Origin of the sequence: Citrobacter sp. TBCP-5362, assembly GCF_005406305.1 — a bacterium.
Classification (GTDB): Bacteria; Pseudomonadota; Gammaproteobacteria; order Enterobacterales; family Enterobacteriaceae; genus Citrobacter_B; species Citrobacter_B koseri.
The window spans coordinates 4207756-4265426 of the sequence record NZ_CP040234.1 but is presented as its reverse complement, the minus strand read 5'-3'; the positions used below and the strand labels follow the sequence as shown (position 1 = coordinate 4265426).

General features: G+C 54.3%; 42 protein-coding genes, 1 tRNA gene, 3 rRNA genes and 1 pseudogene (2 of these 47 only partly in view). 33 read left to right on the top strand and 14 right to left on the bottom strand.

From position 1 onward, the window contains the following. Positions 1–1474 carry the 5' portion of a bifunctional phosphoribosylaminoimidazolecarboxamide formyltransferase/IMP cyclohydrolase gene (purH, locus tag FD428_RS20240; protein ID WP_114848811.1) on the bottom strand. Its footprint begins 116 nt before the window's first position, so only the first 1474 of its 1590 coding nucleotides appear in the window; the start codon lies at positions 1472–1474; its stop codon lies beyond the left edge, outside the window. Positions 1475–2096: 622 nt separating this feature from the next. Between purH and FD428_RS20235 the strand changes: the two genes are divergently transcribed. The 4 genes from FD428_RS20235 (at position 2097) to rrf (ending at position 7141) form a co-directional block, all read left to right on the top strand. Then, positions 2097–3638 (top strand): 16S ribosomal RNA (locus FD428_RS20235). An 85-nt stretch (positions 3639–3723) separates the two neighbouring features. Further along, positions 3724–3799: transfer RNA gene (locus tag FD428_RS20230), tRNA-Glu, on the top strand. Between the two features lie 226 nt (positions 3800–4025). Further along, positions 4026–6930, top strand: a 23S ribosomal RNA gene (locus tag FD428_RS20225). A gap of 95 nt (positions 6931–7025) precedes the next feature. After that, positions 7026–7141: ribosomal RNA gene (rrf, locus tag FD428_RS20220) — 5S ribosomal RNA — on the top strand. Together the 16S, 23S and 5S rRNA genes with 1 tRNA gene alongside form the textbook arrangement of a ribosomal RNA operon. A 202-nt stretch (positions 7142–7343) precedes the next feature. Here the strand turns inward: rrf and FD428_RS20215 are convergent. Beyond that, a complete protein-coding gene (locus FD428_RS20215) occupies positions 7344–7781 on the bottom strand; it encodes an acetyltransferase (protein WP_058668401.1) in 438 nt (145 codons plus the stop codon). Positions 7782–7937: 156 nt separating this feature from the next. On the opposite strand from FD428_RS20215, the gene metA reads away from it, so the two are divergent. The 4 genes from metA (at position 7938) to aceK (ending at position 13898) form a co-directional block, all read left to right on the top strand. Next, positions 7938–8867 (top strand): homoserine O-succinyltransferase, encoded by a 930-nt coding sequence (gene metA / locus FD428_RS20210; RefSeq protein WP_012134677.1) that lies wholly within the window; start codon positions 7938–7940, stop codon positions 8865–8867. A gap of 268 nt (positions 8868–9135) precedes the next feature. After that, positions 9136–10737: a malate synthase A gene (aceB, locus tag FD428_RS20205; protein WP_104867915.1), complete on the top strand. Its 1602-nt coding sequence runs from the start codon at positions 9136–9138 to the stop codon at positions 10735–10737. A 31-nt stretch (positions 10738–10768) separates the two neighbouring features. Then, the gene (aceA, locus tag FD428_RS20200) at positions 10769–12073 is read left to right on the top strand and encodes an isocitrate lyase (RefSeq protein WP_024130843.1); all 1305 of its coding nucleotides are present in this window, start codon (positions 10769–10771) and stop codon (positions 12071–12073) included. Positions 12074–12170: 97 nt separating this feature from the next. Then, positions 12171–13898 carry a bifunctional isocitrate dehydrogenase kinase/phosphatase gene (gene aceK / locus FD428_RS20195; RefSeq protein WP_114848718.1) on the top strand — a complete coding sequence of 576 codons (1728 nt, stop codon included), beginning with the start codon at positions 12171–12173 and terminating at the stop codon, positions 13896–13898. Positions 13899–13981: 83 nt separating this feature from the next. Here aceK and iclR read toward each other — a convergent pair whose 3' ends face one another. Continuing rightward, positions 13982–14806, bottom strand: a complete 825-nt coding sequence (gene iclR, locus FD428_RS20190) for a glyoxylate bypass operon transcriptional repressor IclR (RefSeq protein WP_047459716.1) — start codon at positions 14804–14806, stop codon at positions 13982–13984. Positions 14807–15003: 197 nt separating this feature from the next. On the opposite strand from iclR, the gene metH reads away from it, so the two are divergent. Then, positions 15004–18687: a methionine synthase gene (gene metH, locus FD428_RS20185; RefSeq protein WP_114848717.1), complete on the top strand. Its 3684-nt coding sequence runs from the start codon at positions 15004–15006 to the stop codon at positions 18685–18687. Positions 18688–18913: 226 nt separating this feature from the next. Continuing rightward, complete coding sequence (locus tag FD428_RS20180) at positions 18914–20545, top strand: Na/Pi cotransporter family protein (RefSeq protein WP_024130841.1); 1632 nt, start codon at positions 18914–18916, stop codon at positions 20543–20545. 130 nt (positions 20546–20675) lie between these two features. On the opposite strand, the gene pepE is transcribed toward FD428_RS20180, so the two are convergent. Beyond that, positions 20676–21365 carry a dipeptidase PepE gene (gene pepE / locus FD428_RS20175; RefSeq protein WP_110494811.1) on the bottom strand — a complete coding sequence of 230 codons (690 nt, stop codon included), beginning with the start codon at positions 21363–21365 and terminating at the stop codon, positions 20676–20678. Between the two features lie 227 nt (positions 21366–21592). On the opposite strand from pepE, the gene rluF reads away from it, so the two are divergent. Continuing rightward, positions 21593–22468: a 23S rRNA pseudouridine(2604) synthase RluF gene (gene rluF, locus FD428_RS20170; RefSeq protein WP_012134668.1), complete on the top strand. Its 876-nt coding sequence runs from the start codon at positions 21593–21595 to the stop codon at positions 22466–22468. Here rluF and FD428_RS20165 read toward each other — a convergent pair. From FD428_RS20165 to lysC, 3 genes are all read right to left on the bottom strand, one after another. Continuing rightward, a complete protein-coding gene (locus tag FD428_RS20165) occupies positions 22465–22737 on the bottom strand; it encodes a DUF3811 domain-containing protein (protein WP_114848716.1) in 273 nt (90 codons plus the stop codon). The two genes, rluF and FD428_RS20165, sit on opposite strands and share 4 nt — an antisense overlap. Positions 22738–22867: 130 nt before the next feature. Continuing rightward, entirely contained in the window at positions 22868–23806 is a 939-nt protein-coding gene (gene panS / locus FD428_RS20160) for a ketopantoate/pantoate/pantothenate transporter PanS (protein ID WP_114848715.1), read from the bottom strand. Between the two features lie 92 nt (positions 23807–23898). Further along, positions 23899–25260 carry a lysine-sensitive aspartokinase 3 gene (gene lysC / locus FD428_RS20155; RefSeq protein ID WP_012134664.1) on the bottom strand — a complete coding sequence of 454 codons (1362 nt, stop codon included), beginning with the start codon at positions 25258–25260 and terminating at the stop codon, positions 23899–23901. Positions 25261–25690: 430 nt separating this feature from the next. On the opposite strand from lysC, the gene pgi reads away from it, so the two are divergent. From pgi to FD428_RS20130, 5 genes are all read left to right on the top strand, one after another. Continuing rightward, a complete protein-coding gene (gene pgi, locus FD428_RS20150; RefSeq protein WP_114848714.1) occupies positions 25691–27340 on the top strand; it encodes a glucose-6-phosphate isomerase in 1650 nt (549 codons plus the stop codon). 459 nt (positions 27341–27799) lie between these two features. Further along, positions 27800–28042, top strand: a complete 243-nt coding sequence (yjbE, locus tag FD428_RS20145; protein ID WP_012134661.1) for an exopolysaccharide production protein YjbE — start codon at positions 27800–27802, stop codon at positions 28040–28042. A gap of 107 nt (positions 28043–28149) precedes the next feature. Beyond that, the gene (locus FD428_RS20140) at positions 28150–28788 is read left to right on the top strand and encodes a YjbF family lipoprotein (protein WP_114848713.1); all 639 of its coding nucleotides are present in this window, start codon (positions 28150–28152) and stop codon (positions 28786–28788) included. After that, positions 28785–29522, top strand: coding sequence for a capsule biosynthesis GfcC family protein (locus tag FD428_RS20135; protein WP_071257659.1), 738 nt, complete (start codon positions 28785–28787; stop codon positions 29520–29522). Before FD428_RS20140 ends, FD428_RS20135 begins: the two co-directional genes overlap by 4 nt. Then, positions 29522–31618, top strand: a complete 2097-nt coding sequence (locus tag FD428_RS20130) for a YjbH domain-containing protein (protein WP_114848712.1) — start codon at positions 29522–29524, stop codon at positions 31616–31618. Before FD428_RS20135 ends, FD428_RS20130 begins: the two co-directional genes overlap by 1 nt. Before the next feature lie 44 nt (positions 31619–31662). Here the strand turns inward: FD428_RS20130 and FD428_RS20125 are convergent, their stop codons facing one another. Continuing rightward, entirely contained in the window at positions 31663–32115 is a 453-nt protein-coding gene (locus FD428_RS20125; RefSeq protein WP_024130839.1) for an acyltransferase, read from the bottom strand. 141 nt (positions 32116–32256) lie between these two features. Between FD428_RS20125 and psiE the strand changes: the two genes are divergently transcribed. Continuing rightward, positions 32257–32667, top strand: coding sequence for a phosphate-starvation-inducible protein PsiE (psiE, locus tag FD428_RS20120; protein WP_012907714.1), 411 nt, complete (start codon positions 32257–32259; stop codon positions 32665–32667). Between the two features lie 105 nt (positions 32668–32772). Here psiE and malG read toward each other — a convergent pair whose 3' ends face one another. The 3 genes from malG to malE form a co-directional block, all read right to left on the bottom strand. After that, positions 32773–33663, bottom strand: a complete 891-nt coding sequence (gene malG / locus FD428_RS20115) for a maltose ABC transporter permease MalG (protein WP_012134654.1) — start codon at positions 33661–33663, stop codon at positions 32773–32775. 14 nt (positions 33664–33677) lie between these two features. Then, positions 33678–35222: a maltose ABC transporter permease MalF gene (gene malF, locus FD428_RS20110; protein ID WP_114848711.1), complete on the bottom strand. Its 1545-nt coding sequence runs from the start codon at positions 35220–35222 to the stop codon at positions 33678–33680. Between the two features lie 128 nt (positions 35223–35350). Then, complete coding sequence (malE, locus tag FD428_RS20105; protein ID WP_049012001.1) at positions 35351–36541, bottom strand: maltose/maltodextrin ABC transporter substrate-binding protein MalE; 1191 nt, start codon at positions 36539–36541, stop codon at positions 35351–35353. Positions 36542–36912: 371 nt separating this feature from the next. Here malE and malK point away from each other — a divergent pair, with 371 nt between their 5' ends. From malK to ubiA, 5 genes are all read left to right on the top strand, one after another. After that, complete coding sequence (gene malK / locus FD428_RS20100) at positions 36913–38022, top strand: maltose/maltodextrin ABC transporter ATP-binding protein MalK (RefSeq protein WP_012134650.1); 1110 nt, start codon at positions 36913–36915, stop codon at positions 38020–38022. 133 nt (positions 38023–38155) lie between these two features. After that, on the top strand, positions 38156–39508 hold the full coding sequence (locus FD428_RS20095; RefSeq protein ID WP_024130837.1) for a maltoporin: 1353 nt from the start codon (positions 38156–38158) through the stop codon (positions 39506–39508). A gap of 154 nt (positions 39509–39662) precedes the next feature. Beyond that, positions 39663–40604 (top strand): maltose operon protein MalM, encoded by a 942-nt coding sequence (gene malM, locus FD428_RS20090; protein WP_114848710.1) that lies wholly within the window; start codon positions 39663–39665, stop codon positions 40602–40604. Positions 40605–40785: 181 nt separating this feature from the next. After that, entirely contained in the window at positions 40786–41283 is a 498-nt protein-coding gene (gene ubiC / locus FD428_RS20085; protein WP_114848709.1) for a chorismate lyase, read from the top strand. Positions 41284–41295: 12 nt separating this feature from the next. Continuing rightward, complete coding sequence (gene ubiA, locus FD428_RS20080; protein WP_049011994.1) at positions 41296–42165, top strand: 4-hydroxybenzoate octaprenyltransferase; 870 nt, start codon at positions 41296–41298, stop codon at positions 42163–42165. Positions 42166–42256: 91 nt separating this feature from the next. On the opposite strand, the gene plsB is transcribed toward ubiA, so the two are convergent. Then, positions 42257–44677, bottom strand: a complete 2421-nt coding sequence (plsB, locus tag FD428_RS20075) for a glycerol-3-phosphate 1-O-acyltransferase PlsB (protein WP_049011993.1) — start codon at positions 44675–44677, stop codon at positions 42257–42259. 170 nt (positions 44678–44847) lie between these two features. On the opposite strand from plsB, the gene FD428_RS20070 reads away from it, so the two are divergent. The 4 genes from FD428_RS20070 to FD428_RS20055 all read left to right on the top strand — a co-directional run bounded on the left by FD428_RS20070 (position 44848) and on the right by FD428_RS20055 (position 47804). Continuing rightward, positions 44848–45216, top strand: coding sequence for a diacylglycerol kinase (locus FD428_RS20070; protein WP_012134643.1), 369 nt, complete (start codon positions 44848–44850; stop codon positions 45214–45216). 123 nt (positions 45217–45339) lie between these two features. After that, the gene (lexA, locus tag FD428_RS20065) at positions 45340–45948 is read left to right on the top strand and encodes a transcriptional repressor LexA (RefSeq protein WP_012134642.1); all 609 of its coding nucleotides are present in this window, start codon (positions 45340–45342) and stop codon (positions 45946–45948) included. Between the two features lie 189 nt (positions 45949–46137). Next, positions 46138–47457 (top strand): MATE family efflux transporter DinF, encoded by a 1320-nt coding sequence (dinF, locus tag FD428_RS20060; RefSeq protein WP_071257668.1) that lies wholly within the window; start codon positions 46138–46140, stop codon positions 47455–47457. Positions 47458–47594: 137 nt separating this feature from the next. Next, positions 47595–47804, top strand: coding sequence for a CsbD family protein (locus FD428_RS20055; protein ID WP_024130835.1), 210 nt, complete (start codon positions 47595–47597; stop codon positions 47802–47804). A 93-nt stretch (positions 47805–47897) separates the two neighbouring features. Here the strand turns inward: FD428_RS20055 and zur are convergent, their stop codons facing one another. Next, on the bottom strand, positions 47898–48413 hold the full coding sequence (gene zur, locus FD428_RS20050) for a zinc uptake transcriptional repressor Zur (protein ID WP_012134638.1): 516 nt from the start codon (positions 48411–48413) through the stop codon (positions 47898–47900). 510 nt (positions 48414–48923) lie between these two features. On the opposite strand from zur, the gene tssD reads away from it, so the two are divergent. From tssD to pspG, 5 genes and pseudogenes are all read left to right on the top strand, one after another. Then, positions 48924–50906 carry a type VI secretion system tube protein TssD gene (gene tssD, locus FD428_RS20045; protein WP_114848708.1) on the top strand — a complete coding sequence of 661 codons (1983 nt, stop codon included), beginning with the start codon at positions 48924–48926 and terminating at the stop codon, positions 50904–50906. Further along, a pseudogene (locus tag FD428_RS20040) lies at positions 50867–51589 on the top strand (DUF2931 family protein). Before tssD ends, FD428_RS20040 begins: the two are co-directional and overlap by 40 nt. 21 nt (positions 51590–51610) lie before the next feature. Then, positions 51611–52297: a DUF2931 family protein gene (locus FD428_RS20035; RefSeq protein WP_114848707.1), complete on the top strand. Its 687-nt coding sequence runs from the start codon at positions 51611–51613 to the stop codon at positions 52295–52297. Between the two features lie 215 nt (positions 52298–52512). Continuing rightward, positions 52513–53550: a tRNA dihydrouridine(20/20a) synthase DusA gene (dusA, locus tag FD428_RS20030; protein ID WP_012134633.1), complete on the top strand. Its 1038-nt coding sequence runs from the start codon at positions 52513–52515 to the stop codon at positions 53548–53550. 162 nt (positions 53551–53712) lie between these two features. Further along, a complete protein-coding gene (gene pspG / locus FD428_RS20025) occupies positions 53713–53955 on the top strand; it encodes an envelope stress response protein PspG (RefSeq protein ID WP_012134631.1) in 243 nt (80 codons plus the stop codon). Between the two features lie 176 nt (positions 53956–54131). Here the strand turns inward: pspG and FD428_RS20020 are convergent, their stop codons facing one another. Next, positions 54132–55115, bottom strand: coding sequence for a quinone oxidoreductase (locus tag FD428_RS20020; RefSeq protein ID WP_114848705.1), 984 nt, complete (start codon positions 55113–55115; stop codon positions 54132–54134). A gap of 81 nt (positions 55116–55196) precedes the next feature. Here FD428_RS20020 and dnaB point away from each other — a divergent pair, with 81 nt between their 5' ends. Together dnaB and alr are read left to right on the top strand one after the other, a co-directional pair. Further along, positions 55197–56612, top strand: a complete 1416-nt coding sequence (dnaB, locus tag FD428_RS20015) for a replicative DNA helicase (protein ID WP_012134629.1) — start codon at positions 55197–55199, stop codon at positions 56610–56612. Between the two features lie 118 nt (positions 56613–56730). Further along, positions 56731–57671: the 5' portion of an alanine racemase gene (gene alr, locus FD428_RS20010; RefSeq protein ID WP_114848704.1), read on the top strand. The gene runs 139 nt beyond the window's last position; the window shows 941 of its 1080 coding nt (coding positions 1–941); it begins with the start codon at positions 56731–56733; its stop codon lies beyond the right edge, outside the window.

Genomic DNA, 57671 nt, shown 5'->3' with positions numbered 1-57671 from the left:
CAACGGCGGCCGCAGCATCAATACCGTCGCGGAACGGGAAGAACGCGTCAGAGGCCATTGCGGAACCTTTTACTTCCAGGCCTTCATCGCCCGCTTTAATACCGGCGATCTTCGCGGAATAAACGCGGCTCATCTGGCCCGCGCCAATACCGATAGTCATATTCTCTTTCGCGTACACAATCGCGTTGGATTTCACAAATTTTGCTACTTTCCAGCAGAACAGCGCGTCACGCAGTTCCTGCTCGCTCGGCTGACGTTTGGTTACCACGCGCAGTTCGCCTTCGGTCACCATACCCAGGTCACGATCCTGAACCAGCAGGCCGCCGTTAACGCGTTTGAAGTCCAGGCCCGGCACACGCTGTGCCCACTGGCCGCAGGTCAGGACGCGCACGTTCTGTTTGGCGGCGGTAATCTTCAGGGCGTCTTCAGATGCGGAAGGCGCAATGATCACTTCAACAAACTGACGGGAGATGATGGCCTGTGCCGTTTCGGCATCCAGTTCGCGGTTAAACGCGATGATGCCGCCGAATGCGGAGGTCGGGTCAGTCTTGTATGCTCGATCGTAAGCGTCGAGAATAGAAGTGCTTACCGCCACGCCACACGGGTTAGCGTGCTTCACGATGACGCAGGCGGGCTCGCTGAACTCTTTCACACACTCCAGCGCCGCATCGGTATCGGCGATATTGTTGTAGGAGAGCGCTTTGCCCTGTACCTGCTGCGCGGTCGCAACAGATGCTTCTTGCACATTCTCTTCTATATAGAAGGCTGCCTGCTGGTGGCTGTTTTCGCCGTAGCGCATATCCTGCTTCTTAATGAAGTTCAGATTCAGGGTACGCGGGAAGCGGCCAGCGGCCTCTTTGCTTTCACTGTGATATGCCGGAACCATGCTGCCGAAGTAGTTGGCAATCATGCTGTCGTAGGCAGCGGTGTGTTCGAAGGCTTTAATGGCGAGATCGAAACGGGTATCAAGGGTCAGAGAACCGTCGTTGCTATCCATCTCTTTAATAATGGCGTCGTAGTCGCTGCTCTTTACAACGATAGCGACATCTTTATGGTTCTTGGCAGCGGAGCGCACCATGGTCGGGCCGCCGATATCAATGTTCTCTACGGCATCTTCCAGCGAGCAACCTTCACGAGCGACAGTCTGGGCGAACGGGTACAAGTTAACAACAACCATATCGATTGGCGCGATACCGTGTTGTCCCATAATTCCGTCATCCTGACCACGGCGACCGAGAATACCGCCGTGTACTTTCGGATGCAGGGTCTTCACGCGTCCATCCATCATTTCCGGGAAACCGGTGTAATCGGAAACTTCGGTCACCGGCAGACCTTTATCTGCTAACAGACGGGCAGTGCCCCCTGTAGACAGCAGCTCCACACCGCGTGCGGAAAGTGCCTGGGCGAATTCGACGATACCGGCTTTGTCAGAAACACTGAGCAGAGCGCGGCGGACTGGACGACGTTGTTGCATGGTAAATCCCCTGGATTTGACTATTACAGAGAGCGTTAGCTGAATTTTTCGTGAAAAACTCAGCTAACGCCCCTTACGGGGCATCCTTGTTTTGCGGTGGCATTGTAACGAAAACGTTTGCGCAACGCTCGCGAATTTTTCTTTTTCCATTCGATACCCTTTTATTCCTGTATTGAGCGCGTCTTTATTAAGGAGAGATTCAGGAAATGATCGCCAGGATTGTGGATAACTCTGTGTGTAAAAGGGTATAAGGCGGGGTTTTGCTGGGGAATGCAGCAGTCAGTCATTTTTCTGTCATTTTTCTATTGCGGCCTGCGGAGAACTCCCTATAATGCGCCTCCATCGACACGGCGGATGTGAATCACTTCACACAAACAGCCGGTTGATTAAAGAGAAAAATCCTGAAATTCAGGGTTGACTCTGAAAGAGGAAAGCGTAATATACGCCACCTCGCGACAGAGCGCTAAAGCGCGTCGCAACTGCTCTTTAACAATTTATCAGACAATCTGTGTGGGCACTCAAAGTGACATGGATTCTTGATGTCTTCGGACAATAAATGAATACCAAGTCTCTGAGTGAACACGTAATTCATTACGAAGTTTAATTCACGAGCATCAAACTTAAATTGAAGAGTTTGATCATGGCTCAGATTGAACGCTGGCGGCAGGCCTAACACATGCAAGTCGAACGGTAACAGGAAGCAGCTTGCTGCTTTGCTGACGAGTGGCGGACGGGTGAGTAATGTCTGGGAAACTGCCTGATGGAGGGGGATAACTACTGGAAACGGTAGCTAATACCGCATAACGTCGCAAGACCAAAGAGGGGGACCTTCGGGCCTCTTGCCATCAGATGTGCCCAGATGGGATTAGCTTGTTGGTGGGGTAACGGCTCACCAAGGCGACGATCCCTAGCTGGTCTGAGAGGATGACCAGCCACACTGGAACTGAGACACGGTCCAGACTCCTACGGGAGGCAGCAGTGGGGAATATTGCACAATGGGCGCAAGCCTGATGCAGCCATGCCGCGTGTATGAAGAAGGCCTTCGGGTTGTAAAGTACTTTCAGCGGGGAGGAAGGTGCTGTGGTTAATAACCACAGCAATTGACGTTACCCGCAGAAGAAGCACCGGCTAACTCCGTGCCAGCAGCCGCGGTAATACGGAGGGTGCAAGCGTTAATCGGAATTACTGGGCGTAAAGCGCACGCAGGCGGTCTGTTAAGTCAGATGTGAAATCCCCGGGCTCAACCTGGGAACTGCATCTGATACTGGCAGGCTTGAGTCTCGTAGAGGGGGGTAGAATTCCAGGTGTAGCGGTGAAATGCGTAGAGATCTGGAGGAATACCGGTGGCGAAGGCGGCCCCCTGGACGAAGACTGACGCTCAGGTGCGAAAGCGTGGGGAGCAAACAGGATTAGATACCCTGGTAGTCCACGCCGTAAACGATGTCGACTTGGAGGTTGTGCCCTTGAGGCGTGGCTTCCGGAGCTAACGCGTTAAGTCGACCGCCTGGGGAGTACGGCCGCAAGGTTAAAACTCAAATGAATTGACGGGGGCCCGCACAAGCGGTGGAGCATGTGGTTTAATTCGATGCAACGCGAAGAACCTTACCTGGTCTTGACATCCACAGAACTTGGCAGAGATGCCTTGGTGCCTTCGGGAACTGTGAGACAGGTGCTGCATGGCTGTCGTCAGCTCGTGTTGTGAAATGTTGGGTTAAGTCCCGCAACGAGCGCAACCCTTATCCTTTGTTGCCAGCGGTCCGGCCGGGAACTCAAAGGAGACTGCCAGTGATAAACTGGAGGAAGGTGGGGATGACGTCAAGTCATCATGGCCCTTACGACCAGGGCTACACACGTGCTACAATGGCATATACAAAGAGAAGCGACCTCGCGAGAGCAAGCGGACCTCATAAAGTATGTCGTAGTCCGGATTGGAGTCTGCAACTCGACTCCATGAAGTCGGAATCGCTAGTAATCGTGGATCAGAATGCCACGGTGAATACGTTCCCGGGCCTTGTACACACCGCCCGTCACACCATGGGAGTGGGTTGCAAAAGAAGTAGGTAGCTTAACCTTCGGGAGGGCGCTTACCACTTTGTGATTCATGACTGGGGTGAAGTCGTAACAAGGTAACCGTAGGGGAACCTGCGGTTGGATCACCTCCTTACCTTAAAGAACCTGCCTTTGCAGTGCCCACACAGATTGTCTGATGAAAAGAAAGAAGCAAGGCGTCTTGCGATTGAGACTTCAGTGTCCCCTTCGTCTAGAGGCCCAGGACACCGCCCTTTCACGGCGGTAACAGGGGTTCGAATCCCCTAGGGGACGCCAGCGTTCAACTGATGAGGTCAGACCTCCCAGGGGACGCCACTTGCTGGTTCGTGAGTGAAAGTCACCTGCCTTAATATCTCAAAACTCATCTTCGGGTGACGTTTGAGATATTTGCTCTTTAAAAATCTGGATCAAGCTGAAAATTGAAACGACACACGTAAAGTGTGTATGAGTCTCTCAAATTTTCGCAACACGAAATGTTTCACGAAACATCTTCGGGTTGTGAGGTTAAGCGACCAAGCGTACACGGTGGATGCCCTGGCAGTCAGAGGCGATGAAGGACGTGCTAATCTGCGAAAAGCGCCGGCGAGGTGATATGAACCCTTGACCCGGCGATGTCCGAATGGGGAAACCCAGTGTGACCTGTCACACTATCGTTAGCTGAATACATAGGCTAACGAGGCGAACCGGGGGAACTGAAACATCTAAGTACCCCGAGGAAAAGAAATCAACCGAGATTCCCCCAGTAGCGGCGAGCGAACGGGGAGGAGCCCAGAGCCTGAATCAGCTTGTGTGTTAGTGGAAGCGTCTGGAAAGTCGCACGGTACAGGGTGATAGTCCCGTACACGAAAACGCACAGGCTGTGAGCTCGATGAGTAGGGCGGGACACGTGGTATCCTGTCTGAATATGGGGGGACCATCCTCCAAGGCTAAATACTCCTGACTGACCGATAGTGAACCAGTACCGTGAGGGAAAGGCGAAAAGAACCCCGGCGAGGGGAGTGAAAAAGAACCTGAAACCGTGTACGTACAAGCAGTGGGAGCCTCTTTATGGGGTGACTGCGTACCTTTTGTATAATGGGTCAGCGACTTATATTCTGTAGCAAGGTTAACCGCATAGGGGAGCCGAAGGGAAACCGAGTCTTAACTGGGCGTTAAGTTGCAGGGTATAGACCCGAAACCCGGTGATCTAGCCATGGGCAGGTTGAAGGTTGGGTAACACTAACTGGAGGACCGAACCGACTAATGTTGAAAAATTAGCGGATGACCTGTGGCTGGGGGTGAAAGGCCAATCAAACCGGGAGATAGCTGGTTCTCCCCGAAAGCTATTTAGGTAGCGCCTCGTGAATTCATCTCCGGGGGTAGAGCACTGTTTCGGCTAGGGGGCCATCCCGGCTTACCAACCCGATGCAAACTGCGAATACCGGAGAATGTTATCACGGGAGACACACGGCGGGTGCTAACGTCCGTCGTGAAGAGGGAAACAACCCAGACCGCCAGCTAAGGTCCCAAAGTCATGGTTAAGTGGGAAACGATGTGGGAAGGCCCAGACAGCCAGGATGTTGGCTTAGAAGCAGCCATCATTTAAAGAAAGCGTAATAGCTCACTGGTCGAGTCGGCCTGCGCGGAAGATGTAACGGGGCTAAACCATGCACCGAAGCTGCGGCAGCGACACTATGTGTTGTTGGGTAGGGGAGCGTTCTGTAAGCCGTTGAAGGTGGCCTGTGAGGGTTGCTGGAGGTATCAGAAGTGCGAATGCTGACATAAGTAACGATAAAGCGGGTGAAAAGCCCGCTCGCCGGAAGACCAAGGGTTCCTGTCCAACGTTAATCGGGGCAGGGTGAGTCGACCCCTAAGGCGAGGCCGAAAGGCGTAGTCGATGGGAAACAGGTTAATATTCCTGTACTTGGTGTTACTGCGAAGGGGGGACGGAGAAGGCTATGTCGGCCGGGCGACGGTTGTCCCGGTTTAAGCGTGTAGGTGTGTGCTCCAGGCAAATCCGGTGCACTTTAACACTGAGGCGTGATGACGAGGCACTACGGTGCTGAAGTGACAAATGCCCTGCTTCCAGGAAAAGCCTCTAAGCATCAGGTAACACGAAATCGTACCCCAAACCGACACAGGTGGTCAGGTAGAGAATACCAAGGCGCTTGAGAGAACTCGGGTGAAGGAACTAGGCAAAATGGTGCCGTAACTTCGGGAGAAGGCACGCTGATATGTAGGTGAAGTGGTTTACCCATGGAGCTGAAATCAGTCGAAGATACCAGCTGGCTGCAACTGTTTATTAAAAACACAGCACTGTGCAAACACGAAAGTGGACGTATACGGTGTGACGCCTGCCCGGTGCCGGAAGGTTAATTGATGGGGTTATCCCTCGGGAGAAGCTCTTGATCGAAGCCCCGGTAAACGGCGGCCGTAACTATAACGGTCCTAAGGTAGCGAAATTCCTTGTCGGGTAAGTTCCGACCTGCACGAATGGCGTAATGATGGCCAGGCTGTCTCCACCCGAGACTCAGTGAAATTGAACTCGCTGTGAAGATGCAGTGTACCCGCGGCAAGACGGAAAGACCCCGTGAACCTTTACTATAGCTTGACACTGAACACTGGTCCTTGATGTGTAGGATAGGTGGGAGGCTTTGAAGTGCGGACGCCAGTCTGCATGGAGCCGCCCTTGAAATACCACCCTTTAATGGCTGGTGTTCTAACGTGGGCCCGTAATCCGGGTTGCGGACAGTGTCTGGTGGGTAGTTTGACTGGGGCGGTCTCCTCCTAAAGAGTAACGGAGGAGCACGAAGGTCAGCTAATCCTGGTCGGACATCAGGAGGTTAGTGCAATGGCATAAGCTGGCTTGACTGCGAGCGTGACGGCGCGAGCAGGTGCGAAAGCAGGTCATAGTGATCCGGTGGTTCTGAATGGAAGGGCCATCGCTCAACGGATAAAAGGTACTCCGGGGATAACAGGCTGATACCGCCCAAGAGTTCATATCGACGGCGGTGTTTGGCACCTCGATGTCGGCTCATCACATCCTGGGGCTGAAGTAGGTCCCAAGGGTATGGCTGTTCGCCATTTAAAGTGGTACGCGAGCTGGGTTTAGAACGTCGTGAGACAGTTCGGTCCCTATCTGCCGTGGGCGCTGGAGAACTGAGGGGGGCTGCTCCTAGTACGAGAGGACCGGAGTGGACGCATCACTGGTGTTCGGGTTGTCATGCCAATGGCACTGCCCGGTAGCTAAATGCGGAAGAGATAAGTGCTGAAAGCATCTAAGCACGAAACTTGCCCCGAGATGAGTTCTCCCTGACTCCTTGAGAGTCCTGAAGGAACGTTGAAGACGACGACGTTGATAGGCCGGGTGTGTAAGCGCAGCGATGCGTTGAGCTAACCGGTACTAATGAACCGTGAGGCTTAACCTTACAACGCCGAAGATGTTTTGGCGATTTGAGAGACGATTTTCAGCCTGATTACAGATTAGTGTTTAATGCCGGAGGCATTAGACGAACAGAATTTGCCTGGCGGCCGTAGCGCGGTGGTCCCACCTGACCCCATGCCGAACTCAGAAGTGAAACGCCGTAGCGCCGATGGTAGTGTGGGGTCTCCCCATGCGAGAGTAGGGAACTGCCAGGCATTAATTAAGTGAAGAGGCCATCCTGAGGGATGGCCTTTTTGCGTTCATGAGTCCGGGTGCAGCCGGATGGCGGCCGCGCCTTATCCGGCCTACAGACTGTGTGCAAAATACCCGGGATGTTTTTACAGGCCGGATAAGGTGTTCACACCGCCATCCGGCATATATGCGCTGTTCTGCCGGATGACGCTGCGCTTATCCGGCCTACGTATGAACCAGATTCAATAACGGATACGGCCTGCCAAGATCGTCTACCTCTGAACGTCCTGTCACTTTAAATCCCATCTTTTTGTAGAACCCAACCGCTTGTTCATTCTGTTCGTTAACGTTGGTTGTTAACTCGGGGGCCAGCGTAAACGCATGCTCAACCAGCAATTTCCCTACGCCGCAGCCACGAACGTCGGGATCGACAAACAGGGCATCCATGTGCTGCCCGGTCAGCAGCATAAACGCGACGGGCTCATCCTGCTCTGTCACTGCCACCCATAACGGCGCTTCTGGTAAAAAAGAACGCACCAGCTCTTCCAGCTCGCTCCGATAGGATGCAGACAGAAAATGGTGCGTAGCATCAACAGAACGACACCAGATAGCAATCAGTTTTTCCCCTTCATCCTGCCGCGATCGGCGAATGCTAATAACCATATTATCTCCTTTTCTTTGTGCTTATATTCTATCGTAAACACCGCCGTGAAACTTTCTCACCTTCAACATGCAGGCTCGACATTAGAAGAATTTCTGGGTATCTTCAGCTATCTGGATGTCTAAACGTTTAAACGTATGTAGTGAGGTTATCAGGTTATGCCAATTCGCGTGCTGGACGAGCTACCCGCCGTCAATTTCTTACGTGAGGAAAACGTCTTTGTTATGACGACATCCCGCGCTTCTGGTCAGGAAATTCGTCCGCTGAAGGTGCTTATCCTCAACCTGATGCCGAAGAAGATCGAAACGGAAAACCAGTTCCTGCGCCTGTTGTCAAACTCACCGCTTCAGGTCGATGTTCAGCTCTTGCGGATTGATGCCCGTGAATCGCGTAATACACCGGCAGAGCATCTGAACAACTTCTACTGTAACTTCGAGGATATCTGCGATCAGAACTTCGATGGGCTGATTGTCACCGGCGCGCCTCTGGGTCTGGTGGAGTTTAATGATGTTGCGTATTGGCCGCAGATTAAGCAGGTGCTGGAGTGGGCGAAAGATCACGTCACCTCAACGCTGTTTGTCTGTTGGGCGGTACAGGCCGCGCTTAATATTCTCTATGGCATTCCGAAGCAAACCCGCACAGATAAACTTTCCGGCGTCTACGAACATCACATCCTTCATCCTCATGCTTTACTGACTCGTGGTTTTGATGATTCATTCCTTGCTCCGCACTCACGCTATGCCGACTTCCCGGCGGCGCTGATTCGGGACTATACCGACCTTGAGATCCTCGCGGAAACCGAAGATGGAGATGCCTACCTGTTCGCCAGCAAAGATAAACGAATCGCGTTTGTAACCGGTCACCCGGAGTACGATGCCCATACGCTGGCCAGTGAATATTTCCGGGATGTTGAAGCAGGTTTAAGTCCGAATGTACCGTACAACTATTTCCCGAAAAACGATCCGCAAAACAAACCTCGCGCGACCTGGCGCAGCCACGGTAATTTGCTGTTTACCAACTGGCTCAACTATTACGTCTACCAGATCACGCCATATGATCTGCGTCACATGAATCCAACGCTGGATTAATCTTCTGTAGCGCACGATCCTAAAGCGTTTCAGCATGTTGAAACAGGCACCTTCGGGTGCCTTTTTTATTTCTGAAATGCCGCTCATCTTGTAATTAAACTTTATTTTTATTGTTATCAATAAGTTAATTGATAATTAAATTAAAAATGGAAATTGTTTTTGATTTTGGAATTTAATTGAGTAGTCTTAGTTGTACTGAACGAAAACCACACAACGATCCTTCGTTCGCATTGGGGATGTATTCGGATCAATGACGAGGAGCTGCATAATGAATCAACAGGCAACGACAACCGATGAACTGACCTTTACCAGGCCGCATGGTGAGCAGGAGAAGCAAATTCTGACCGCAGAAGCGGTAGAGTTTCTGACCGAACTGGTGACGCGTTTTACGCCAAAGCGTAACAAACTCCTCGCTGCTCGTATTCAGCAACAGCAGGATATTGATGACGGTAAGTTGCCTGATTTTATTTCGGAAACCGATTCCATTCGTGAGGGTGACTGGAAAATTCGCGGCATTCCTGACGATTTACAGGATCGTCGCGTGGAAATCACCGGCCCGGTAGAACGTAAAATGGTGATTAACGCGCTGAATGCTAACGTGAAAGTGTTCATGGCCGACTTTGAGGATTCACTGGCGCCGGAGTGGAGCAAAGTGATTGATGGCCAGATCAACCTGCGTGATGCGGTGAACGGCACCATCAGCTACACCAACGAAGCCGGGAAAATCTATCAACTCAAGCCAGACCCGGCGTTACTGATTTGTCGCGTACGCGGTTTACACCTGCCGGAAAAACATGTGACCTGGCGTGGTGAAGCCATTCCTGGCAGCCTGTTTGATTTCGCTCTCTACTTTTTCCACAACTATAAAGCGTTGCTGGCAAAAGGCAGCGGCCCGTATTTCTACCTGCCGAAAACTCAGGCCTGGCAGGAGGCAGCCTGGTGGAGCGAAGTCTTCAGCTATGCCGAAGATCGTTTTAATCTGCCGCGCGGCACCATCAAAGCCACCTTGCTGATTGAAACGCTGCCTGCCGTCTTCCAGATGGATGAGATCCTGCACGCGCTGCGTGACCATATTGTTGGTCTTAACTGCGGCCGCTGGGATTACATTTTCAGCTATATCAAAACACTGAAAAATCACCCGGATCGCGTCCTGCCGGACCGTCAGGTGGTGACGATGGATAAACCGTTCCTCAGCGCCTATTCACGGCTGTTGATCAAAACCTGCCACAAGCGCGGCGCATTTGCGATGGGCGGCATGGCGGCGTTTATCCCGAGCAAAGACGCCGAGCGCAACAATCAAGTGCTCAACAAAGTGAAAGCGGACAAAGCGCTGGAGGCCAATAACGGTCATGACGGCACCTGGATCGCGCACCCGGGGCTGGCGGACACCGCGATGACGGTCTTTAACGAGGCGCTGGGCGAAAACCAGAACCAGCTGTTTGTTACCCGTGATGAAGATGCGCCCATTACTGCCGAACAGCTGCTGGCGCCCTGTGAGGGCGATCGTACCGAAGAGGGGATGCGCGCCAATATTCGCGTGGCGGTGCAGTACATCGAAGCATGGATCTCCGGCAATGGCTGCGTACCGATTTATGGCCTGATGGAAGATGCGGCAACGGCTGAAATCTCCCGTACCTCTATCTGGCAATGGATTCATCACGAGAAAACCCTGAGCAACGGCAAACCCGTCACGAAAGCGCTATTCCGCCAGATGCTGGCCGAAGAGATGCTGGTGATCCAGGATGAGCTGGGAGAGCACCGCTTCAGCAGCGGGCGCTTTGATGAAGCCGCGCGCCTGATGGAGCAGATCACTACCTCTGATGAACTGATCGATTTCTTGACCCTGCCAGGCTACCGCCTGCTGGCTTAACTCACCACATAACAATATGGAGCATCTGCACATGAAAACCCGTACCCAACAAATCGAAGAGTTACAGAAAGAATGGACGCAACCGCGCTGGGAAGGCATCCGTCGCCCGTATAGCGCGGAGGAAGTGGTGAAATTACGCGGCTCGGTCAACCCGGAATGTACGCTGGCGCAGCTTGGCGCGGCCAAAATGTGGCGTCTGCTGCATGGCGACGCGAAAAAAGGCTACATCAACAGCCTCGGCGCACTGACCGGCGGCCAGGCGCTGCAACAGGCGAAAGCGGGCATTGAGGCGGTCTATCTGTCCGGCTGGCAGGTGGCGGCGGACGCTAACCTGGCCTCCAGCATGTACCCGGATCAATCGCTGTACCCGGCAAACTCTGTTCCGGCGGTCGTGGATCGGATCAACAACACTTTCCGTCGTGCGGATCAGATCCAGTGGGCATCCGGCATTGAGCCTGGCGATCCGCGCTTTGTCGATTACTTCCTGCCGATCGTTGCCGATGCGGAGGCCGGTTTTGGCGGCGTACTGAACGCGTTTGAACTGATGAAATCGATGATCGAAGCCGGTGCAGCGGCTGTTCACTTCGAAGATCAGCTTGCGTCGGTGAAGAAGTGCGGCCATATGGGCGGCAAAGTTCTGGTGCCGACGCAGGAAGCCATTCAGAAACTGGTGGCTGCGCGTCTGGCGGCTGACGTGATGGGCGTACCGACGTTGCTGATTGCCCGTACCGACGCGGATGCGGCAGATCTGATAACCTCCGACTGCGACGCGTACGACAGTGAATTTATTACCGGCGAACGCACCAGCGAAGGCTTCTTCCGCACGCGTGCCGGTATTGAACAGGCGATCAGCCGTGGGCTGGCGTATGCGCCTTACGCAGACCTGGTGTGGTGCGAAACCTCCACGCCGGACCTTGAACTGGCGAAGCGCTTTGCCGATGCCATCCATGCGAAATACCCGGGTAAACTGCTGGCCTACAACTGTTCGCCGTCGTTTAACTGGCAGAAGAACCTGGACGATAAAACCATCGCCAGCTTCCAGCAGCAGCTGTCGGACATGGGCTACAAGTACCAGTTCATCACCCTGGCGGGCATCCACAGCATGTGGTTCAACATGTTCGATCTGGCACATTCCTATGCGCAGGGTGAAGGCATGCGCCACTATGTTGAGAAGGTTCAGCAGCCAGAATTTGCGGCGGCCAAAGACGGTTACACCTTCGTGTCCCATCAGCAGGAAGTGGGGACAGGCTACTTCGACAAAGTGACCACCATTATTCAGGGCGGTACCTCCTCAGTGACGGCACTAACGGGTTCCACTGAAGAATCGCAGTTCTGATCCATGCCGGATGGCGCTTACGCTTATCCGGCCTACTCCGAACCGTAGGCCGGATAAGGTGCTTGCTCCGCCATCCGGCAACCGATGAGGACAAACCATGTCGCGTGGCCTGGAATTACTGATTGCTCAAACCATCCTGCAAGGCTTTGACGCGCAGTATGGTCGATTTTTGGAAGTGACTTCCGGCGCGCAGCAGCGCTTTGAACAGGCCGACTGGCATGCCGTGCAGCAGGCGATGAAAAGCCGTATCCACCTCTACGATCATCACGTTGGTCTGGTGGTGGAACAGTTGCGCTGCATTACTGACGGCAAAAGCACCGATGCGGCCTTTTTACTGCGTGTCAAAGAGCATTACACCCGGCTGTTGCCGGATTACCCGCGCTTCGAGATTGCGGAGAGCTTTTTTAACTCCGTCTACTGTCGGTTATTTGACCACCGCTCGCTCACTCCCGAGCGGCTTTTTATCTTTAGCTCCCAGCCTGAACGCCGGTTTCGCACGATCCCGCGCCCGCTGGCGAAAGATTTCTTCCCCGATCACGGCTGGGAACCGCTGTTGACGCGTATTCTCAGCGATCTACCGCTGCGTTTGCCCTGGCAAAACAAAAGCCGTGATATTCATTACATCATTGCTCACCTGACGGAAACGTTCGGAGCGGAGGCTTTGCACCGCAGCCATTTGCAGGTGGCGAATGAGCTGTTTTATCGCAATAAAGCCGCCTGGCTGGTGGGGAAGTTGCTGACCCCTGCCGGCACGTTGCCGTTTTTGCTGCCGATTCATCGCACCGATGAAGGCGAACTGTTTGTCGATACCTGCCTGACCACCACGGCTGAGGCCAGTATCGTGTTTGGTTTTGCCCGTTCCTACTTCATGGTGTACGCGCCGTTGCCTGCCGCGCTGGTTGAGTGGCTGCGTGAGATCCTGCCAGGTAAAACCACCGCCGAGCTGTATATGGCGATTGGCTGTCAGAAGCATGCGAAAACCGAGAGCTATCGCGAGTATTTACTGTATCTGGCGAACAGCGATGAGCAGTTTATTGAAGCGCCCGGTATTCGCGGCATGGTGATGCTGGTGTTTACGCTGCCGGGCTTTGACCGGGTGTTTAAGATCATCAAGGATACGTTTGCCCCACAAAAGGAGATGTCGGCCGCCCATGTGCGCGCCTGCTATCAACTCGTTAAAGAACACGATCGCGTCGGGCGGATGGCCGATACGCAGGAGTTCGAGAACTTTGTGCTGGAGAAGCGGCGAATCGCGCCAGCGCTGATGACGCTGTTGCGTCAGGAGGCGCCGGAGAAAATCATCGACCTTGGCGATCAGATAGTGATTCGCCATCTCTACATTGAGCGTCGTATGGTGCCGCTGAATATCTGGCTGGAGCAGGTGGAGGGCCAGCAACTGCGTGACGCGATTGAAGAGTACGGCAATGCGATTCGCCAGCTTGCCGCCGCCAACATTTTCCCCGGCGACATGCTGTTTAAAAACTTTGGCGTCACCCGCCACGGGCGCGTGGTGTTCTACGATTACGATGAAATTTGCTACATGACGGAAGTGAATTTCCGCGACATTCCGCAAGCGCGCTACCCGGAAGATGAGCTGGCCAGCGAGCCCTGGTACAGCGTTTCGCCAGGGGATGTTTTCCCGGAAGAGTTTCGCCACTGGCTGTGCGCTGACCCAAGAATTGGGCCGTTATTTGAGGAGATGCACGCCGACCTGTTCCGCGCCGACTACTGGCGGGCGTTACAGACGCGTATCCGCGAAGGGCACGTGGAAGATGTTTACGCCTATCGGCGCAAACAGCGGTTTTGCTTCAGATTTGCGACTTGACGCCCGGTGGCGCTGCGCTTACCGGGCTTACACGTGACTGTAGGCTGGACAAGGCGCTTGCGCCGCCATCCGGCAAGCCTTGCTTATCTAAACCCGCCGTATGCCAGCGTGACTTCTTTCGCCGCTTTAATCACCATCGCGCCAAACTCGGTGACACGATCGTCAGTGATGCGGGAAATCGGCCCGGAAATTGAGATCGCGGCAAACGGCTCGCGGTGCTCGTCGTAAATGCACGACGCAACGCAACGCAGGCCAAGCGCGTGCTCTTCATCATCAAAGGAATAACCGCGTTTGCGCGTCTGGGCGAGGTCGTCTTTCAGATGTACCGGCGACACCAGCGTGGCGTGGGTATAGGCATGCAGCCCTTTACGGTGCAGCAGGCCAGTCACCTGCTCTTCGCTGAGTTGCGCCAGAAACGCTTTCCCGGCGCCGGAAGCGTGCATTGGCAGTTTGCCGCCGATGGGCGCAGACATGCGCATCAGTTGTGTGCACTGTACCTGGTCGATAATAATCGCCTGGTGATCGCTCTGATCCAGCACCGCCAGATTGACCGTCTCACCGGAGTCTTCCATCAGTTTGCGCAGGATAGGGTGGACAATCGCCAGCAGGTTACGGCTCTGCAAAAAACTGCTGCCGACGATAAACGCATGGGCGCCCACGGCCCAGTGGCCCAGCTCTCCCACCTGTCGCACAAAGCCCTGCTGCTGCATGGTGGTTAACAAACGGTGAGTCGTGGAGTTCGGCAGGCCCGCCTGCTGCGCCAGTTCGGTCAGCGCGACGCTGCCGTTGGATTCGGCAATCCACTCCAGCAGCTTCAGGCCACGGGTCAGCGACTGAACCTGCCCGGTTGCGGGCGCAGTGGCAGCGGCGGGTTTTCTACCGCGTTTCGCGGGGACAGGGGCAACCATGGCGGACTCCTTTTCTGTATCGTGGAAATCATTTTCGTTTTATTAAAATATAATGCAAGAATTCCTGCACTGATCGGAGGAGTGAAGCTGAACATGTCTCATGTTGCCCGTTGTTCTCTTTTCCGCCTGTCGTGTTTATGCCAGTATGGTTTGTTGGCCTTTTTTCGGTCCAGGTTGAGTGTTGTCGGGAGCAAGTCGTGAGCAGCAAAGTTGAACAACTGCGTGCGCAGTTAGATGAACGTATTCTGGTTCTGGATGGTGGCATGGGGACAATGATCCAGAGCTATCGCCTGAGTGAAGAGGATTTTCGCGGCGAGCGTTTTGCTGACTGGCCCTGCGATTTGAAAGGCAACAACGACCTGCTGGTACTCAGCAAGCCGGAGGTGATTACCGCGATTCATCACGCTTACTTTGAGGCGGGTGCGGATATCATCGAAACCAACACGTTTAACTCCACGACGATTGCGATGGCGGATTACCAGATGGAATCCCTGTCGGCGGAGATCAACTTTACCGCTGCGAAACTGGCCCGCGCCTGCGCCGATGAATGGACGGCGCGCACGCCGGAAAAACCGCGCTACGTTGCGGGCGTGCTTGGCCCAACCAACCGCACCGCATCCATCTCGCCGGACGTGAACGACCCGGCGTTTCGTAATATCTCCTTCGATCAGCTGGTCGCGGCCTATCGCGAATCCACCAAAGCGCTGGTGGAAGGCGGGTCAGACCTGATTCTGATTGAAACCGTCTTCGACACGCTGAATGCGAAAGCCGCCGTTTTTGCGGTGAAAGAAGAATTTGAAGCGCTGGGCGTCGAGCTGCCGATTATGATCTCCGGCACGATTACCGATGCGTCCGGGCGCACGCTCTCCGGCCAGACTACCGAAGCGTTTTATAACTCGCTGCGTCACGCCGAAGCGCTCACCTTTGGTCTTAACTGCGCGCTGGGGCCGGATGAACTGCGCCAGTATGTGCAGGAACTGGCGCGCATTGCCGAATGCTATGTCACCGCGCACCCGAATGCCGGTCTGCCTAACGCCTTCGGCGAATACGATCTTGATGCTGATACGATGGCGAAGCAGATCCGCGAGTGGGCGGAGTCGGGCTTTCTCAACATTGTCGGCGGCTGCTGTGGGACGACGCCGGAACACATTGCCGCGATGAGCCGCGCGGTTGATGGTTTAGCGCCGCGTAAACTGCCCGATATTCCGGTTGCCTGTCGTCTCTCTGGCCTTGAGCCGTTGAATATTGGCGATGACAGCCTGTTTGTAAACGTGGGTGAGCGTACTAACGTTACTGGTTCCGCTAAATTTAAGCGGCTGATCAAAGAAGAGAAATACAGCGAAGCGCTGGATGTCGCCCGCCAGCAGGTGGAGAGCGGCGCGCAGATTATCGATATCAACATGGATGAGGGGATGCTCGATGCCGAAGTCGCGATGGTGCGCTTCCTCAACCTGATTGCCGGTGAGCCGGATATCGCCCGCGTACCGATCATGATCGACTCCTCAAAATGGGAGGTCATCGAAAAAGGGCTGAAATGCATTCAGGGTAAAGGCATCGTTAACTCCATTTCGATGAAAGAGGGCGTGGAAACCTTTATCCACCATGCGAAGCTGCTGCGTCGCTATGGTGCGGCGGTGGTGGTGATGGCCTTTGATGAACAAGGGCAGGCCGATACCCGCGCGCGTAAGATCGAGATTTGCCGCCGGGCGTACAACATTCTCACCAAAGAGGTGGGCTTCCCGCCGGAAGACATTATCTTTGACCCGAACATTTTTGCCGTAGCGACCGGTATCGACGAACACAACAACTACGCGCAGGACTTTATCGGCGCCTGTGAAGATATCAAACGCGAACTGCCGCACGCGCTGATCTCCGGCGGCGTCTCTAACGTCTCCTTCTCGTTTCGCGGCAACGATCCGGTGCGCGAAGCGATTCATGCGGTGTTCCTCTACTACGCCATCCGTAACGGCATGGGCATGGGGATCGTCAACGCCGGGCAACTGGCGATTTATGACGACCTGCCCGCCGAACTGCGCGACGCGGTGGAAGATGTGATCCTCAATCGCCGCGACGATAGCACCGAGCGTCTGCTGGCGCTGGCGGAAAAATACCGTGGCAGCAAAGCCGATGATTCAGCCAATGCGCAACAGGCGGAATGGCGCAGTTGGGAAGTGAAAAAACGCCTTGAGTATTCGCTGGTAAAAGGCATTACCGAGTTTATCGAACAGGATACCGAAGAAGCCCGTCAGCAGGCGACGCGTCCGATCGAGGTTATCGAAGGGCCGCTGATGGACGGTATGAACGTGGTGGGCGACCTGTTTGGCGAAGGCAAAATGTTCCTGCCGCAGGTGGTGAAATCGGCCCGCGTCATGAAGCAGGCGGTGGCGTATCTGGAACCGTTTATTGAAGCCAGCAAAGAGCAGGGCTCCAGCAACGGTAAAATGGTTATCGCCACCGTGAAGGGCGACGTGCATGACATTGGCAAAAACATTGTTGGCGTCGTTTTACAGTGCAACAACTATGAAATCATCGATCTTGGCGTCATGGTGCCGGCAGAAAAAATCCTCAAAACCGCGAAGGAAGTGAATGCGGATTTGATTGGTCTCTCCGGCCTGATTACCCCGTCGCTGGATGAAATGGTCAACGTGGCAAAGGAGATGGAACGTCAGGGCTTCACCATTCCGCTACTGATTGGCGGCGCGACCACGTCCAAAGCGCACACGGCGGTGAAGATTGAGCAGAACTACAGCGGCCCGACGGTCTATGTCCAGAACGCCTCGCGTACCGTGGGCGTCGTGGCGGCGTTGCTGTCTGAAACCCAGCACGATGAGTTTGTCGCCCGTACCCGTAAAGAGTATGAAACCGTGCGCATCCAGCATGCGCGTAAGAAACCGCGCACGCCGCCGGTGACGCTGGCCGCCGCGCGTGATAATGACCTGGCATTTGACTGGGAAAGCTATACACCGCCTGTCGCTCATCGTCTGGGCGTGCAGGACGTTGAGGCCAGTATCGAAACGCTGCGCAACTACATCGACTGGACGCCGTTCTTTATGACCTGGTCGCTGGCCGGGAAATATCCGCGCATTCTCGAAGACGAGGTGGTGGGCGAAGAGGCGAAACGCCTGTTTAAAGACGCCAACGACATGCTGGATAAACTGAGTGCGGAGAAGACGCTCAACCCGCGTGGCGTGGTGGGGCTGTTCCCGGCAAACCGTGTGGGTGATGATATCGAAATTTATCGCGATGAGACGCGTACCCATGTGCTGGCGGTCAGCCATCATCTGCGTCAGCAAACGGAGAAGGTGGGTTTCGCCAACTATTGCCTGTCTGACTTTGTTGCGCCGAAACAGAGCGGCAAAGAGGATTACATCGGCGCCTTCGCCGTCACGGGCGGTCTGGAAGAGGATGCGCTGGCAGAGGCATTCGAGGCGCAGCATGATGATTACAACAAGATTATGGTCAAAGCGATCGCCGACCGTCTGGCGGAAGCCTTTGCGGAATACCTGCATGAGCGGGTGCGTAAAGTTTACTGGGGCTATGCGGCGAATGAGAACCTCAGCAACGAGGAGCTGATCCGCGAAAACTATCAGGGGATTCGTCCGGCGCCAGGCTATCCGGCCTGCCCGGAGCACACTGAGAAGGGCACCATCTGGCAACTGCTGGACGTGGAAAAACACACCGGCATGAAGCTGACCGAATCTTACGCCATGTGGCCGGGCGCTTCCGTTTCCGGTTGGTACTTCAGCCATCCTGACAGCAAGTACTACACCGTCGCGCAAATACAGCGCGATCAGGTGGAGGATTATGCGCAGCGTAAAGGGATGACGGTCGCGGAGGTGGAGCGCTGGTTGGCCTCCAACCTGGGCTATGATGCCGACTAGTTCATAAAACTGTCATTTTTCCTTACAACAAACAGGGTGCTCATCGGGCGCCCTGTCTCTTTATTGTTTTGAAACCCTTATACTGGAAGAAGGTTCACGGGGCTGCTTGCCGGATGGCGGCGTAAACGCCTATCCGGCCTACAAATATCCCCGTAAGCCGGATAAGCGCAGCGCCATCCGGTAAAAAGGCTGAACATCATAATAATGATAAGGAGTACCTGATTCTGTGTTAACTCTGCTACACCTGCTTTCTGCTGTTGCCCTGCTGGTGTGGGGCACCCATATTGTGCGTACCGGCGTGATGCGCGTTTTCGGCGCTCGTCTGCGTACCGTTCTCAGCCGCAGTGTTGAAAAGAAACCGCTCGCCTTCTGCGCGGGTATCGGCGTTACTGCGCTGGTGCAAAGCAGTAACGCCACGACTATGCTGGTGACGTCATTTGTCGCCCAGGATCTGGTCGCCCTGACGCCTGCACTGGTGATTGTGTTGGGGGCCGACGTGGGGACCGCGCTGATGGCGCGTATCCTTACCTTTGATTTGTCATGGTTATCGCCGCTGCTGATTTTCATCGGCGTTATCTTCTTTTTGGGGCGTAAGCAGTCACGCGCCGGACAACTGGGGCGAGTGGGGATCGGTCTTGGCCTGATACTGTTGGCGCTGGAGCTGATCGTGCAGGCGGTGACGCCGATTACTCAGGCGAATGGCGTACAGGTCATCTTTGCCTCGCTGACCGGCGACATCATGCTGGATGCGCTGATTGGCGCCATGTTTGCCATCATCAGCTATTCCAGCCTGGCTGCCGTCCTGCTGACGGCCACGCTGACGGCGGCGGGCATCATATCGTTCCCGGTCGCGTTGTGCCTGGTCATCGGCGCCAACCTTGGTTCCGGCCTGCTGGCGATGCTCAACAACAGCGCAGCCAATGCCGCCGCTCGCCGCGTGGCGCTGGGCAGTCTGCTGTTTAAGCTGGTGGGCAGCCTGATTATCCTGCCGTTTGTCCATGTGCTGGCCGATACGATGGATGCGTTACCGCTGCCAAAATCCGAACTGGTTATCTACTTCCACGTTTTTTACAACCTGGCGCGGTGTCTGGTGATGATTCCGTTCGCCGAACCGATGGCGCGTTTCTGTAAACGTATTATCCGCGATGAACCGGAACTGGATGCCCATCTGAAGCCTAAACATCTGGATGTCAGCGCGCTGGACACGCCAACGCTCGCGCTGGCCAATGCCGCCCGGGAAGCGCTGCGCATTGGTGATGCGATGGAGCAGATGATGGAAGGTCTGAAAAAGGTGATGCACGGCGAGCCGCGCGAAGAGAAAGAGCTGCGCAAGCTGGCGGATGATATCAACGTGCTTTACACCGCCATCAAACTCTATCTGGCGCGGATGCCGAAAGAGGAACTGGCGGAGGAAGAGTCGCGGCGCTGGGCGGAAATCATCGAGATGTCCCTGAACCTGGAGCAGGCCTCGGATATCGTCGAACGGATGGGCAGCGAGATTGCCGACAAGTCGCTGGCGGCGCGGCGGGCGTTTTCCATTGAAGGGCTGAAAGAGCTGGATGCGCTGTATGATCAGTTACTCAGCAACCTGCAACTGGCTATGTCGGTGTTTTTCTCCGGCGACGTCACCAGCGCCCGACGTTTGCGTCGCAGCAAACATCGTTTCCGTATTCTCAATCGTCGTTATTCACATGCGCATGTGGATCGCCTGCACCAGCAGAACGTACAGAGCATCGAAACCAGCTCATTGCATCTGGGACTGCTGGGCGATATGCAACGCCTGAATTCGCTGTTTTGTTCGGTGGCTTACAGCGTGCTGGAGCAGCCGGATGAAGACGACGAGCGGGATGACTATTGATTGCTGATTGCTGATTGCTGATTGCCGGATGGCGGTGTGAAACGCCTTATCCGGCCTACGTTATAAGCACTATCCTGTAGGCCTGATAAGCGTAGCGCCATCAGGCATTTTACATTCTACATGGCGACGATCAGAAGCGATGACCGGCTTTAAGAGGAACCGCTTCTTCACCCGCGTTGAACACATACGTCGTGTTCGGGCCGCCGAGCGTCGCCTGCCCCTTACTCACCTGAATCCAGTTGCCTTCCGGCAGGCCAATCACCGTTAACTCCGGCGCGACCACCAGCAGCTCGCGAATACGCTGTTCGCGGGTTTCGCCTTTGTGACCTTCCGGCAACGCGTTAGTGAAGTGCGGGTTAATCTGCAACGGGAACAGACCCAGCGCATCAAACCCTTGTGGGTCAACGATTGGCATATCGTTGGTGGTGCGAATGGTCGGACAGGCAAGGTTCGCGCCCGCGCTCCAGCCGATATACAACGCGCCACGCTTAACGGCAGCCACGATGGGCGCCAGCAGCCCACGTTCACGGCTCTCTTTTAGCAACTGGAAAGTGTTCCCACCGCCGACAATCACCACTTCCGCATCGGCAATCGCTGCGACCGGATCGGCGACGCTATGAATACCGGTCACTGAAACGCCGAGCGGCGCAAGGACTGCGGCGGTTTTCGCTGTGTAATCGTCCCAGGTTTGCGTGACGCCAGCAAACGGGAGAAACACCGCTGAACGGCGGCCATGCAGTTGTTCCGCCACCAGCGGCAGCGCGTGTTCCAGCCAGGCTTTTCCCGGCAGAGTGGAGTTACTCAATAACAGCAGTTCCATGACATCTCCAGTAATCAAAAAGTAAAAACATCCGTGATGCTACCACCGCTCATCTTACCGCTTGCTGATGTGGCTCACGATGTGGTTATCGATATTCTGGAACGCGTCTCGCAGGGGGATTTCGTGATGTCATCGACTTTATGAGCAGCGGTGAGCCGCATTCCTGTCATTCGACGCTTTTTCCCTGACCGCAAGGTGCGGTATATTTCGCTTTTACAGGAGAATTTATGCTGCCCGACTCATCTGTCCGATTAAATAAATACATCAGTGAAAGCGGAATTTGCTCGCGTCGCGAGGCGGATCGCTACATTGAACAAGGGAATGTCTTCATTAATGGCAAACGCGCCACCATTGGCGATCAGGTGATGCCTGGCGACGTGGTGAAGGTGAATGGTCGGTTGATTGAGCCGCGCGAAGCGGAAGATCTGGTCTTTATCGCGCTGAACAAACCGGTAGGGATTGTCAGTACCACGGAAGACAGCGAACGCGATAACATCGTGGATTTCGTGAACCACAGCAAACGTATTTTCCCGATTGGCCGCCTGGATAAAGACTCCCAGGGGCTTATCTTTCTTACCAATCACGGCGATCTGGTCAACAAAATCCTCCGTGCCGGTAACGATCACGAGAAAGAGTATCTGGTCACGGTTGATAAGCCAGTAACGGATGACTTTATTCGCGGTATGGGCGCGGGCGTCCCGATTCTCGGCACGGTGACCAAAAAGTGCAAGGTGAAGAAGGAAGCGCCGTTTGTTTTCCGCATTACCCTGATTCAGGGGCTGAACCGCCAGATCCGCCGCATGTGCGAGCACTTTGGCTATGAAGTGACGAAACTCGAACGCACGCGCATTATGAACGTGAGTTTATCCGGTCTGCCGCCCGGCGAGTGGCGGGATCTGACGGATGACGAACTCATCGCTCTGTTTAAGCTGATCGAAAACTCTTCATCAGAAGCCAAACCGACGTCGAAGGCGAAAGCGAAGCCGAAAACGGCGGGCATTAAGCGTCCGGTGGTGAAAATCGAAAAAACCAATGAGAAAGCGCGCCCGGCGTCAAACGGAAAACGCTTTACCTCGCCGGGGCGGAAGAAGAAAGGGCGTTAACGTTTGCCGCGCGTCGGCGTATTGGCCGACCAGGAAAACGACGCCTCAGTATCTGGTTTATAAGCCTGCTTTTTCTTCAACTGGCGGGCTTTTTTGGCCTCTGCTTCGCGCAGCGCCATTAACTTATCAATGTACTCCTTTTTCACGCTGTTGGTTTCCGCATTCGTGAGCGGACGGCCATGTGCAATGCGCGCGCGATCGAGCAGCGTTTTCAGTTCACGCTGCTCGCGCTCGGTCATCTCTTTTTGGGTGATGCGTGGGAGTGCCATAAATGTACCCTCGGTCAGTCAGATAACCCAGTGTACGGCAAAGTGCAGAGGCTGTGTAGGCCGGATAAGGCGTTAGCCACCATCCGGCGACGTGCACGGATTGCGCCTGATGGCGCTACGCTTATCAGGTCTACACCTTCACCCTATCACGCGGCTTCTCGGAAATCGGCTTGCCTGACCAGTAACCGGCCAGCAGTGAGCCAGAGAGGTTATGCCAGACCGAGAACAGCGCGCCGGGGAGCGCGGCCAGCGGAGAGAAGTAAATTTTACCGAGCGCCGCCGCAAGGCCGGAGTTCTGCATTCCAACTTCAATCGCCAGCGTGCGGCAGGTGGACTCATCAAAGCCAAACAGGCGACCGCCCCAGTAACCGCCGAGCAGACCAATGGTGTTGTGCAGGATCACCGCCACAATCACCACAAAACCAACGGATGCGATATGCGAGGCGGAACCGGCCACCACTGCGCTGATGATCGCCAGAATGCACACCATTGAGAACGCAGGCAGATAAGGCTCCACGGTTTTTACCACGCGAGGAAACAGGTGGTGAATGACCAGCCCAAGCGCGATTGGAACCACGACGATCTGTAAAATGCTGAGCAGCATCCCCATCACATCCACCTGAATATGCGCATCCACATACAGGCGCGTCAGCAGCGGTGTCGCGACCACGCCAACCAGCGTGGAAACCGATGAGATAGTAACCGAAAGCGCCACATCCCCTTTCGCCAGATAGATCATGACGTTAGATGCCGTTCCGCTGGCGACGCTGCCCACCAGTACCATCCCGGCTGAGAGGTCTGGCGGCATGTTAAACAGTATCGCCAGTAGCCAGGCGGCGAGCGGCATCACCAGATAATGCAGGAAAATACCGGCAGCGACAGGCGCCGGGCGGGAAAGCACGCGTTTAAAGTCGTCGAGCTTAAGGTGTACACCCATGCCGAACATAATCAGCATCAGCAGCGTAGTCACCCACGAGCCAATGGGGGTGAAGGTCGATGGCGTGTAATACGCAATAACAGAGAGCAGCAGCGCCCATAACGGGAACAGCCGGGTGATAACGGATAACATAATAAATTCCTTGCAGTATTGTCGTGTTGTTTAGTTATAAAAAAGCCGGGTTCGAGCCCGGCTATAGGTATTATTTATCGCGTGAGGAAATTTTATTCAAACAAATTATGATGAAGCTTCTGCACGACCTGCTCCGCTTCGGTGCCTGGCACCAGGAAACAGAGGTTATGGCTGGATGCGCCATAGCAAATCATGCGGATGTTGAACGGTTCCAGTACGCCGAACACTTCTTTACCGACGCCGCAGGCTTTAGACAGATCGTTGCCAATCAGCGCGACCAGCGCGAGATTTTCTTCCACTTCTACCCGGCATAGCGCGGAAAGCTCCATCAGCAAAGACTGCGTCAGCAGCGTGTCGCCCGTTGAAGTGGAACCGGTGGTATCCAGCGTCAGCGCCACGCTCACTTCCGAGGTGGTGATTAAATCTACGGAGATATTGTGCCGCGCCAGAATGCCGAACACTTCCGCCAGGAAACCACGCGAATGCAGCATATTCAGGCTGTGCAGCGTTAACAGCGTCTGTTTGCGACGCAGCGCCAGCGCGCGGAAGAGCGGTGGGTTTTGGGTTTTATTGCATACCAGCGTCCCGCCCGCTTTTGGATCTTTACTGGAGCCGACGAAAACCGGGATATCGCTGCGTACGGCGGGCAGCAGCGTTGCAGGGTGCAGCACCTTCGCGCCAAAGGTCGCCATTTCCGCTGCTTCTTCAAAGGCGATTTCATCGATACGCTGCGCGGCAGGCACCACGCGCGGGTCGGTGGTGTAGATACCCGGCACATCCGTCCAGATATCGACGCGCGCCGCGTGCAGCGCTTCTGCAAGCAGCGCCGCCGTGTAGTCGCTGCCGCCGCGTCCCAGCGTCGTTGTGCGGCCTTTGCTTTCGCTGCCGATAAAGCCCTGGGTGATGACCAGACCCTCTGCCAGGCGTGGGGCAAGCTGTAGCGTGGCCAGCTCCGACAGCGCTGCGATATCCGGTTCCGCGCGGCCAAAACGATCGCTGGTGCGCATCACCTTACGCACGTCAAACCACTGCGCCTGAATATTGCGCTCGCGCAGGATCTCCACAAACAGCAGTGTGGACATCAGCTCGCCGTGGCTCACCAGCTCGTCGGTCAGGGCCATTGACGTCGCCAGTGAAGCCGCTTCGGCAAGCGTGGTAATGTTTTCCAGCAGACGCTCGATCTCTTCGCGGATAACGTTCGGGTAACGCAGACGTTCCAGAATATCGAACTGAATTTTACGGATGGCGTCGAGTTTTTCGAAGCGCTCTGGCGGTTCCAGCCCTTCTGCCAGCGCTACCAGCAGATTGGTGACGCCCGCAGAGGCGGAAAGCACCACTAAGCGTGCGTTAGCATCGGAAAGCACCACGTCGGCGCTACGGTTCATGGCGTCAAAATCGGCGACGCTGGTTCCGCCAAATTTGGCGACGACGAGCGGGGAAACAGCTGTTGTCATATCAACCTCGTGTCAGGGAATGAAAAAAGCGACCATGGCACAAGGGCAGAACAGAAACCGGTGCAGGCGCAAATACCGTATTTATAAATAAAATGTGTGGCTGGGACTGTCAACGCCGGGATTATGCGGATTTTTTATGCTGTCCTGGCCCTCAGTAACAGTGCTTATAACGACTATACCCGTCATACTTCAAGTTGCAGATGTGTTGGCTGCACTCAGAAACCCCAGTCACATAGTTATCTATGCTCCTGGGGATTTCTTCCCTTGCCGCCTTCCTGCAACTCGAATTATTTAGGGTATATACTTTTCGCTGCTTTTTATCCGCGTTTGATTCGCGTTCGGGCTAACGGCACTAAAACAATCACACTTTTTTGTGACTGGCGTTACAATCGATCTCAGTCACAATTCTCAAATCAGAAGAGTATTGCTAATGAAAAACATCAATCCGACGCAGACTTCTGCCTGGCAGGCACTACAAAAACACTACGACGACATGAAGGACGTTACTATCGCGGATCTTTTCGCGAAAGATAGCGACCGTTTTACCCGATTTTCCGCGACGTTTGACGATTTGATGCTGGTGGATTTCTCCAAAAACCGCATCACCGAAGAGACGCTGGCGAAATTGCAGGATCTGGCGAAAGAGACCGATCTGGCCGGTGCGATTAAGTCCATGTTCTCTGGCGAAAAAATCAACCGTACTGAAGACCGTGCCGTGCTGCACGTTGCGCTGCGTAACCGTAGCAATACTCCGATTATCGTTGACGGCAAAGATGTGATGCCGGAAGTGAATGCGGTGCTGGAGAAGATGAAAGCCTTCTCTGAAGCGATTATTTCAGGTCAATGGAAAGGTTACACCGGTAAAGCGATCACTGACGTGGTCAACATCGGTATCGGTGGTTCCGACCTGGGGCCGTTCATGGTGACTGAAGCGCTGCGCCCGTACAAAAACCATCTGAATATGCACTTTGTGTCTAACGTCGATGGCACCCACATCGCCGAAGTGCTGAAGAAAGTAAACCCGGAAACCACCCTGTTCCTGGTGGCGTCTAAAACCTTCACAACGCAGGAAACCATGACCAACGCCCACAGCGCGCGCGACTGGTTCCTGAGCACCGCGAATGATGAAAAACACATCGCGAAACACTTTGCGGCGCTTTCCACCAATGCGAAAGCGGTGGGTGAGTTTGGGATCGACACCGCCAACATGTTCGAGTTCTGGGACTGGGTCGGCGGTCGTTACTCTCTGTGGTCGGCGATTGGCCTGTCTATCATCCTGTCTGTCGGCTTTGACAACTTCGTTGAACTGCTGTCCGGCGCGCATGCGATGGATAAACACTTCTCCACAACACCGGCTGAGAAAAACCTGCCGGTGCTGCTGGCGCTGATCGGTATCTGGTACAACAATTTCTTCGGCGCAGAAACCGAAGCGATTCTGCCGTACGACCAGTATATGCACCGTTTTGCGGCCTACTTCCAGCAGGGCAATATGGAGTCCAACGGCAAGTATGTTGACCGTAACGGCAATGCCGTAGACTACCAGACTGGCCCAATCATCTGGGGTGAACCGGGCACCAACGGCCAGCACGCGTTCTACCAGCTGATTCACCAGGGGACGAAGATGGTGCCTTGCGACTTTATCGCCCCGGCGATAACCCATAACCCGTTGTCCGATCACCATCAGAAACTGCTGTCTAACTTCTTCGCTCAGACCGAAGCGCTGGCGTTCGGCAAATCCCGCGAGGTGGTTGAGCAGGAATATCGCGATCAGGGGAAAGATCCGTCTCAGCTTGAGCATGTGGTGCCGTTCAAAGTGTTCGAAGGCAACCGCCCGACGAACTCCATCCTGCTGCGTGAAATCACGCCGTTTAGCCTGGGGGCGTTGATTGCGCTGTATGAGCACAAAATCTTCACTCAGGGCGCGATCCTGAACATCTTCACCTTCGACCAGTGGGGCGTTGAGCTGGGCAAACAGCTGGCTAACCGTATCCTGCCGGAACTGGGTGATGATAAAGCGATTTCCAGCCATGACAGTTCAACTAACGGTCTGATTAACCGTTATAAAGCATGGCGTGCCTGATGGCGTAACGCCCGGTGGCGCTACGCTTACCGGGCCTACAAATGGTGCGTCCTGTAGGCCGGATAAGGCGTTCCGCCGCCATCCGGCAGAAAAGTGATATATCTGTAATTAAAGCCGATATTATTATCTGCTTTTTTTATAAGATAATTCCGGTTGTCTGTGCTATTCCGCAAAAGTTTATATTGAGCTTAATCCTAAAATAATGAATAACCCGTAAGTTACTCGGTGTTATTTTCAGAGTATACGGATAATGAATATTGCATTGTTTTATTTTAATATGATGTTTTTAAAAGATATTTAATTAGAATATAAATGCCATTTCAGCCAAAAGTTTAATTATCCTAAAACCGCCTCGCTATTTAGACCTGTCGCAATCCACATGCTTTAGTTGTGTATACTCGATCCCGCCTGAAACGTTTTTCGGGTAAATCTCCATTCATTCAATGAAGGGATATTGTGATGAAAAAAGCTCTGTATGGCATTTTTGCCATATCTGCGCTTGCGGCGACTTCTGTCTGGGCCGCCCCCGTTCAGGTGGGTGAAGCAGCAGGGTCGGCGGCGACGTCGGTATCAGCGGGAAGTTCCTCCGCGACCAGCGTCAGCACCGTAAGCTCGGCGGTGGGCGTCGCTCTGGCGGCGACCGGCGGTGGCGATGGTTCTAATACCGGAACCACTACCACCACAACCACCAGTACCCAGTAACACCGGTACGTTTAATCATAACCACACTTCGGTGTGGTTATTTTAGCTTGCCTGAGCCTGTGGGACTTCCTGGCCGGGGCCACCCGGCAATAATGCGGAGAAGAGTCGTGAAGCGACCTGGAATTATCATCATTTGCCTGCTGTTACAGGCTTGCTCAGCCACCACTAAAGGTCTGGGTAATTCGCTGTGGGACAGTCTGTTCGGTACGCCGGGCGTACAACTGACGGACGATGACATTCAAAACATGCCTTATGCCAGCCAGTACATGCAACTCAATGGCGGGCCGCAGCTGTTTGTGGTGCTCGCTTTCGCAGAGAACGGGCAGCAGAAATGGGTGACGCAGGATCAGGCTACCATCGTGACCCAGCATGGCCGCCTGATTAAAACCCTGCTCGGCGGCGACAATCTGATCGGTGTGAACAATCTGGCGGCTGACCCATTGGCCAGACCGGCACAAATCGTAGATGGCGCAACGTGGACGCGCACGATGGGCTGGACGGAACATAAACAGGTGCGTTACGCCACCGCCCGCTCGGTCTTCAAATGGGATGGCACTGACAGCATTAAGGTCGGTAGCGATGTAACCGCCGTTCGCGTACTGGATGAAGAGGTTACAACCGACCAGACGCGCTGGCATAACCGCTACTGGATCGACAGCGAAGGGCAAATCCGCCAGTCGGAACAGTATCTGGGGGCGAACTACTTCCCGGTGAAAACCACGCTCATTAAGGCGGCAAAACAATGATGAAACAGACCATTGCAGCGCTGGCCCTGAGTTTGTGCGCTTCCTCATCTTTTGCCGCAGGCACCGTGAAGGTGTTTGCCGCAGGCAGCACTGAACCGAAGACGCTCACCGGCGCGGAACATCTGATCGATCTGGTCGGGCAGCCGAGACTGGCGAACAGCTGGTGGCCTGGCGCGGTTATCAGCGAAGAGCGGGCTACCGCCACGGCGCAGCGCCAGCAGCAGGAATTATTGGGCCGCCTGGCTGCGTTTGGCGCAGAGAAAAGCGGCGATGACGCCGCCGCAATCAATACGCTGCGCCAGCAGGTGCAGATGTTAAAAGTGACCGGCAGACAGCTCGTTAACCTTGACCCGGATACCGTACGCGTCAGCGAACGGGGCAATCCGCCGTTGCAGGGCCATTACACGCTGTGGGTCGGCGGGCAGCCGACGGATATCACGCTGTTTGGATTGGTTAGCCAGCCGGGTAAACGGCCCTTCAGCCCGGGGCGGGACGTGGCCAGCTACCTTGATGAGCAAAGCCTGCTCAGCGGGGCGGATCGCAGCTATGCGTGGGTTGTCTATCCCGACGGACGCACGCAGAAAGCGCCGGTCGCTTACTGGAACAAGCGTCACGTTGAGCCGATGCCTGGCAGCATCATTTTTGTCGGTCTTACGGATTCTCTATGGAGCAACACGCCGGATGCGCTTAACGCCGACATTCTTCGTACTCTGACGCAGCGGATACCCGAATAATGAAAAAAACACATCTGCTCAGCTTACTGGCGCTGGGCATCAGCGCAGCCTGCCATGCCGAAACATATCCGGCCCCCATTGGGCCGTCACAATCTGACTTCGGCGGCGTGGGACTGCTGCAAACGCCAACGGCGCGAATGGCGCGGGAAGGGGAGATGAGCCTGAACTATCGTGATAACGATCAGTATCGCTACTACTCCGCGTCGATACAGTTGTTCCCGTGGCTGGAAACCACGCTGCGCTATACCGACGTGCGTACCAGACAATACAGCAGCGTGGAGTCGTTTTCCGGCAACCAGACCTACAAAGACAAAGCCTTCGACCTGAAACTGCGGTTATGGGAAGAGAGCTACTGGATGCCGCAGGTGGCGGTCGGCGCAAGAGATATCGGCGGGACGGGGCTGTTCGATGCGGAATACATTGTGGCGAACAAAGCCTGGGGGCCGTTTGATTTCTCGCTCGGTCTTGGCTGGGGTTATCTGGGCACCAGCGGCAACGTGAGCAATCCGTTTTGCTCATACAGCGATAAATTCTGTCACCGCGATAACAGTTATAAACAGGCCGGTTCCGTCAACGGCAGCGATATGTTCCACGGGCCAGCGTCGCTGTTTGGCGGGGTGGAGTATCAAACGCCCTGGCAGCCGCTGCGCCTGAAACTGGAGTATGAAGGCAACAATTATCAGCAGGATTTCGCGGGTAAGCTGGAGCAGAAGAGCAAGTTTAACGTCGGCGCCATTTACCGCGTCACCGATTGGGCCGACGTTAACCTCAGCTATGAACGCGGCAACACCTTCATGTTTGGCGTGACGCTGCGGACAAACTTCAACGATTTGCGCCCATCGTATAACGATAACGCGCGACCGAAATATCAGCCTGAGCCGCAGGACGCCATCCTGCAACACTCGGTCGTCGCTAACCAGTTGACGCTGCTAAAATACAACGCCGGACTGGCGGACCCTAAAATTCAGGTGAAAGGCGATACGCTGTACGTCACCGGCGAGCAGGTGAAATACCGTGACTCGCGGGAAGGGATCGAACGCGCGAATCGGGTCGTCATGAACGATCTGCCAGAAGGGATTCGCACGATCCGCGTGACGGAAAACCGTCTCAATATGCCGCAGGTCACTACGGAAACCGATGTCGCCAGCCTGAAACGCCATCTGGAAGGCGAGCCATTAGGACACGAGACCCCACTGGCGCAAAAACGTGTGGAGCCGATCGTGCCGGAAACAACCGAGCAGGGTTGGTATATCGATAAATCGCGCTTTGATTTCCATATCGATCCGGTGTTGAACCAGTCTGTCGGCGGCCCGGAAAATTTCTATATGTACCAGCTTGGCGTGATGGGGACGGCGGATCTGTGGGTAACGGATCATCTGCTTACCACCGGCAGTCTGTTTGCCAATATCGCCAACAATTACGACAAATTTAACTACACCAACCCACCGAACGATTCGCATCTTCCGCGTGTGCGTACCCATGTGCGTGAATATGTGCAGAACGATATCTATGTGAATAACCTGCAAGCCAACTACTTCCAGTACCTCGGCAACGGTTTCTACGGCCAGGTTTACGGCGGTTATCTGGAGACCATGTACGGCGGCGCAGGGGCGGAAGTGCTGTATCGCCCGGTTGACAGCAACTGGGCGTTTGGTCTTGACGCTAACTACGTGAAACAGCGTGACTGGCGTAGCGCGCAGGATATGATGAAATTCACCGATTACAGCGTGAAAACCGGCCACTTGACCGCCTACTGGACGCCGTCGTTCGCGCAGGATGTGCTGGTGAAAGCGAGCGTCGGTCAATATCTGGCTGGCGACAAGGGCGGTACGCTGGAAATCGCGAAACGCTTTGACAGCGGCGTGGTGGTTGGCGGCTATGCCACGATCACCGATGTGTCGCCGGACGAGTACGGGGAAGGGGATTTCACCAAAGGCGTGTACGTGTCGGTGCCGTTGGATCTCTTCTCGTCCAGCCCAACCCGCAGCCGCGCAGCGATTGGCTGGACGCCGCTGACGCGTGACGGCGGTCAGCAGCTTGGCCGGAAGTTTGGTCTGTACGATATGACCAGCGACCGCAACGTGAATTTCCGCTGATCGAGCCGTTTGCCAGCCGGATGGCGCTACGCTTATCCGGCAATTTACAGGCGACGCAATAATTTTGCCGGGTTTCCGGCATATACGCCTTTCTCGGTGATCGATTTAGTGACCACGCTTCCCGCGCCGATCACTGTGCCGTCGCAAATGCTGACGGCCAGGATGGTCGCGCCGCTGCCGATGGAAACATTGCTGCCGATCTCAATTCGCCCCCAGTTCTGCCTGTTCGGGTCAGGCTTTCCTTCACGAAACATGTCGTTAGCGAACATTACGCCGTGGCCGATAAAGCAATCGCGTCCAATCGTGACATATTCGCAAACAAACGTATGGGACTGAATTTTTGTGTTTGCGCCAATCTGTGTATTGCCCTGTATTTCGACAAAAGGTCCGATGAAAACATTGTCGCCAAGCTGGCAGTCGTACAGGTTTGCGGGCTCATAAATCACCACATTTTCACCGCAGGTGACGTTGCGGACGGTAGCGTGTTTTAACTGCATTTTCCCTTCTCTTTGAAACATGCCATGACAGAGATAATTCTCCGCTGACCTTTGCTGCACAAAACATAAACAAAAAATATAGATCTCCGTCACATTTTTGCGTTATACAGGAACCTTGCTACTGAGAAAGAGGGTGCTGCTATGACGTCACTATCTCGTCCACGCGTGGAGTTTATCTCCACGATCCTACAGACCGTGCTGAATCTTGGGCTGTTAAGTCTGGGCCTGATCCTGGTCGTTTTCCTCGGTAAAGAGACCTTACATCTGGCGGATGTGCTGTTTGCGCCGGAGCAAACCAGCAAATACGAGCTGGTGGAAGGGCTGGTGGTCTACTTTCTCTACTTTGAGTTTATTGCGTTGATTGTGAAGTACTTCCAGTCAGGTTTTCATTTCCCGCTGCGCTACTTTGTCTATATCGGGATCACCGCGATTGTGCGGCTGATCATCGTCGATCATAAATCGCCGATGGATGTGCTGATCTACTCTGCGGCGATCCTGTTATTGGTGATCACCCTGTGGTTATGTAATTCGAAACGGCTAAAACGGGAATAAAAAAAGGCGCTCCGAGGAGCGCCGAAGAACAGTCACAAGTTGGGATAATATAAGTTGAGGGTTGCAGTGGCATTGCCCGTTTCCGGGCAGGTACATCAATGAAACTTAGCCTTTCACACCGCCTGCCGTCAGGCCGTTGACCAGCCAACGTTGGGCCAGCAGGAACACCAGCGTGATCGGGATGGCGGACAACACGGCTGCGGCGGCAAAATCACCCCACAGATAGTTTTGCGGGTTGAGGTACTGCTGCATACCTACCGCCAGGGTATAGCTGTTTACATCACGCAGTAACAGCGAGGCGACAGGAACTTCAGTGATGGCGGCAATGAACGACAGAATAAAGACCACCGCCAGAATCGGCACCGAGAGCGGTAGCAGCACCAGGCGGAAAGCCTGCCACGGCGTCGCGCCATCCAGCGCCGCCGCTTCTTCCAGCGAACCGTCGATGGTTTCAAAATAGCCTTTAATCGTCCAGACGTGCAGCGCAATCCCGCCCAGGTAAGCGAAAATCACCCCGCCGTGGGTATTCAGACCGATAAACGGAATGTACTGGCCGAGACGGTCGAACAACGCGTACAACGCCACCAGTGACAGCACCGCCGGGAACATCTGGAAAATCAGCATCCCTTTGAGCAACGTCGCTTTGCCGGGAAAGCGCATACGGGCAAACGCGTAAGCGCAGGTCGTAGAGAGCGCCACGATGCCAATGGCGGTGATCGCCGCGACTTTGATCGAGTTCCACAGCCATAACAGAACCGGGAAGGGGGGCGGCGTGACACGGCCATCAGCGTGTTCCACGCTGAAGCCCAATGCCAGCCGCCAGTGCTCCCAGGAGATGCGTTCCGGGATCAGGCTCCCGGTTGCGAAGTTGCCTTCACGCAGCGAAATGGCGACGACCATCAGCAGCGGGAACATGATTGCCGCGATAAAAATCAGCAGCCCTAAGTGCGTGATAAAGAGACGCAGCTTTTGAGATTTGGGTTGAACCATTGCCATTGTTGTTATCTCCCTTAATCAAACTTCATACGCGTGGCTTTCAGGTTCACGATGGCCAGCGCGCCAACCAGCAGGAAGATCAGCGTGGCGATCGCGGCCGCCAGACCGAAGTCCTGGCCCCCGCCGCCTTCAAAGGCGATGCGGTAGGTATAGCTCACGAGCAGGTCGGTATAACCGGCTGGCGTAGTGGTGCCGAGGCGGTCCGGGCCGCCGTTGGTCAGAAGCTGAATCAGTACGAAGTTGTTAAAGTTAAAGGCAAAGCTGGCGATCATCAGCGGCGTCAGCGGCTTAATCAGCAGCGGGAATGTAATCTTAAAGAAGTTCTGGAACGGACCCGCGCCGTCCATTGCCGAGGCTTCGTACAGATCGTCTGGAATCGCTTTCAGCAGGCCCATGCAGAGGATCATCATGTACGGATAGCCCAGCCAGGTGTTGACGATAATGACCATCGTGCGGGCGGTGTTCGGGTCGCTGAACCAGGCCGGTTTGAGGCCAAACAGAGCGCTCAGCATCATGTTGATCTCACCAAAGCTCTGGTTGAACAAACCTTTGAAGATCAGAATCGAGATGAACGACGGCACCGCATACGGCAGAATCAGCAGCACGCGGTAAATCGCTTTACCTTTCAGCGCTTCCCACTGTACGAGGCAGGCCAGCACCATCCCAACCGCCACGGTCAGCAGCACGGTGAGAACTGAGAACACCACGGTCCAGACGAAGATCGCGAAGAACGGTTTCTGGATGCCCTCGTCAGTAAAGACGCGGGAGAAATTGTCCCAGCCGATGGTCACGGTGTAGCCTGGGCTCAGTTTTTCGTCGCCCCAGTTGCCGTCCGCGTTGATGGCCTGATAGTAGCCAATATCGTTGTTTGGCCGGTACGCCACGCCGCTCTGGTTATTTGTCAGCGTGCCGTCGCTGGCAAGGGTATAGAGCGGCTGGGTACCGGAAAACTGGCGCAGCGAGCTCATGATGACCTTGCTTTCATCGGGTAAAACGGCGGTAAGCTGGTTCAGCGCCTGACGATTTTGGGTGATGATGCGCAGGTTGGCGCGTTCACCGGTCGGCAGCGCGTCAGCCTCTTTCAGTTGCAGTTTTTGTTCGCCGCCGAATTTAAAGGCGTCGGAGAGATAATTCTTGCCGGTTTCGCCGTCGGTGAGGGCCAGTTGCCACTCGTCACCCGCCGGATACAGGCCAAAGTTATAGGTTTTGCCCGCCTGATAAGAACGATCCATCAGCACCTGCTGGGCGCGTTCAAAGGTGAGCTGGTTGGTGCTGCTGTAGTTGGTAAAGGCGATGGCGATAGTGCAGACCAGCGGGAACAGGACAAACAGCCCCATGCCGGCCATACCCGGATAAACATAGCGCCAGGCATAGGTTTTACGATTCGCGAAAATATACAGGCCAGCAGAGCTTAAAATCAGCGTCATGATGGCAAACAGGTACTCCCCTTGTGCGTACATTAAAACTACAAGGTAACCCACCAGCAGGCCCAGCAGACCAATCGCTGACCACTTCAGCGCGTCGCTTTTCCACCAATGTTTCTTTTTAATGACATCCATGGGGATCTTCCTCTACAACTTTGAAATCCTGTAGGTCAGCGTGCCTGATGGCGCTGCGCTTCTCCGGCCTACCTGTTCTGTAGGCCGGAGAAGGCATTGATGCCACCATCCGGCACACGACCTGAACATTACTTGGTGATACGTCCCTGCGCGTCTTTCAGCGCGGCGTCGACAGTCTGACGACCGCTGGCAGCGTTGATAACTGCCGTACGAACCGCATACCAGAAGGCTGACATCTGCGGAATGTTCGGCATGATTTCGCCTTTCTGGGCGTTATCCATCGTGGCGGCGATACGCGGATCTTTCGCTAACTGATCCTGGAAGGATTTCAGCGCAACCGCGCCCAGCGGTTTGTCCTTGTTCACGACGTCCAGACCCTGATCGGTCAGCAGGTAGTTTTCGAGGAACTCTTTCGCCAGCTCTTTGTTCGGGCTGGCGGCGTTAATGCCCGCGCTCAGCACGCCAACGAACGGTTTAGACGGTTTGCCTTTGAATGTCGGCAGCAGTGTCACGCCGTAATTGATTTTGCTCTTGTCGATGTTTGACCACGCCCACGGACCGTTGATGGTCATCGCCGTTTCGCCTTTGTTAAAGGCGGCTTCCGCGATGGAGTAATCGGTATCGGCGTTCATGTGTTTGTTTTTGATCATATCGACCAGGAAGCCCAGACCGGCTTTCGCCCCTGCGCTGTCTACGCCGACATCTTTCACGTCATACTTACCGTTCTCAAACTTGAACGCGTAACCGCCATCGGCGGCAATCAGCGGCCAGGTGAAGTACGGTTCTTGCAGGTTGAACATCAGCGCGCTCTTACCTTTCGCCTTCAGCTCTTTATCCAGCGCCGGGATCTCTTCCCAGGTTTTCGGCGGGTTCGGAACGAGGTCTTTGTTGTAAATCAGGGACAGTGCTTCAACCGCGATCGGGTAGGCGATCAGCTTGCCGTTGTAACGTACTGCATCCCAGGTGAACGGATAGAGTTTGTCCTGGAACGCCTGGTCCGGGGTGATCTCAGCCAGCAGGCCAGACTGTGCGTAGCCGCCAAAACGGTCATGCGCCCAGAAGATGATGTCCGGGCCGTCACCGGTGGCCGCAACCTGAGGGAATTTCTCTTCCAGCTTGTCCGGGTGCTCAACGGTGACTTTAATGCCAGTGTCTTGTTCGAATTTTTTGCCCACTTCAGCGAGGCCGTTGTAGCCTTTGTCGCCGTTAATCCAGATAACCAGCTTACCTTCTTCAATCTTGGCGAGAGCCGAGGCGGAAAACATCATCGTCGTCAGTGCGGACAATGCGAGGATGCGTGCGCCAGTTTTGATTTTCATATCTCCCATCCTTTTTGGTGATGTGCTCGTGGATACACAGAGGTGGCTTAACGGTATCTAGTTTCTTTATACGACAACCTCTTTCCATCCTCCTTACCCCTACGCCCCACCCCTTCTTTATGTGATCTGTGTTGCATAAATGTGAGTAATGCGTGTTGGCGCACATAAAAGCACCGCGATTTTTGCAGGTGACATCACGAAATTCCTCGGCGGGGCGCGGCCCGGGTCTCAGACGCTGCTCCCTCATCCTCCCGCCTCCTCCCCCATAAAAAAGCCGGGGGGTGGAGGATTTACGCAATCAAGGGATAACGCATAGTCAGGCCATCATGAATGTTGCTGTCGATGACAGGTTGTAACGAAGGGAGAAGGGCATGGCGAGCGTACAGCTACGAAATGTAACGAAAGCCTGGGGTGACGTGGTGGTATCGAAAGATATCAATCTCGACATTCACGAAGGGGAATTCGTGGTGTTTGTCGGACCGTCAGGCTGCGGGAAATCGACCTTGCTGCGTATGATCGCCGGACTTGAAACCATCACCAGCGGAGATCTGTTCATTGGGGAAGCCCGTATGAACGACATCCCGCCCGCCGAACGCGGCGTGGGGATGGTCTTCCAGTCCTATGCGCTCTATCCCCACCTGTCCGTGGCAGAAAACATGTCTTTTGGTTTGAAGCTGGCGGGGGCCAAAAAAGAGGTGATGAATCAGCGTGTGAATCAGGTGGCGGAAGTGCTGCAACTGGCGCACCTGCTGGAGCGCAAGCCGAAAGCGCTCTCCGGCGGCCAGCGCCAGCGCGTGGCGATAGGCCGCACGCTGGTGGCGGAACCGCGCGTGTTCCTGCTTGATGAGCCGCTGTCTAACCTTGATGCCGCCCTGCGCGTGCAGATGCGTATCGAAATCTCCCGCCTGCATAAGCGTCTGGGCCGCACGATGATTTACGTCACCCACGATCAGGTCGAAGCGATGACGCTGGCCGACAAAATCGTGGTGCTGGATGCCGGCCGCGTGGCGCAGGTCGGTAAGCCGCTGGAGCTGTACCACTATCCGGCGGATCGCTTCGTCGCGGGCTTTATCGGTTCCCCGAAAATGAACTTCCTGCCGGTGAAAGTCACTGCGACCGCTATCGAGCAGGTGCAGGTTGAGCTGCCGAACCGCCAGAACGTCTGGCTGCCGGTAGAAAGCAACGGCGTTCAGGTCGGGGCAAATATGTCGTTAGGTATTCGTCCAGAGCATCTGCTGCCCAGCGACATCGCCGATGTCACCCTGGAAGGCGAGGTTCAGGTCGTCGAACAACTTGGTCACGAAACACAAATTCATATCCAGATCCCCGCCATTCGTCAAAACCTGGTTTACCGCCAGAACGACGTGGTGTTGGTAGAAGAGGGTGCCACATTCGCTATCGGTCTGCCGCCAGAGCGTTGCCATCTGTTCCGTGAAGATGGTTCCGCATGCCGTCGGCTGCATAAGGAGCCGGGCGTTTAAGGTCCCCATTAAAAAAACAAAACGCAAAACCATTCGAGGATGTATCGAGGCGGCAAGTGAAAGAACACCGCCAACAAAGAGGCAGTCCGAAGGGGGACGCGTTTAAAGAAAAGCAATGATCTCAGGAGATAGAATAATGATTACTCTGCGCAAACTTCCTCTGGCGGTTGCCGTCGCAGCAGGCGTTATGTCTGCTCAGGCAATGGCAGTGGATTTCCATGGTTATGCTCGTTCCGGTATCGGCTGGACGGGTAGTGGCGGCGAACAACAATGTTTCCAGGCAACTGGCGCTCAAAGTAAATACCGTCTTGGTAACGAATGTGAAACCTATGCGGAATTGAAACTGGGTCAGGAAGTGTGGAAAGAAGGCGACAAGAGCTTTTATTTCGACACTAACGTGGCCTACTCCGTAGCGCAACAGAATGACTGGGAAGCAACCGATCCGGCGTTCCGTGAAGCCAACGTGCAGGGTAAAAACCTGATTGACTGGCTGCCAGGCTCCACCATCTGGGCGGGTAAGCGCTTCTATCAGCGTCATGACGTTCACATGATCGACTTCTACTACTGGGATATTTCTGGTCCTGGTGCGGGTATCGAAAACATCGACCTGGGCTTCGGTAAACTGTCTCTGGCAGCGACCCGCTCTCAGGAAGCCGGTGGTTCCTACACCTTCAGCAGCCAGGATATTTACAACTCTTCTAAAGACACCGCCAACGACGTCTTCGACGTGCGTTTAGCCGGTCTGGAAACGAACCCGGACGGCGTGCTGGAACTGGGTGTCGACTATGGTCGCGCAAACACCACTGACGATTATCGTCTGGCTGACGGCGCATCTAAAGACGGCTGGATGTTCACTGCTGAACATACCCAGAGCATGCTGAAGGGCTACAACAAGTTTGTGGTTCAGTACGCCACTGACGCGATGACCACGCAGGGTAAAGGTATTCCTCAGGGTTCTTACGGCTCGACTTTTGATATCGGCGAAGGCGACGATCAGCTCCATTATGTCGATCGTTACGTCAATAACAACGGTAAGCTGTGGCGTATTCTGGACCACGGGGCGATCTCTCTGGGCGACCGTTGGGACCTGATGTACGTCGGTATGTTCCAGAAACAGGACCTGGATAACGATCTGGGTACTGACTGGTGGACCGTGGGCGTTCGTCCGATGTTCAAATGGACGCCGATCATGAGCACCCTGCTGGAAGTCGGTTACGACAACGTCAAATCTCAGCAGACTGGCGATCGCAACAACCAGTACAAAATCACCCTGGCGCAACAATGGCAGGCTGGCGACAGCATCTGGTCCCGCCCGGCCATCCGTCTCTTCGCAACCTACGCGAAGTGGGATGAGAAATGGGGTTACATCAAAGACGGCGATAACACATTGCGTTATGCCGCATCGAATAACTCCGGCTTCAACACAACCAGCCGTGGCGACAACGATGAGTGGTCCTTCGGCGCCCAGATGGAAATCTGGTGGTAATACGTGACATAACGAGGGGGGCGCAAGTCCCCCGGTAACGAGATGCAGGCCGGATAAGGCGTAGCCGCTATCCGGCATTATCTGCACCGTTTCTCGCGGTTTAGCGCGCTATTGCCTGGCCACCGCTGAACCCGTGCTATCTGAGGTGATAACAATGAAAATGAAGAAAAGTCTCGTCGCCCTTTGTTTATCGGCGGGGTTGCTGGCAAGCGCACCAGGCATCAGCCTGGCGGATGTAAACTATGTTCCGCAAAACACCAGCGCAGCGCCTGCGATTCCGACCACCGCACTACAACAACTCACCTGGACGCCTGTCGACCAGTCCAGTACGCAGTCCACACAGCTTTCTACCGGTGGTCAGCGGCTTGACGTCGCCGGTATTACAGGCCCGGTTGCCGCGTATAGCGTACCGGCGAACATCGGTGAGCTCACGCTGACATTGAGCAGCGAAGTTAACAAACAAACCAGCGTATTTGCACCGAACGTGCTGATTCTCGACCAGAACCTGACGCCTTCAGCGTTTTTCCCCAGCAGCTACTTTACCTACCAGGCCCCCGGCGTGATGAGCGCGGATCGTCTGGAAGGGGTAATGCGTCTGACGCCCGCGCTGGGCCAGCAGAAGCTGTATGTTCTGGTGTTTACCACCAATAACGATCTCCAGCAGACCACCACGCTGCTTGACCCGGCAAAAGCGTATGCGAAAGGCGTGGGTAATGCCGTCCCGGATATTCCCGATCCGATCGCGCGCCACACGACTGATGGCCTGCTGAAACTGAAAGTGAAAACCAACAGCAGCTCCAGCGTACTGGTTGGCCCGCTGTTTGGTTCTTCCGGTCCGGGACCTGTCACCGTCGGCAACACTGCGGCACCGGCGACCGCCTATACCGCACCAGCCGTTGCCGCGCCAGCGCCTGCCCCGGCGAAGAAAAGCGAGCCAATGCTGAACGACACGGAAAGCTACTTCAACAATGCGATTAAGGACGCGGTAGCGAAAGGTGACGTTGATAAAGCTCTGAAACTGCTTGATGAAGCCGAACGCCTGGGATCGACATCTGCCCGTTCCACGTTTATCAGCAGTGTAAAAGGCAAGGGGTAAGCGTCTCCCCACATTGCTGATTTTGCAACAACTGGTGCGTCTCCTGGCGCACCTTTTTTTTAGCATTCCATGCGAGTTGTTACACTTCTGTTGCGCAACCGATCACTTAATTATGTTTACGCCTCCCGTAATCTCTTTTCTGCGATACAATGCCTTTACGTTATTAAACGGAGAGTACGGCATGTCACACCCTGCGTTAACGCAACTGCGTGCGCTGCGCTATTTTAAAGAGATTCCTGCGCTGGATTCCCGGTTGCTCGACTGGTTACTTCTGGAAGATTCCATGACCAAACGTTTTGAGCAAGAAGGGAAACGGGTAAGCGTGACATTGCTTCGGGAAGCGTTTGTTGGTCCACATGAAGTGGCTGAAGAGGTGGCGCTGCTACCGGTCGAATCCCGCTACTGGTTACGTGAAATTTTGTTATGTGCAGACGGCAAACCCTGGCTTGCCGGGCGTACCGTCGTGCCTGAATCAACGTTGTGCGGCCCTGAGCTGGCCTTACAAAATCTGGGAAAAACGCCGTTAGGGTGTTACCTGTTTACATCATCAACGTTGACCCGAGATTTTATTGAGATTGGTCGTGATGCCGCATTGTGGGGGCGTCGTTCCCGCCTGCGTCTGAGCGGTAAGCCGCTGATGCTTACCGAGCTGTTTTTGCCCGCATCACCGTTGTATTAAGAGGAAAACAAAATGGAGTGGAGTCTGACGCAGAATAAGCTGTTGGCGTTTCACCGCCTGATGCGTACGGATAAGCCAATCGGCGCCTTACTGCTGCTCTGGCCGACATTATGGGCGCTGTGGGTAGCAACGCCGGGAGTACCGCAACTGTGGATTCTGGCGGTGTTTGTCGCCGGGGTCTGGTTAATGCGCGCCGCCGGTTGCGTGGTCAACGATTATGCCGATCGTAAGTTTGATGGACATGTGAAACGCACGGCCAACCGACCGTTGCCCAGCGGGGCGGTCACGGAGAAAGAGGCGCGCACGCTGTTTGTCGTACTGGTAGCGCTCTCTTTCCTGCTGGTATTAACGCTGAATACGATGACCATTCTGCTGTCGATTGCGGCGCTGGCGCTGGCGTGGGTCTATCCCTTCATGAAGCGTTACACCCATTTGCCGCAGGTTGTGCTGGGCGCGGCGTTCGGCTGGTCTATTCCTATGGCGTTTGCGGCGGTGAGTGAGTCCGTGCCGCTGAGCTGCTGGCTGATGTTCCTGGCCAATATCCTCTGGGCGGTGGCCTACGACACGCAGTACGCGATGGTTGACCGGGACGACGATCTGAAAATCGGCATTAAATCGACGGCCATTCTGTTCGGGCGACATGACAAACTTATTATCGGGATTTTGCAGATTGCGGTGCTGGCGCTAATGGCGCTGATTGGCTGGCTGAACGGGCTGGGCTGGGGGTATTACTGGTCGGTGCTGGTGGCCGGCGCGCTGTTTGTGTATCAGCAGAAACTGATTATCGGGCGCGAACGTGAAGCCTGTTTTAAAGCGTTTATGAACAATAACTACGTCGGCCTGGTGCTGTTTTTAGGGCTGGCGATGAGTTACGTTGGCTGAAAAAAAGCCCGGTAGCGCTTACCGGGCCTACATAACATATTGCGCAGAACGTAGGCCGGGTAGGGCGAAGCCGCCACCTGGCTTTTTATTGTCACTCGCCCTGCGTTGCGCTCTCAATGGTCAGACGCACATCCGACGTGATCAAATCGGCCAACATCTGATACACCTTCATCGTCTGCTCAGGCTCGGCGTCACCGGTATCGCTGATGTATTTCTCATCACGCAGAGTCAGCACCAGAGAACTGAACACCGCTTTATCGAAGAACTCCGGCGCGTTAATGCCGTGCAGAACGGAAAGACGTTGCGCGACCGTGCGGCTCTCTTTTTCCAGCGTACCACGGTTGATCGACGGATTCGCGCTCAGCAGCCAGAAGGTGATGGCATAGCGTTGCAGCGTTTCGCGCGCGCCAGCCGCCAGCAGTTGCAGCGTGCGAGAATGTGCCGGATTGATATGCAGCTCATCGTTCTGCACGGCGATCAGCCCCTGACGTTGCATCTCACTGCTCAGCGCGTCAATCACGCTGGCAAGCTCATCGTGTTCCCAGCGCAGGAACAGTTCCGCTTTCAGCATCGGATAGAGCACGTCAACATGCTGCATCAGCGCGTCACGCGAGATGTGGCGGTGCTGGGTAATGATGGCCGCCATCAGGGAAGGCAGAACCAGCATATGCGCGATGTTGTTGCGATAGTAGGTCATCAACACGGCCTGCTCGCGCGGCAGAATGATGATATCGCCGATAGTGTCTTTCTCGACCTCAAACTTGTTCATCTGCAAGGCGTGGTCGATCAGTTCACTGGCGCTCTGCGCAGGAACCGTAGAATCCGCCGCGTACGGCACGTTGCGCAGCAGACTCAGATAGCAGTCGAGCTGTTCAGTCAGCTGCTCACGGGTCAGAGAGCGCTGGCGGGAAGCCAGCAGCGCGGTGCAGCACAGGTTCATGGCGTTGGCCGCACCGGCGTTGTTAATGCGCACCATCAGATCGGCGGCAATGTTATTCACCGTCGGCGTCAGCCAGGCCGGGCGGATAGACTCGATAGGATCGATGGATTCACGCCACTCCGGCACATGCTGGTTGAGGTAAGTCATCAATGGCATCGGTTCGCCAAAGTTGACGTAGCCCTGGCCCAGATTACGCAGTTTGCTTAAACCACGCAGCATTTGCGGCAGGCTCTCTTTTTCTTTCGTCGCGCCACGCAGCTCTTTGGCGTAAGTGCCCACTTCCATCACATGCTCATAGCCGATGTAGATCGGCACCAGCGTGATAGGACGCGTGCCGCCGCGCAACATCGCCTGAATGGTCATCGACAGCGTGCCGGTTTTCGGGTCGAGCAGACGACCGGTACGCGAGCGACCGCCTTCGACGAAATATTCGACCGAGTAACCACGGCTGAACAGCTCGCCCAGGTATTCACGGAATACGGTGGAGTAGAGCTTGTTGCCCTTGAAGGTACGACGAATAAAGAACGCGCCCAGACGGCGGAAAATCGGACCCGCCGGCCAGAAGTTCAGGTTGATGCCCGCAGCGATATGCGGCGGCACCAGCCCCTGGTGATACAGCACGTAGGAAAGCAGCATATAGTCCATATGGCTGCGGTGGCAGGGCACATAGACAATTTCATGCCCGTCGTGCGCCAACTGGCGAACGCGCTCGGCGTTATGGACGTTAATCCCCTGATAAAGACGGTTCCAGGTAAAGCCCAGAATACGGTCGGTCAGACGGATCATCTCGTAGGAGAAGTTGGCGGCAATCTCTTCCATCAGCGCAATGGCGTTTTGCTGCGCCTTTTCATGGGAGATTTTTTTGCTGCGCGCTTCATCTTCCACGGCGCGAGCGATGGCTTTTGAAGCCAGCAGCTTGTTAAACAGATCCTGACGGGCTGGCAGACGCGGCCCGACCGCCGCCAGACGTTGACGGGCGAAGTGCATACGCGCCACGCGCGCCAGTTTCTGCGCTATTGTCTTGTCAGTGCCGTGTTCGTCAGCCATCCGACGCAAAGACACGGACGGCGAGAAACGAACAAAGCTGTCGCGTCCCAGCCAGGAGACGGCAAAGAATTTCTGCACGCCGTTCAGCATACGTAAAGGCGGGTTCTCTTCTCCTTTTTCGCGCCCCGGAGAGCGGCCAAACATCACCGATACCGGCACCATTTGCACATCCAGATCGGGATTGCTGCGGTGGAGATCGAGATAGTTGTGGAAAAGCTTAATGGACTCTTCTTTTGGCGTGTAATAGGTGAAGACACGCGGCCCGCCGTGAATAAAGACATAACGCGGCAGCAGCGTTCCGTCGATCTCCAGCGGCTCCAGCGGGTCGGGAAGATCGTGCGCCAGACACTGGGCGCGTAGCGTCAGCAGGTCTGCTTTGGAGTTGTACGGCAATACGTACATAATAGGGCGCGATGTATCAAGTCCCAACTCCGGGGCAGGATCTGCCGGAATAGACTTGCTTTTTACCAGCACGCTTAATGGTAAATTCAGTAATTTGTAGTAAATTCGTGGCCAGCCGGACATAAACGATGTAAAGCCTCTGGTTAATAATGCAAATGCGCTGCAAGGATATCAGAAAGTCTGGTGAATTTCTGGTGTATCCCGTCATACTTCGCGCTGCGTTGCCGTCGCCCGAATCATACGGGCCAACGATATAATTTCATTGACGCTAATAATGCAAAAAGGTTCTTTTAATGGCCAATAATACCACTGGATTCACCCGAATCATTAAAGCCGCAGGCTATTCCTGGAAAGGTTTTCGCGCCGCATGGGTCAACGAAGCGGCGTTTCGCCAGGAAAGCATCGCCGTGCTGGCAGGTGTGCTGATTGCCTGCTGGCTGGATGTGGATGCCATTACTCGCGTACTGCTGATTGGTTCCGTGATGCTGGTGATGATTGTTGAAATCCTTAACAGCGCCATTGAAGCTGTTGTTGACCGTATTGGCTCTGAATACCATGAACTCTCCGGCCGCGCGAAGGACATGGGGTCTGCGGCGGTGCTGCTGTCTATTTTCGTCGCGCTGATGACCTGGGGTCTCCTGCTATGGTCACATTTCCGCTAAGGTTTTTTCGATAAAGATTCCATAACGGTATAAAACTCCTGTTTTCTGCGCAGTTTATGGTTCCAAAATCACCTTTAGCTGTATATACTCACAGCATAACTGTATATACACCCAGGGGGCGGAATGAAAGCGTTAACGGCCAGGCAGCAAGAGGTGTTTGATCTCATTCGGGATCACATCAGCCAGACAGGTATGCCACCAACGCGTGCGGAGATCGCGCAGCGTTTGGGGTTCCGTTCCCCAAACGCCGCTGAAGAACACCTGAAAGCGCTGGCGCGTAAAGGGGTGATTGAAATTGTTTCCGGCGCATCGCGCGGTATTCGCCTGCTTCTGGACGAAGAAGAAGGGTTGCCGCTGGTCGGTCGTGTCGCCGCCGGTGAACCGCTGCTGGCGCAGCAGCATATCGAAGGCCATTATCAGGTCGATCCCTCGCTGTTTAAACCCAATGCTGATTTTCTGCTGCGTGTTAGCGGCATGTCGATGAAAGATATCGGAATTATGGACGGCGATCTGCTGGCGGTGCATAAAACTCAGGATGTCCGTAACGGCCAGGTGGTTGTGGCGCGTATTGACGATGAAGTCACGGTAAAACGCCTGAAAAAACAGGGCAATAAAGTTGAACTTTTGCCAGAAAATAGCGAATTTAAACCGATTGTGGTTGATCTGCGTGAGCAGAGCTTCACCATCGAAGGACTGGCGGTAGGCGTTATCCGTAACGGTGAATGGCTGTAATCAGGCGCTGGCATAACGCCTGATGGCGCTGCGCTTATCAGGCCTACAAATATCCCCGTAGGCCGGATAAGGCATTTACGCCGCCATCCGGCAAATGTGCCCATAGTACCGTAGGCCGGATAAGGCGTTTACGCCGCCATCCGGCGATTAATCGATTGGTTTATTTGACTTTTTCTCAGGCTCATCTGCATGCCTTTCTTCACATCCTCTGATAAAGCACTCTGGCGCCTCGCCTTACCCATGATTTTTTCCAACATCACTGTCCCCTTACTGGGTCTGGTGGATACGGCTGTTATTGGTCATCTCGATAGCCCCGTCTATCTGGGTGGTGTTGCCATTGGCGCAACTGCAACCAGCTTCCTTTTCATGCTGTTGCTCTTCTTACGCATGAGCACTACCGGGTTAACGGCGCAGGCCTTTGGCGCGAAAAATCCGCAAGCGCTGGCGAGAGCGTTGGTGCAACCACTCATCCTGGCGCTGAGCGCGGGGGCGCTGATTGCGCTGCTGCGCACGCCGATTATCGATCTGGCATTGCATATCGTTGGCGGTAGCGAAGCGGTGCTGGAGCAGGCAAGACGCTTTCTGGCGATCCGCTGGCTGAGCGCCCCGGCATCTCTGGCGAATCTGGTTTTGCTTGGTTGGCTGCTTGGCGTTCAGTACGCCCGTGCGCCGGTTATCCTGCTGATTGTCGGGAATATCCTGAACATCGTTCTCGACCTGTGGCTGGTTATGGGGCTGCACATGAACGTGCAGGGGGCTGCGCTGGCGACGGTCATCGCCGAATATGCCACGCTGTTAATTGGTCTGCTGATGGTACGCAAAGTCCTTCGTTTGCGCGGTGTCTCTTCCGGTATGTTGAAACAGGCCTGGCGCGGGAACTTCCGTCGTTTGCTGGCGCTTAATCGCGACATCATGCTGCGTTCGCTGCTGCTGCAACTCTGTTTTGGCGCAATCACGGTACTGGGCGCCCGTATGGGAAGCGATATCATTGCGGTGAATGCCGTTCTTATGACGTTGTTGACCTTTACTGCCTATGCGCTGGACGGCTTCGCCTATGCGGTAGAAGCCCATTCGGGTCAGGCTTATGGCGCGCGGGACGGCAGCCAGCTACTGGACGTATGGCGGGCGGCGTGTCGCCAGTCGGGAATTGTGGCGCTGCTGTTTGCGCTGGTTTATGTGCTGGCGGGGGAGTACATCATCGCCCTGCTGACTTCGCTGCCGCAGATTCAGCTTCTGGCCGATCGCTATCTTATCTGGCAGGTGATTCTGCCGTTGGTGGGCGTCTGGTGCTATTTGCTGGACGGTATGTTTATCGGGGCGACGCGGGCGGCTGAAATGCGTAACAGCATGGCTGTCGCCGCAGCCGGGTTTGCGCTCACCCTACTGACGATACCGCTGCTGGGGAACCACGGACTGTGGCTTGCGCTAACCGTTTTTCTGGCGCTTCGTGGGCTTTCTCTGGCATTTATCTGGCGGCGACACTGGCGAAAAGGGACCTGGTTTGCCTGAGTCCGGTGGTTAAAAACTCTGAATTAAAAAACGAAGGCCGAATCACTGACTACAATTAATCTCACGTTCAGCAGAAAACGTAATGCGTTTGAGCGACGTTCTCCCGCTATTCACAACCGAACGATGAGGACTTGATGATGAATAAAGACGAAATCGGCGGCAACTGGAAACAGTTTAAAGGTAAAGTGAAAGAGCAATGGGGCAAACTGACCGATGACGATATGACAGTCATCGAAGGTAAGCGTGATCAACTGGTGGGTAAAGTCCAGGAACGCTATGGTTACGCAAAAGATGAGGCGGAAAAAGAAGTGAAAGAATGGGAAAACCGTAACGACTACCGCTGGTAATCAACTTCTCCTGCCCGTGAGTACAAGGACGTACTCCCCTCTGTTCAACGTACTTGCTTTGGGCGGCGTCTGCGGATTAGCCGCCCGATTTATTTAACGTGGTTTCTTCTTCACCAAAATAGAATGGTCGTGCTGGCACTCGCCGGGGTGGCGACATGCTTCGACTTCCACACACGCCGGGCATAACCCGTGTGCTTCAATCACGTTATGGCGCAGAGCGAACCCCATTTTTGCCGCCAGCGTATGCATAATGTCTTCCACGCCTTCAGCACACTCCTCTTTTACCACACCACAACGGTCGCAGATAAACATGGCCGAGCTATGGGTCGGCTGATCGAACAGGTGACAGAGCACGTAGCTGTTGGTGGATTCGACCTTGTGAACAAAACCCTGCTCAAGCAGAAAATCGAGCGCACGATACACCGTCGGCGGTTTGGCCTGCGGCTCCGTTTCACGCAGCAGATCCAGCAGGTCATAGGCGCTGATCGCACCTTCCTGCAGACTCATCAGACGCAACACTTCGAGGCGCTGGGGTGTCAGCCGCACATTGCGTTGCGCACAGAGTTTTTCAGCTTGCGCTAAAAGCTCTTGCGTGGTGGTCTTTTCCATGTGGCACCTCGGATTGCGTGAAAGGTTAATCTTCTACTTTACCATGTTCTGCGTAAAACGCCGAGAAGCAGCTCATAACACAGCTCTGGTTGCTACACATAACCGTTTCATGCAAAAAACAATACCTGCACGGCGGCGCGTCTGTCACTGGTTTCTGTAAGTGGGTAAATTGAACCGGGAGGAATAGTCCATAGCGTCACTGGACTTTCACCCGGTGGTATTATTTTCTATCATTGAACGGTTATCTATTAACGCTAATCGTATTATTAAAATTGCTCAGTAAAATTACCATGAGACTTAAGTGAGGGCCTTTTATAAGCGTTCACCTATGAAAGTTTTATGATATTCATGTTCAGTATGCTTTAAGGTTATTTATTGTTCTGCTTTTTATTTGTAACATTATTATTCTTAAATCGTGGTGGCAATGCGTTATTTCTTGACGATGCACAAAATATTACTTTACCCAGAGAATTACTCTCATAAAAGTGGTGTAATAAATCAGGGGCACAAATGGGTGATATTATTTATGTAACCATTGAGGGTGAGCATCAGGGGGATATTTCCTCTGGTTGTGGAACCACAACTTCAGTGGGGAATCGTTGGCAGCAGGGACATGAAGATGAAATTTTCGTTTTTAGCCTTACGCAGGGGATATCAAACACTGGAATGGGGGTGAAGCATCAGGGGCTGTCCTTTAGCAAAGTAATTGACAGGGCGTCACCGTTACTGGCAAATGCGATCAATAATAATGAAAATCTTAAAATGCGCTTTGATATTTATCGGATCAATAGATTTGGCCGGTGGGAGAAGTATTATGTCATTAAACTGAGAGGGGCAAGATTAAATCGGCTGGTATCTGAATCACGGCAAAATAGTTTGGATTATGAATATATTTCGCTGGATTATGATTATATTCATTGTCAGCATCTTCTCGCTGGTACTGAATTCGATTACCTTGTTACGCCTGAACGATATAATCAGCTCTTTCCAGTGGCGCAGGTTATATCTCCTCCCCCGGAGCCGGAGAAACGAAAGGTTACGCTGGTGCTGGGGATCTTCTTCGATGGTACGGGCAATAACGCGGTCAATACGCGAAATATGCTGGCGGCTTGTACCGCGCAGCATTTTGACATTGATAACCCTGATGCGGAAAGAATTCTCCAAAAGAGTGCTTCCGAAAAAATGGGGCTGAGTGGTACAGAGGCAACAAGCTACTACGGGTACTATACAAATATACACTGGCTAAATGAATTGTACTTGCAACGATTTCCTGCTGACGGGAAATATATTCAACATGCCGTATATATTGAGGGCATAGGTACGCAGGCTGGTGAAGCGGACAGCATGATCGGCTTAGGGCTTGGCACGTCTGATTACGGTGTAATCGCTAAAACTGACGATGCGGTAGCGCAACTGGCTGAAGCAATAAAGGCCACAATACGTATATTGGAGGGCAAACTTATTATTGAGAACTTGCTGTTTGATATTTTCGGCTTCAGTCGCGGTGCGGCGGCGGCCCGTCATTTCGCGAATCGCGTACAGTCAGAAGATGGCGCAATTGTGAATGCCATTAATGCTGGCATGGTAAAGCAGGTCTACACGGGGAAACCTGCAGGAAAGACCCGCTTTATGGGTATTTTTGATACCGTTACGGCCGTTGGAACTCCCTTTAATGGTCTGAATCCACACAGTGCTGATACGGGCGACGTCAATATTCGTTTGCGACCCGGCGTGGCGCAAAAAGTTTTCCATATCACCGCTCAGCATGAATGTCGCTATAACTTTGCGCTTAACAGCGTGGCGCCTGCCTGGCCGGAGATAACCTTACCCGGAGTGCATTCCGACATTGGCGGCGGTTACCTGCCTAAGACGCGTGAGGATCTGTTTCTTACCCGCCCGCAGGTGGACACTTTACCATCAAATCAGCCTGATGAACGTTCCGGCGCTTACCGGAAGACTATGGCACAACTACCGGTTCTGGAAGCCTCTCCTGCCATCGCACCGATTATTCGTACTAATGAAATCACCCCTGAAGTTTGGTCAGACGACTACGCCGCTACTGACCGTTATGGTCAGATGCAAAAGCGCAGCTTTGCCGCACTGACGCTGCGCCAGCGTATTGTCCGAAATGACTGGTCGAAAGTAATTCTGTGGGTGATGGTCGATGCGGCGAAGGAGGCGGGAGTGATGTTTGAACCCCTTGAGAACAAAAAAGATATTCAGATTCCAGGTGAGCTTCTCACTTTCTATGAACATGCGACAAGGATAGGTAAATTCGCGCGTTTGAGACAGCCAGCAATCGGTTTTTCCGGGCAAGACATCGAAATTATCGCCAAAACCTATATCCACTGTTCAGCAAACTGGAATGCCGTCGCCGTAAGTAAAACGGGTAAACCACAAGGCGGGGTTTCTGCTTCTGAAACGATCGGCTTCGTTAACCGGCCTGACGCAGGATGGCTCAGAACAGTTTACAACATGGACGGGAAACAATGATGAACGCACGATGGTTACATATTCTGGCAGTCCTGCTGGCGCTGGCGGGGTGCAGTCACCCGCAGACGTATCCCTTACAGTCGAAGCAGGCTGCCAGCGGCGACTGGACATTGCCCTACGGGAAAGGGAGTTTTTCTTTTATCACCCCCTGGCAGTTGCCTGCATATGTTACACAAGCGCGGGTAATCGATACCGACGGGTATCTCTATACCTTTTACACACTGGACTCCACACCAAGAGATCCTGATTCCATTGATAAATGGACCAAAAATATGCATGGCGGAAGCGTTAATTTCAATAAAATCAACAAGCCTCCGCAGTTTATTGTGTTCTGCTGGGATTCCTTAATCGATCGCCGGACTTATGAAACCCGCGTGATATTTTCACCCGCAATGTGGTAGCGTATGAAGACACCTGCCGATCATCTGTTTGGCGGGGAGCCTCTGTGGTACAACAATATTCTGTTCGGCCTTGCGCCTGGCGGCAAGGTCAGGATCTGGTTCCCTGATGCAGGAGATTATCCTGCCATTCCTGTAACACCCCGGAAAATCCACACCCTGTCGGGTAATGAACTGACGATCTGTAAGGAGGGGGCAAACAGCGACTTTCTGCGCGAATACCGTTATTCCAGCGATACAGAAGCGTTTATCAAAGGAAAAACCTACCCCTACGGGGAGTGGTAATAACAGGGACGGGAAACAACGATGAGCACACGATGGTTACGTATTCTGGCAGTCCTGCTGGCGCTGGCGGGGTGCAGTCACCCACAGACGTACCCCTTACAGTCGAAGCAGGCCGCCAGCGGCGACTGGTCTTTACCCTACGGGAAATGGAGTTTTTCTTTTATCACTCCCTGGCGACTTCCAGCACGGGTGAGGCAGGCTCGGGTGATTGATACAGACGGGTATCTCTATACTTTTAACACGGTTGACCATACGGACAAAGATCCGGATTCGGTTAACAAATGGAAGACAAATCTCCATAGGGGAGGGGTGACTTTTAATAAAGTTAATAAACCACCACAGTATATGATCTTCTGTTGGGATTCGTTCATTGACCATCAGACCTACGAAACCCGCGTGATGTTTTCTCCTGCCATATGGCAGAGGATGAAGACCCCAGCAGACCATACTGATCGTTCAGGAGATCCTTTCTGGTACAACAATATTCTGTTCGGCCTTGCGCCTGGTGGCAAGGTCAGGATCTGGTTCCCTGATGCAGGAGATTATCCTGCCATTCCTGTAACACCCCGGAAAATCCACACCCTGTCGGGTAATGAACTGACGATCTGTAAGGAGGGGGCAAACAGCGACTTCCTGCGCGAATACCGTTATTCCAGCGATACAGAAGCGTTTATCAAAGGAAAAACCTACCCCTACGGGGAGTGGTAATAACAGGGACGGGAAACAATGATGAACACACGAACAGTTATGATTCAGGCATTATTTCTCATGGCATCTTTTTAACCTCAATGTGCCATCTGCGTGCGGGTGTTTCTCTATGCTATAGTAGGCCATATCTCATTCCATTCTCCTCTGTAGGCTCCCATTTTTAGGGGGCCTGTCAGGGGTACCGAGAATGCAAAAATACGTTAAAAAGTTTAAAAATGCATCAAAATAAAGAGTCACAAAACACGTTGCAAACCAACGTGATGCCAGAGAAGTTAGCCCTGTATCCTGCTCATCGTTTTTCTATCGCGCCGATGCTCGACTGGACGGACAGACATTGTCGCTACTTCCTGCGTCTGCTGTCTCGCCAGACGTTGCTCTATACCGAGATGGTAACAACCGGGGCGATCATTCATGGCAAAGGCGACTATCTGGCATACAGCGAGGAAGAGCATCCGGTGGCGTTGCAGCTTGGCGGCAGCGATCCGGCTGCGCTGGCGCAATGCGCGAAACTGGCGCAGGCGCGAGGATATGACGAAATTAACCTTAACGTAGGCTGCCCGTCTGACCGTGTACAAAACGGCATGTTTGGCGCCTGTCTGATGGGAAATGCGCAACTGGTGGCGGATTGCGTGAAGGCGATGCGGGACGTAGTGTCGATCCCGGTAACGGTCAAAACCCGTATCGGTATTGACGATCAGGATAGCTACGAATTTCTCTGTGACTTCATCAATACGGTCGCCGGTAAAGGCGAATGCGAGATGTTTATTATCCACGCGCGCAAGGCCTGGCTCTCCGGGCTTAGCCCGAAGGAAAACCGCGAGATCCCGCCGCTGGATTACCCGCGCGTTTACCAGTTAAAGCGTGACTTCCCGCATCTGACCATGTCCATCAACGGGGGTATTACGTCGCTGGAAGAGGCGAAAGCGCATCTGGAACATATGGATGGTGTGATGATCGGGCGCGAAGCCTATCAAAACCCGGGCATTCTGGCCTCCGTTGACCGTGAGATCTTTGGCGCGACCACGGCGGACGCCGATCCTGTGGCTGTCGTTCGCGCCATGTATCCGTACATTGAGCGTGAACTGAGCCAGGGGACATACCTCGGGCATATTACCCGTCATATGCTGGGGCTGTTTCAGGGGATTCCTGGCGCGCGCCAGTGGCGCCGTTATCTGAGCGAAAATGCCCATAAAGCAGGCGCCGACATTGACGTGCTGGAACATGCGCTGAAACGGGTGGCGGATAAGCGTTAAGTTCTCACTAAAAGTTAGTCAATTTCACCACGCCCTGCGCACAGTCGCGGGGCGTTTTGTTTGCAAATCAATAGATTAATTTTGGCATGTTTCTTGTAATGGTCTGAATATGTCGGCCCGCAAAGCGCTACGCCACCGGGCATTCCATATTCAGGGGGAATCATGCTGGAACTACTTTTTGTGATGGGCTTTTTTATCATGCTGATGGCCACCGGCGTGTCATTGTTGGGAATTCTGGCCGCGCTGATGGTGGCGACCGCCGTGATGTTCCTGGGCGGGATGTTTGCGTTGGTGATCAAACTGCTGCCGTGGTTGCTGTTGGCTGTTGCCGTGGTGTGGGTCATCAAAGCGGTAAAAACGCCAAAAATCCCACAGTATCAGCGCAATAACCGTCGGTTTTACTAAGGTATTGTGCAGAGGATCACAACCTGTAACTTTCTTCTTAGAAGCAAATAGGAATTGATTATCAAATCTGTCACTATTGCGCGGCTAATGAATTCATCGAGCTGTACCCTACATACAGCCGAACTAAAAAAGAAAGGGCTTCCCGTGTGGAAGCCCTAATTCTTTTCCCCGTCATACTACGGAATGAGCAGGCTCGATCCCTGCGTTGCCCGGCTTTCCAGCACCTCATGCGCGCGCTGCGCATCTTTCAACGCGTATTTCTGATTCTCCGCGACCTCGACTTTTATCACGCCGCTGGCAATCAGTGAAAACAGCTCGTTGCTGGCTTCGGTCAATTCATCGCGATTGGTAATGTAACCCTGGAGAGAAGGGCGAGTGACGTACAGCGAGCCTTTTTGGTTCAGGATGCCTAAGTTAACGCCGGTCACCGGGCCGGAAGCGTTACCAAAACTCACCATCAGCCCCCGGCGTTGCAGGCAATCCAGCGATGCTTCCCAGGTATCTTTCCCGACTGAATCGTAAACCACCCGTACTTTTTTGCCGCCGGTAATCTCTTTCACCCGTTCAGCGATATTTTCTTCACGATAATTAATCACTTTCCATGCGCCAGCCTGTAAGGCAATTTGCGCTTTCTGCGCGCTGCCTACCGTGCCGATAAGTTTCGCGCCCAGCGCTTTGGCCCACTGGCAGGCTATAAGGCCCACGCCCCCGGCGGCGGCATGGAACAAAAACGGTTCGTCGGGTTTAACCTCATAGGTTTTGCGCAGCAGATAAAAGACCGTTAACCCTTTCAGAAAAGAGGCGGCAGCCTGCTCGAAAGAGATCGCTTTAGGGAGAATGGCGGCCTTATCGGCGGGAACATTGTGTACCGAACTGTAAGCCCCGAGCGCAGACTGGGCATAAACGACGCGGTCGCCCGCTTTAATATGTTTAACGTTGCTGCCGACTTTACTCACCACGCCCGCCGCTTCAGTGCCCAACCCGCTGGGCAGGGATGGCGGTGGATAGAGCCCGCTGCGAATATAGGTATCAATGTAGTTGATGCCAATTGCTTTATTTTCGACCTGGATTTCGTTTTCCGCCGGGTCTACAGGGGTAAAGTCCACTGCTTTCAGGACGTCAGGGCCACCGTGCTTGTGAAATTCAATTCGTGTTGCCATGCTTCCTCCAGAACGTATCGTAAGGGTCCACTTATATGGTAAAGTTTCGACCCATTCTTTATCTCGGTAACTCCATTCACTATGGCAGGAAATAAACCCTTCAACAAACAACAGACTGATGCGCGTGACCGTGATTTGCAGGTTGACGGGCTGAAAGTGCCGCCGCACTCGATTGAAGCGGAACAGTCGGTGTTGGGCGGTTTAATGCTGGATAACGAACGCTGGGACGATGTCGCCGAACGCGTAGTGGCGGATGACTTTTATACCCGGCCGCACCGGCATATTTTTACCGAAATGCACCGTTTGCAGGAGATGGGGAAACCCATTGACCTAATCACGCTGGCGGAGTCGCTGGAAATTCAGGGGCAACTGGACAGCGTTGGCGGTTTTGCTTACCTGGCGGAGTTATCCAAAAATACGCCAAGTGCGGCGAACATTAGCGCTTATGCGGATATTGTCCGCGAACGTGCCGTTGTTCGCGATATGATTTCCGTCGCCCATGAAATTGCCGATGCGGGTTACGATCCGCAGGGGCGCAACAGCGACGAGCTGCTGGATCTCGCGGAATCTCGCGTTTTCCAGATTGCGGAAAACCGCGCCAATAAAGACGAAGGCCCGAAAAGCATCGATCAAATCCTCGATGCGACCGTGGCGCGCATTGAAACCCTTTTCCAGCAGCCGCATGACGGTGTGACAGGGGTCGATACCGGTTATCAGGACTTAAACAAAAAAACCGCCGGTTTGCAGCGCTCGGATCTGATCATCGTTGCGGCGCGTCCGTCGATGGGTAAAACGACATTTGCGATGAACCTCTGCGAAAACGCCGCGATGTTGCAGGAGAAACCGGTACTGATCTTCAGTCTGGAGATGCCCGGCGAACAGATTATGATGCGTATGCTGGCGTCGCTGTCGCGCGTGGACCAGACGCGCATTCGTACGGGTCAGCTGGATGACGAAGACTGGGCGCGTATTTCCGGTACGATGGGCATCCTGCTGGAGAAGCGCAATATGTATATTGACGATTCATCCGGCCTGACGCCGACGGAAGTTCGCTCGCGCGCCCGTCGTATCTACCGTGAACATGGCGGCTTAAGCCTGATCATGATCGACTACCTGCAACTGATGCGCGTGCCGTCGCTCTCCGATAACCGTACGCTGGAAATCGCAGAAATCTCTCGCTCGCTGAAAGCGCTGGCAAAAGAGCTACAGGTGCCGGTGGTGGCGCTGTCGCAGCTTAACCGCTCTCTGGAACAACGCGCCGATAAACGTCCGGTCAACTCGGATCTGCGTGAATCCGGCTCCATCGAGCAGGATGCCGACTTGATCATGTTTATCTATCGTGACGAGGTTTATCACGAAAACAGCGACTTAAAAGGCATCGCAGAAATTATTATTGGTAAACAACGTAACGGCCCAATCGGTACGGTACGTCTGACGTTTAACGGGCAATGGTCGCGTTTCGATAACTATGCGGGACCGCAATACGACGACGAGTAAATCTCCTTCATCATTCACGCCGCAGATGCGTTGACTGCGCCCGCTTACCCCTTCGGGGACAGCGCGTTTTGTCCTGCAACGCGAATGATTTTGGCGATTCTTTTTATAAGGAATTCAAATGCAAGCGGCAACTGTAGTCATTAACCGCCGCGCTCTGCGACACAATCTGCAACGTCTGCGTGAACTGGCGCCTGCCAGCAAGCTGGTTGCGGTCGTGAAAGCGAACGCTTACGGACACGGTCTTCTGGAGACCGCGCGAACGCTCCCTGATGCCGACGCTTTCGGCGTCGCCCGCCTTGAAGAAGCCCTGCGCCTGCGGGCGGGTGGGATCACGCAGCCCATTCTGTTGCTGGAAGGTTTTTTTGAAGCCACCGATCTGCCAGTCATCTCTGCACAGCATCTGCATACCGCCGTGCATAACGAGGAACAGCTTGCCGCGCTGGAAGCCGCCGAGCTGGATGAGCCGGTAACGGTGTGGATGAAACTGGATACGGGAATGCATCGTCTGGGCGTGCGTCCTGAAAAAGCCGAAGCGTTTTATCAACGGCTTACGCAGTGTAAAAACGTGCGCCAGCCGGTAAATATCGTCAGCCATTTCGCCCGCGCCGATGAGCCAGAATGCGGTGCGACCGAGCAGCAACTCGATATTTTTAATACCTTCTGCGAAGGTAAACCGGGGCAACGTTCCATCGCCGCTTCCGGCGGCATCCTGCTGTGGCCACAGTCTCATTTTGACTGGGCGCGACCGGGCATCATCCTCTACGGCGTCTCGCCGCTGGAAAATCAGTCCACTGGCGAAGATTTTGGCTGCCAGCCGGTCATGTCGCTAATCTCCAGCCTCATTGCCGTTCGCGAGCATAAAGCGGGCGAACCGGTGGGTTACGGCGGCACATGGATCAGCGAGCGTGATACGTGTCTGGGCGTGGTTGCTATGGGCTATGGTGATGGTTATCCGCGCGCGGCGCCGTCCGGTACGCCGGTGCTGGTTAACGGTCGGGAAGTGACGATTGTCGGTCGCGTGGCGATGGACATGATCTGCGTCGATTTAGGCCCTCAGGC

Excerpts from the sequence above, each read along its gene's own strand:
- FD428_RS20215 (WP_058668401.1), bottom strand. The coding sequence starts at position 7,781 with ATGGTTATTAGCATTCGCCGATCGCGGCAGGATGAAGGGGAAAAACTG.
- metA (WP_012134677.1), top strand. The coding sequence starts at position 7,938 with ATGCCAATTCGCGTGCTGGACGAGCTACCCGCCGTCAATTTCTTACGT.
- aceB (WP_104867915.1), top strand. The coding sequence starts at position 9,136 with ATGAATCAACAGGCAACGACAACCGATGAACTGACCTTTACCAGGCCG.
- aceA (WP_024130843.1), top strand. The coding sequence starts at position 10,769 with ATGAAAACCCGTACCCAACAAATCGAAGAGTTACAGAAAGAATGGACG.
- aceK (WP_114848718.1), top strand. The coding sequence starts at position 12,171 with ATGTCGCGTGGCCTGGAATTACTGATTGCTCAAACCATCCTGCAAGGC.
- iclR (WP_047459716.1), bottom strand. The coding sequence starts at position 14,806 with ATGGTTGCCCCTGTCCCCGCGAAACGCGGTAGAAAACCCGCCGCTGCC.
- pepE (WP_110494811.1), bottom strand. The coding sequence starts at position 21,365 with ATGGAACTGCTGTTATTGAGTAACTCCACTCTGCCGGGAAAAGCCTGG.
- rluF (WP_012134668.1), top strand. The coding sequence starts at position 21,593 with ATGCTGCCCGACTCATCTGTCCGATTAAATAAATACATCAGTGAAAGC.
- FD428_RS20165 (WP_114848716.1), bottom strand. The coding sequence starts at position 22,737 with ATGGCACTCCCACGCATCACCCAAAAAGAGATGACCGAGCGCGAGCAG.
- panS (WP_114848715.1), bottom strand. The coding sequence starts at position 23,806 with ATGTTATCCGTTATCACCCGGCTGTTCCCGTTATGGGCGCTGCTGCTC.
- lysC (WP_012134664.1), bottom strand. The coding sequence starts at position 25,260 with ATGACAACAGCTGTTTCCCCGCTCGTCGTCGCCAAATTTGGCGGAACC.
- pgi (WP_114848714.1), top strand. The coding sequence starts at position 25,691 with ATGAAAAACATCAATCCGACGCAGACTTCTGCCTGGCAGGCACTACAA.
- yjbE (WP_012134661.1), top strand. The coding sequence starts at position 27,800 with ATGAAAAAAGCTCTGTATGGCATTTTTGCCATATCTGCGCTTGCGGCG.
- FD428_RS20135 (WP_071257659.1), top strand. The coding sequence starts at position 28,785 with ATGATGAAACAGACCATTGCAGCGCTGGCCCTGAGTTTGTGCGCTTCC.
- FD428_RS20130 (WP_114848712.1), top strand. The coding sequence starts at position 29,522 with ATGAAAAAAACACATCTGCTCAGCTTACTGGCGCTGGGCATCAGCGCA.
- FD428_RS20125 (WP_024130839.1), bottom strand. The coding sequence starts at position 32,115 with ATGCAGTTAAAACACGCTACCGTCCGCAACGTCACCTGCGGTGAAAAT.
- psiE (WP_012907714.1), top strand. The coding sequence starts at position 32,257 with ATGACGTCACTATCTCGTCCACGCGTGGAGTTTATCTCCACGATCCTA.
- malG (WP_012134654.1), bottom strand. The coding sequence starts at position 33,663 with ATGGCAATGGTTCAACCCAAATCTCAAAAGCTGCGTCTCTTTATCACG.
- malF (WP_114848711.1), bottom strand. The coding sequence starts at position 35,222 with ATGGATGTCATTAAAAAGAAACATTGGTGGAAAAGCGACGCGCTGAAG.
- malE (WP_049012001.1), bottom strand. The coding sequence starts at position 36,541 with ATGAAAATCAAAACTGGCGCACGCATCCTCGCATTGTCCGCACTGACG.
- malK (WP_012134650.1), top strand. The coding sequence starts at position 36,913 with ATGGCGAGCGTACAGCTACGAAATGTAACGAAAGCCTGGGGTGACGTG.
- malM (WP_114848710.1), top strand. The coding sequence starts at position 39,663 with ATGAAAATGAAGAAAAGTCTCGTCGCCCTTTGTTTATCGGCGGGGTTG.
- ubiC (WP_114848709.1), top strand. The coding sequence starts at position 40,786 with ATGTCACACCCTGCGTTAACGCAACTGCGTGCGCTGCGCTATTTTAAA.
- ubiA (WP_049011994.1), top strand. The coding sequence starts at position 41,296 with ATGGAGTGGAGTCTGACGCAGAATAAGCTGTTGGCGTTTCACCGCCTG.
- plsB (WP_049011993.1), bottom strand. The coding sequence starts at position 44,677 with ATGTCCGGCTGGCCACGAATTTACTACAAATTACTGAATTTACCATTA.
- FD428_RS20070 (WP_012134643.1), top strand. The coding sequence starts at position 44,848 with ATGGCCAATAATACCACTGGATTCACCCGAATCATTAAAGCCGCAGGC.
- lexA (WP_012134642.1), top strand. The coding sequence starts at position 45,340 with ATGAAAGCGTTAACGGCCAGGCAGCAAGAGGTGTTTGATCTCATTCGG.
- dinF (WP_071257668.1), top strand. The coding sequence starts at position 46,138 with ATGCCTTTCTTCACATCCTCTGATAAAGCACTCTGGCGCCTCGCCTTA.
- FD428_RS20055 (WP_024130835.1), top strand. The coding sequence starts at position 47,595 with ATGAATAAAGACGAAATCGGCGGCAACTGGAAACAGTTTAAAGGTAAA.
- zur (WP_012134638.1), bottom strand. The coding sequence starts at position 48,413 with ATGGAAAAGACCACCACGCAAGAGCTTTTAGCGCAAGCTGAAAAACTC.
- tssD (WP_114848708.1), top strand. The coding sequence starts at position 48,924 with ATGGGTGATATTATTTATGTAACCATTGAGGGTGAGCATCAGGGGGAT.
- FD428_RS20035 (WP_114848707.1), top strand. The coding sequence starts at position 51,611 with ATGAGCACACGATGGTTACGTATTCTGGCAGTCCTGCTGGCGCTGGCG.
- dusA (WP_012134633.1), top strand. The coding sequence starts at position 52,513 with ATGCATCAAAATAAAGAGTCACAAAACACGTTGCAAACCAACGTGATG.
- pspG (WP_012134631.1), top strand. The coding sequence starts at position 53,713 with ATGCTGGAACTACTTTTTGTGATGGGCTTTTTTATCATGCTGATGGCC.
- FD428_RS20020 (WP_114848705.1), bottom strand. The coding sequence starts at position 55,115 with ATGGCAACACGAATTGAATTTCACAAGCACGGTGGCCCTGACGTCCTG.
- dnaB (WP_012134629.1), top strand. The coding sequence starts at position 55,197 with ATGGCAGGAAATAAACCCTTCAACAAACAACAGACTGATGCGCGTGAC.